The 57,671-nt window shown below is 43.9% G+C and carries 47 protein-coding genes and 6 pseudogenes (2 of these 53 only partly in view); 15 read left to right on the plus strand and 38 right to left on the minus strand.

Annotation, left to right across the window (positions count from 1 at the left end; all coding sequences use genetic code 11):
- The 4 genes from pdxH to B1F84_RS11610 form a co-directional block, all read right to left on the minus strand.
- Nucleotides 1–592, minus strand: partial view of a pyridoxamine 5'-phosphate oxidase gene (pdxH, locus tag B1F84_RS11595; protein ID WP_131691498.1) — the 5' portion only. Its footprint begins 47 nt before the window's first position; the window shows 592 of its 639 coding nt (coding positions 1–592); the start codon lies at nucleotides 590–592; its stop codon lies beyond the left edge, outside the window.
- Between the two features lie 443 nt (nucleotides 593–1,035).
- Complete coding sequence (argS, locus tag B1F84_RS11600; RefSeq protein ID WP_076918344.1) at nucleotides 1,036–2,778, minus strand: arginine--tRNA ligase; 1,743 nt, start codon at nucleotides 2,776–2,778, stop codon at nucleotides 1,036–1,038.
- A 62-nt stretch (nucleotides 2,779–2,840) separates the two neighbouring features.
- The gene (prfC, locus tag B1F84_RS11605; protein WP_131691499.1) at nucleotides 2,841–4,430 is read right to left on the minus strand and encodes a peptide chain release factor 3; all 1,590 of its coding nucleotides are present in this window, start codon (nucleotides 4,428–4,430) and stop codon (nucleotides 2,841–2,843) included.
- Nucleotides 4,431–4,686: 256 nt separating this feature from the next.
- Entirely contained in the window at nucleotides 4,687–5,334 is a 648-nt protein-coding gene (locus B1F84_RS11610; protein ID WP_131691500.1) for a LexA family transcriptional regulator, read from the minus strand.
- A 117-nt stretch (nucleotides 5,335–5,451) separates the two neighbouring features.
- Between B1F84_RS11610 and B1F84_RS11615 the strand changes: the two genes are divergently transcribed.
- Genes B1F84_RS11615 through eexS form a run of 7 tightly spaced genes read left to right on the plus strand, consistent with a single transcriptional unit; the run spans nucleotide 5,452 to nucleotide 9,127 of the window.
- Nucleotides 5,452–5,703, plus strand: coding sequence for a helix-turn-helix domain-containing protein (locus B1F84_RS11615; RefSeq protein WP_000451746.1), 252 nt, complete (start codon nucleotides 5,452–5,454; stop codon nucleotides 5,701–5,703).
- Nucleotides 5,704–5,758: 55 nt separating this feature from the next.
- On the plus strand, nucleotides 5,759–6,628 hold the full coding sequence (locus B1F84_RS11620) for a hypothetical protein (protein ID WP_131691501.1): 870 nt from the start codon (nucleotides 5,759–5,761) through the stop codon (nucleotides 6,626–6,628).
- Nucleotides 6,615–7,277 carry a DUF6475 domain-containing protein gene (locus tag B1F84_RS11625; RefSeq protein ID WP_131691502.1) on the plus strand — a complete coding sequence of 221 codons (663 nt, stop codon included), beginning with the start codon at nucleotides 6,615–6,617 and terminating at the stop codon, nucleotides 7,275–7,277. The genes B1F84_RS11620 and B1F84_RS11625 overlap by 14 nt, the downstream gene beginning before the upstream one ends.
- Nucleotides 7,264–7,812: a lytic transglycosylase domain-containing protein gene (locus B1F84_RS11630; RefSeq protein ID WP_131691503.1), complete on the plus strand. Its 549-nt coding sequence runs from the start codon at nucleotides 7,264–7,266 to the stop codon at nucleotides 7,810–7,812. The genes B1F84_RS11625 and B1F84_RS11630 overlap by 14 nt, the downstream gene beginning before the upstream one ends.
- Nucleotides 7,809–8,108, plus strand: coding sequence for a flagellar transcriptional regulator FlhD (locus tag B1F84_RS11635; RefSeq protein ID WP_000210563.1), 300 nt, complete (start codon nucleotides 7,809–7,811; stop codon nucleotides 8,106–8,108). The genes B1F84_RS11630 and B1F84_RS11635 overlap by 4 nt, the downstream gene beginning before the upstream one ends.
- Nucleotides 8,105–8,638: a FlhC family transcriptional regulator gene (locus tag B1F84_RS11640; RefSeq protein WP_131691504.1), complete on the plus strand. Its 534-nt coding sequence runs from the start codon at nucleotides 8,105–8,107 to the stop codon at nucleotides 8,636–8,638. Before B1F84_RS11635 ends, B1F84_RS11640 begins: the two co-directional genes overlap by 4 nt.
- A gap of 57 nt (nucleotides 8,639–8,695) precedes the next feature.
- Nucleotides 8,696–9,127 carry an entry exclusion protein EexS gene (gene eexS / locus B1F84_RS11645; protein WP_131691505.1) on the plus strand — a complete coding sequence of 144 codons (432 nt, stop codon included), beginning with the start codon at nucleotides 8,696–8,698 and terminating at the stop codon, nucleotides 9,125–9,127.
- A 32-nt stretch (nucleotides 9,128–9,159) separates the two neighbouring features.
- Here the strand turns inward: eexS and B1F84_RS11650 are convergent, their stop codons facing one another.
- The 3 genes from B1F84_RS11650 to B1F84_RS11660 are packed head-to-tail and all read right to left on the minus strand — an operon-like array spanning nucleotide 9,160 to nucleotide 15,068.
- Nucleotides 9,160–12,729, minus strand: coding sequence for a conjugal transfer protein TraG N-terminal domain-containing protein (locus B1F84_RS11650; RefSeq protein ID WP_131691506.1), 3,570 nt, complete (start codon nucleotides 12,727–12,729; stop codon nucleotides 9,160–9,162).
- A gap of 3 nt (nucleotides 12,730–12,732) precedes the next feature.
- Nucleotides 12,733–14,121 carry a conjugal transfer protein TraH gene (locus B1F84_RS11655; protein WP_131691507.1) on the minus strand — a complete coding sequence of 463 codons (1,389 nt, stop codon included), beginning with the start codon at nucleotides 14,119–14,121 and terminating at the stop codon, nucleotides 12,733–12,735.
- Between the two features lie 2 nt (nucleotides 14,122–14,123).
- Nucleotides 14,124–15,068: a thioredoxin family protein gene (locus tag B1F84_RS11660; RefSeq protein WP_131691508.1), complete on the minus strand. Its 945-nt coding sequence runs from the start codon at nucleotides 15,066–15,068 to the stop codon at nucleotides 14,124–14,126.
- A gap of 349 nt (nucleotides 15,069–15,417) precedes the next feature.
- On the opposite strand from B1F84_RS11660, the pseudogene B1F84_RS11665 reads away from it, so the two are divergent.
- Nucleotides 15,418–15,764: pseudogene (locus B1F84_RS11665) on the plus strand (transposase); the annotation flags it as partial.
- Nucleotides 15,765–15,977: 213 nt separating this feature from the next.
- On the opposite strand, the gene B1F84_RS11670 reads toward B1F84_RS11665, so the two are convergent.
- The 3 genes from B1F84_RS11670 to B1F84_RS11680 are packed head-to-tail and all read right to left on the minus strand — an operon-like array spanning nucleotide 15,978 to nucleotide 21,065.
- The gene (locus tag B1F84_RS11670; RefSeq protein ID WP_131691509.1) at nucleotides 15,978–17,399 is read right to left on the minus strand and encodes a YfcC family protein; all 1,422 of its coding nucleotides are present in this window, start codon (nucleotides 17,397–17,399) and stop codon (nucleotides 15,978–15,980) included.
- Complete coding sequence (locus B1F84_RS11675; protein WP_131691510.1) at nucleotides 17,396–18,274, minus strand: N-formylglutamate amidohydrolase; 879 nt, start codon at nucleotides 18,272–18,274, stop codon at nucleotides 17,396–17,398. The genes B1F84_RS11670 and B1F84_RS11675 overlap by 4 nt, the downstream gene beginning before the upstream one ends.
- Before the next feature lie 46 nt (nucleotides 18,275–18,320).
- Complete coding sequence (locus B1F84_RS11680) at nucleotides 18,321–21,065, minus strand: TonB-dependent receptor (protein WP_131691511.1); 2,745 nt, start codon at nucleotides 21,063–21,065, stop codon at nucleotides 18,321–18,323.
- Nucleotides 21,066–21,260: 195 nt separating this feature from the next.
- Here B1F84_RS11680 and B1F84_RS11685 point away from each other — a divergent pair, with 195 nt between their 5' ends.
- Nucleotides 21,261–22,157, plus strand: coding sequence for a LysR family transcriptional regulator (locus B1F84_RS11685; RefSeq protein WP_240702000.1), 897 nt, complete (start codon nucleotides 21,261–21,263; stop codon nucleotides 22,155–22,157).
- Between the two features lie 679 nt (nucleotides 22,158–22,836).
- Here B1F84_RS11685 and B1F84_RS11690 read toward each other — a convergent pair.
- The 4 genes and pseudogenes from B1F84_RS11690 to B1F84_RS11705 all read right to left on the minus strand — a co-directional run bounded on the left by B1F84_RS11690 (nucleotide 22,837) and on the right by B1F84_RS11705 (nucleotide 26,120).
- Nucleotides 22,837–23,407: pseudogene (locus B1F84_RS11690) on the minus strand (hypothetical protein).
- Between the two features lie 63 nt (nucleotides 23,408–23,470).
- Complete coding sequence (locus tag B1F84_RS11695; RefSeq protein WP_131691513.1) at nucleotides 23,471–24,103, minus strand: ParB N-terminal domain-containing protein; 633 nt, start codon at nucleotides 24,101–24,103, stop codon at nucleotides 23,471–23,473.
- Nucleotides 24,104–24,105: 2 nt separating this feature from the next.
- Nucleotides 24,106–25,317, minus strand: coding sequence for a DUF3440 domain-containing protein (locus B1F84_RS11700; RefSeq protein WP_131691514.1), 1,212 nt, complete (start codon nucleotides 25,315–25,317; stop codon nucleotides 24,106–24,108).
- 113 nt (nucleotides 25,318–25,430) lie between these two features.
- Nucleotides 25,431–26,120 carry an ATP-binding cassette domain-containing protein gene (locus B1F84_RS11705; protein WP_131691515.1) on the minus strand — a complete coding sequence of 230 codons (690 nt, stop codon included), beginning with the start codon at nucleotides 26,118–26,120 and terminating at the stop codon, nucleotides 25,431–25,433.
- Between the two features lie 433 nt (nucleotides 26,121–26,553).
- Between B1F84_RS11705 and B1F84_RS11710 the strand changes: the two genes are divergently transcribed.
- From B1F84_RS11710 to B1F84_RS11720, 3 genes and pseudogenes are all read left to right on the plus strand, one after another.
- Nucleotides 26,554–26,865: a hypothetical protein gene (locus B1F84_RS11710; RefSeq protein WP_131691516.1), complete on the plus strand. Its 312-nt coding sequence runs from the start codon at nucleotides 26,554–26,556 to the stop codon at nucleotides 26,863–26,865.
- 172 nt (nucleotides 26,866–27,037) lie between these two features.
- Nucleotides 27,038–27,879: pseudogene (locus tag B1F84_RS11715) on the plus strand (IS982 family transposase).
- 460 nt (nucleotides 27,880–28,339) lie between these two features.
- A complete protein-coding gene (locus B1F84_RS11720) occupies nucleotides 28,340–30,391 on the plus strand; it encodes a diguanylate cyclase (protein WP_165489683.1) in 2,052 nt (683 codons plus the stop codon).
- A gap of 113 nt (nucleotides 30,392–30,504) precedes the next feature.
- Here B1F84_RS11720 and groEL read toward each other — a convergent pair.
- The 16 genes and pseudogenes from groEL to B1F84_RS11800 form a co-directional block, all read right to left on the minus strand.
- Nucleotides 30,505–31,604 (minus strand): annotated as a pseudogene (gene groEL, locus B1F84_RS18020) (chaperonin GroEL); the annotation flags it as partial.
- 54 nt (nucleotides 31,605–31,658) lie between these two features.
- Nucleotides 31,659–31,942: pseudogene (locus tag B1F84_RS17980) on the minus strand (co-chaperone GroES); the annotation flags it as partial.
- 536 nt (nucleotides 31,943–32,478) lie between these two features.
- Nucleotides 32,479–32,727: a hypothetical protein gene (locus B1F84_RS11740; RefSeq protein WP_131691520.1), complete on the minus strand. Its 249-nt coding sequence runs from the start codon at nucleotides 32,725–32,727 to the stop codon at nucleotides 32,479–32,481.
- 89 nt (nucleotides 32,728–32,816) lie between these two features.
- Entirely contained in the window at nucleotides 32,817–33,890 is a 1,074-nt protein-coding gene (locus tag B1F84_RS11745; RefSeq protein ID WP_131691521.1) for a primase-helicase zinc-binding domain-containing protein, read from the minus strand.
- A 90-nt stretch (nucleotides 33,891–33,980) separates the two neighbouring features.
- The gene (locus B1F84_RS11750) at nucleotides 33,981–34,322 is read right to left on the minus strand and encodes a plasmid-related protein (RefSeq protein WP_131691522.1); all 342 of its coding nucleotides are present in this window, start codon (nucleotides 34,320–34,322) and stop codon (nucleotides 33,981–33,983) included.
- The gene (radC, locus tag B1F84_RS11755) at nucleotides 34,322–34,819 is read right to left on the minus strand and encodes a DNA repair protein RadC (protein ID WP_131691523.1); all 498 of its coding nucleotides are present in this window, start codon (nucleotides 34,817–34,819) and stop codon (nucleotides 34,322–34,324) included. Before radC ends, B1F84_RS11750 begins: the two co-directional genes overlap by 1 nt.
- An 81-nt stretch (nucleotides 34,820–34,900) precedes the next feature.
- A pseudogene (locus B1F84_RS11760) lies at nucleotides 34,901–36,554 on the minus strand (VWA domain-containing protein).
- 69 nt (nucleotides 36,555–36,623) lie between these two features.
- Nucleotides 36,624–37,064: a hypothetical protein gene (locus B1F84_RS11765; protein WP_131691524.1), complete on the minus strand. Its 441-nt coding sequence runs from the start codon at nucleotides 37,062–37,064 to the stop codon at nucleotides 36,624–36,626.
- A 62-nt stretch (nucleotides 37,065–37,126) separates the two neighbouring features.
- A complete protein-coding gene (locus B1F84_RS11770; RefSeq protein ID WP_131691525.1) occupies nucleotides 37,127–38,080 on the minus strand; it encodes a DUF3150 domain-containing protein in 954 nt (317 codons plus the stop codon).
- Nucleotides 38,081–38,179: 99 nt separating this feature from the next.
- Nucleotides 38,180–38,947 (minus strand): hypothetical protein, encoded by a 768-nt coding sequence (locus B1F84_RS11775; RefSeq protein ID WP_131691526.1) that lies wholly within the window; start codon nucleotides 38,945–38,947, stop codon nucleotides 38,180–38,182.
- Nucleotides 38,947–39,906: an AAA family ATPase gene (locus B1F84_RS11780; protein WP_131691527.1), complete on the minus strand. Its 960-nt coding sequence runs from the start codon at nucleotides 39,904–39,906 to the stop codon at nucleotides 38,947–38,949. Before B1F84_RS11780 ends, B1F84_RS11775 begins: the two co-directional genes overlap by 1 nt.
- 209 nt (nucleotides 39,907–40,115) lie before the next feature.
- Nucleotides 40,116–41,132 (minus strand): lambda-exonuclease family protein, encoded by a 1,017-nt coding sequence (locus B1F84_RS11785; protein ID WP_131691528.1) that lies wholly within the window; start codon nucleotides 41,130–41,132, stop codon nucleotides 40,116–40,118.
- Between the two features lie 60 nt (nucleotides 41,133–41,192).
- Nucleotides 41,193–41,336 carry a hypothetical protein gene (locus B1F84_RS17945; protein ID WP_000167275.1) on the minus strand — a complete coding sequence of 48 codons (144 nt, stop codon included), beginning with the start codon at nucleotides 41,334–41,336 and terminating at the stop codon, nucleotides 41,193–41,195.
- Between the two features lie 81 nt (nucleotides 41,337–41,417).
- Nucleotides 41,418–42,236 (minus strand): phage recombination protein Bet, encoded by an 819-nt coding sequence (bet, locus tag B1F84_RS11790; RefSeq protein ID WP_131691529.1) that lies wholly within the window; start codon nucleotides 42,234–42,236, stop codon nucleotides 41,418–41,420.
- Between the two features lie 79 nt (nucleotides 42,237–42,315).
- A complete protein-coding gene (gene ssb / locus B1F84_RS11795; protein WP_119908950.1) occupies nucleotides 42,316–42,735 on the minus strand; it encodes a single-stranded DNA-binding protein in 420 nt (139 codons plus the stop codon).
- Nucleotides 42,736–42,750: 15 nt separating this feature from the next.
- Nucleotides 42,751–43,077: a plasmid-related protein gene (locus B1F84_RS11800; RefSeq protein WP_131691530.1), complete on the minus strand. Its 327-nt coding sequence runs from the start codon at nucleotides 43,075–43,077 to the stop codon at nucleotides 42,751–42,753.
- Between the two features lie 367 nt (nucleotides 43,078–43,444).
- Here B1F84_RS11800 and B1F84_RS11805 point away from each other — a divergent pair, with 367 nt between their 5' ends.
- The gene (locus B1F84_RS11805) at nucleotides 43,445–44,047 is read left to right on the plus strand and encodes a hypothetical protein (protein WP_131691531.1); all 603 of its coding nucleotides are present in this window, start codon (nucleotides 43,445–43,447) and stop codon (nucleotides 44,045–44,047) included.
- Nucleotides 44,048–44,242: 195 nt separating this feature from the next.
- On the opposite strand, the gene B1F84_RS11810 is transcribed toward B1F84_RS11805, so the two are convergent.
- From B1F84_RS11810 to B1F84_RS11845, 8 genes are all read right to left on the minus strand, one after another.
- Nucleotides 44,243–45,904 carry a 3'-5' exonuclease gene (locus tag B1F84_RS11810; RefSeq protein ID WP_165489684.1) on the minus strand — a complete coding sequence of 554 codons (1,662 nt, stop codon included), beginning with the start codon at nucleotides 45,902–45,904 and terminating at the stop codon, nucleotides 44,243–44,245.
- 315 nt (nucleotides 45,905–46,219) lie between these two features.
- A complete protein-coding gene (gene traN, locus B1F84_RS11815) occupies nucleotides 46,220–49,912 on the minus strand; it encodes a conjugal transfer protein TraN (protein WP_131691533.1) in 3,693 nt (1,230 codons plus the stop codon).
- 2 nt (nucleotides 49,913–49,914) lie between these two features.
- Complete coding sequence (locus B1F84_RS11820; protein WP_131691534.1) at nucleotides 49,915–50,943, minus strand: TraU family protein; 1,029 nt, start codon at nucleotides 50,941–50,943, stop codon at nucleotides 49,915–49,917.
- On the minus strand, nucleotides 50,927–52,051 hold the full coding sequence (locus B1F84_RS11825; RefSeq protein ID WP_131691927.1) for a TrbC family F-type conjugative pilus assembly protein: 1,125 nt from the start codon (nucleotides 52,049–52,051) through the stop codon (nucleotides 50,927–50,929). The genes B1F84_RS11820 and B1F84_RS11825 overlap by 17 nt, the downstream gene beginning before the upstream one ends.
- A gap of 10 nt (nucleotides 52,052–52,061) precedes the next feature.
- On the minus strand, nucleotides 52,062–52,574 hold the full coding sequence (locus tag B1F84_RS11830) for a S26 family signal peptidase (RefSeq protein ID WP_205988822.1): 513 nt from the start codon (nucleotides 52,572–52,574) through the stop codon (nucleotides 52,062–52,064).
- Nucleotides 52,558–52,905: a plasmid-related protein gene (locus B1F84_RS11835; protein WP_131691535.1), complete on the minus strand. Its 348-nt coding sequence runs from the start codon at nucleotides 52,903–52,905 to the stop codon at nucleotides 52,558–52,560. The genes B1F84_RS11830 and B1F84_RS11835 overlap by 17 nt, the downstream gene beginning before the upstream one ends.
- Entirely contained in the window at nucleotides 52,898–55,297 is a 2,400-nt protein-coding gene (gene traC, locus B1F84_RS11840) for a type IV secretion system protein TraC (protein ID WP_131691536.1), read from the minus strand. The genes B1F84_RS11835 and traC overlap by 8 nt, the downstream gene beginning before the upstream one ends.
- Nucleotides 55,297–55,989, minus strand: coding sequence for a DsbC family protein (locus B1F84_RS11845; RefSeq protein WP_131691537.1), 693 nt, complete (start codon nucleotides 55,987–55,989; stop codon nucleotides 55,297–55,299). Before B1F84_RS11845 ends, traC begins: the two co-directional genes overlap by 1 nt.
- A gap of 379 nt (nucleotides 55,990–56,368) precedes the next feature.
- Between B1F84_RS11845 and B1F84_RS11850 the strand changes: the two genes are divergently transcribed.
- Both B1F84_RS11850 and B1F84_RS11855 read left to right on the plus strand, forming a co-directional pair.
- A complete protein-coding gene (locus B1F84_RS11850; protein ID WP_007105006.1) occupies nucleotides 56,369–56,905 on the plus strand; it encodes a DUF6088 family protein in 537 nt (178 codons plus the stop codon).
- On the plus strand, nucleotides 56,895–57,671 hold the 5' portion of the coding sequence (locus B1F84_RS11855) for a nucleotidyl transferase AbiEii/AbiGii toxin family protein (RefSeq protein ID WP_131691538.1). It continues 144 nt past the right edge of the window; the window shows 777 of its 921 coding nt (coding positions 1–777); it begins with the start codon at nucleotides 56,895–56,897; its stop codon lies beyond the right edge, outside the window. The genes B1F84_RS11850 and B1F84_RS11855 overlap by 11 nt, the downstream gene beginning before the upstream one ends.

Genomic DNA, 57,671 nt, shown 5'->3' on the forward strand with positions numbered 1-57,671 from the left:
GATACATAAAGCGATCATGCAAACGATGAGCACCGCCTTGCCAAAACTCGATTTTTTGCGGCACAACACAATACCCGCCCCAAAAATCAGGGAGTGGAATTTCACCTTTAGCGAACTTGTTTTTCATGTTGGCAAAGGTCTCCATAAGCACCTTACGCGACGAAACTGGACGGCTTTGTTGCGATGCCCATGCGGCTAATTGGCTTTCCTTAGGGCGAGATAAAAAGTATTTAGCGACTGCCGATGTAGGTAATGGCTGCGCTTCACCATACACAATTACTTGGCGCTCCATAGGGTGCCATGGAAAGTGCAAGGAAATTTTATTATTGCCTTTAAGTTCTTGTGCTTTACGTGAACCGGTATTAGTAAAAAACACAAAACCGTTATCATCTAAATGCTTTAGCAACACAATACGCTGTGAAGGCTGACCTGTTTCATCGACCGTAGCGACGACCATAGCTGTAGGATCAGGCAAATTACTACCAACAGCATGCTCAAGCCACGTTTCAAACTGCTTAAACGGATCATCAAGCAAGTTGTCTTCACTGAGCGCATCTTGCAAGTATTCACGACGAATATCTTCGAGTTTCATAAAATTCCCTCTAGGTTCTAGGCTATATGTTGGGTTTCGTTGCACTCAACCCAACCTACAGAAAAATCCACCTAAGTGTTTAGCCTAAGACAAGGCGGAGTGCTTTTTATGCCAAGGAGCATACGTTTTTGTATGTGACTTAGCATTTTTGGGTTTCGCTGAGGCTCAACCCAACCTACAGCAAACTCTGTATCTGCAAGTGTAGGAGTGCTAGCAAGGCGAAGTGCTTTTTTATGCCAAGGAGCATACATTTAGTATGTGACTTATAGGCTAAAAAAGCACGACAACGTAGTCAAAGCGAACTACACGCAGCAGACGTTCACCTAAGTAGTTTAGTCTAAGATAAGGCGGACACTCGACTTATCCCTATGAGCACACGTAGTTGTATGTGATTAGGGTCAGTCGAGTGGACAACGCAGTATTAGATTAAAATACGACGGTGATTACATTTGCTCCATGACTTCAATGCCTAACAGATCTAAACCCGTTTTCAGCGTATCTGCCACTAAATTACACAACACTAAACGGCTATCACGAACACTTGGCTCTACGCCCTCTTTAAGTACTGGGCAAGCTTCGTAGAATGTCATGTATAGGCTAGCTAGTTCGTATAAGTAACCACATAATACGTGCGGTGTGGCTTCATTGATCATCAGATCAAGGACTTCTTCTAACTGCAATAATTTAAGCGCGAGGGTTTTCTCTTGCGGCTCAATAATACTCACATCAGCCTTTAAACTTAACGCATCTACGCCTGACTTACGGAAAATACTGCGAACACGCGTATAAGCATATTGTAAGTAAGGGGCTGTTGCACCTTCAAAACTTAGCATGCTGTCCCAGTTGAAGATGTAATCGCTGGTACGATGCTTAGAAAGGTCAGCGTATTTAACTGCGCCAATACCCACTTTACGTGCAATTTCACTGCGATCTTCATCAGATAAATCTGATTCACGCTCAGCTAATTTAGCTGCTGCGCGAGTAATTGACTCTTCAAGTAAATCAGCTAATTTAACCGTGCCACCTGTACGGGTTTTAAATGGTTTGCCATCAGCGCCCATCATGGTGCCAAATGGGCAAAACTCGTAACTGGTTTCATCACGTAATAAACCGGCTTTACGTGCAGTTAGCTCTACTTGATTAAAGTGAAGACTCTGGCGCGCATCAACAAAGATTAAAATACGCTCAGCGCCTAGCTTGTTTGAACGGTAATCACACGCCGCTAAATCAGTGGTTGCATATAAGAAGCCGCCACCTGATTTTTGCACGATAAACGCTGAAGGCTCACCGTCTTTATTTGCCAGCTCATCTAAAAATACCACTTGTGCGCCTTGCGACTCTACTGCGATATTTTTATCTTTTAATAAGCTAATAATATCGTTAAGTTCACTGTTATAAGCACTTTCAGCCATAATGTCGGCAGGTGTCAGTGTTACATTTAAACGCTTGTATACTTCTTCAGAATGCTTAACTGAAGTGGCAATAAATAGTTTCCACAGTTTTTCACAGTGTGCGTCGCCACCTTGCAGTTTAACTACGTAGTTACGCGCTTTATCGGCAAAGCCTTCTTCGTCGTCAAAACGCTTTTTCGCATCGCGGTAAAAGGTTTCTAAATCAGCAAGCGCAACAGTATCTAAATCAACACCTTGGTTAATTTGATCTTCTAAATGCGCAATTAGCATACCAAACTGTGTGCCCCAATCACCCATGTGATTTTGACGAACAACGGTATCGCCTCTAAATTCAAGCGCACGTACTACGGCATCACCAATAATAGTTGAGCGTAAGTGACCTACGTGCATTTCTTTTGCAAGGTTAGGCGATGAGTAATCAACCACTACTTTTTGTGGTTTTGCATGCTCGTTTACTGCAAGTTTTGCATGATTATTAGCAGCTTGTACGCTTTGTGCTAAAAACTCCGGCTTTAAGTGAATATTAATAAAGCCAGGGCCAGCAATTTCAGTTTTTTCGGCAATGTCGCTTACATCTAACTGATCAATAATTTTTTGTGCTAATTCACGCGGGTTGCTTTTCATTTTTTTAGCTGCGCCCATCGCGCCATTAATTTGGTAATCACCAAACTGTGGGCGTGTGCTTTGCGTAACCGCTGGGTTGGTATCTTCAGGTAGGCCTGCGGCAGTCATAGCGGCAATGGCTTTTTCTACTAAAATAGTACGAATATTCATTATATTATTTACCTTTGTAAGCCCGCCAAAGCAGGCTTTGTGTTAATGCTAGTAGGTCAGTTCTAGTTTTCACGCGTGTGGTTAAATGTCACTTCTGGGTAACGCTCAGTCGACAAGTTAAGGTTTACACGACTCGGCGCGATATAAGTTAAATTATCGCCACCATCGAGTGCTAAGTTGCTTTCGCACTTACGCTTAAACTCTTCAAACTTTTTAACATCATCACAGCTAACCCAGCGGGCTGTATTTACATTCACGCTTTCGTAAATTGCATCAACGTTGTACTCAGCTTTTAAACGCGCTACAACCACGTCAAACTGCAACACACCTACCGCACCTACAATTAAGTCATTATTAATTAATGGTCTGAATACTTGTACTGCACCTTCTTCTGAAAGCTGTACCAATCCTTTTAATAACTGTTTTTGTTTTAATGGATCGCGCAAACGAATACGACGGAACAATTCAGGGGCGAAGTTTGGAATACCGCTAAACTTAATTTTTTCGCCTTGGCTAAATGTATCACCAATTTGAATCGTACCGTGGTTGTGTAATCCAATAATATCACCGGCGTAAGCATCAGCCGCACGCTCACGATCGCCCGCCATAAAGGTTACCGCATCAGAAATACTCACTTGTTTACCAATACGCACATGATTCATTTTCATGCCTTGGCTGTATTTACCCGATACAATACGCATAAAGGCAATACGGTCACGGTGTTTTGGATCCATGTTGGCCTGAATTTTAAATACAAATCCAGTGAAGTTTTCTTCTGTTGCCACAACTTGGCGGTCTTCAGTCTCACGTGGTAATGGGGTTGGCGCCCATTGAGTTAACCCATCTAGAACATGGTCAACACCAAAGTTACCGAGTGCAGTACCAAAGTATACTGGCGATAGTTCACCCGCTAAGAATAAATCTAAATCAAATTCGTGTGATGCACCAATAACCAGCTCTAACTCGTCACGTAATTGCGCTGCAAGTTCATCACCAATAGCTTGGTCAAGCTCAGGGTTATCTAGCCCTTTAATGCTGCGCACTTCTTGAATAGTGTGGCCTTGACCCGTTTTGTATAAAATGGTTTCTTCGTTATGGATATGGTAAACACCTTTAAACTCTTTACCACAGCCAATTGGCCACGTAATCGGTGCACAGGCAATATTTAGCTCTGTTTCTACTTCGTCGAGTAGTTCCATTGGGTCGCGAATATCACGGTCACATTTATTCATAAAGGTAACAATAGGCGTAGTGCGTAGGCGTGTTACTTCCATTAGTTTACGGGTACGTTCTTCTACACCTTTAGCGGCATCAATTACCATTAAACATGAATCTACCGCGGTTAAAGTTCGGTAGGTATCTTCAGAGAAGTCTTCGTGTCCTGGCGTATCAAGCAGGTTTACCAAAGCCTTATTATATGGAAATTGCATTACTGAGGTCGTTACAGAAATACCACGCTCTTTTTCCATTTCCATCCAGTCAGACTTAGCATGCTGATTAGAACCACGGCCTTTTACCGTTCCAGCTTTTTGAATTGCTTGTCCGAATAACAATACTTTTTCAGTGATAGTGGTTTTACCCGCATCCGGATGCGAGATGATAGCAAAGGTCCTTCGCTTATTGATTTCATTAAGAAAATCTTGGTTTACCATGTATAAATTCTTTTAGTTTGTACACGGATTTGTACACACTTTTGGAAGTACTCTCTTTTCAGTTCTTCGCTTGTCAAATCCGTCGTGTTAATCGTAATTGGCCGCTATTTTCGCTGATCTTGACTTTATAAACAATCAATGGTTATCTAATCGGTTACCATATACTCTCAGCGTGCGCCAATGCTCAGTTGTAGCTGTTTGCAATCGTTGCTTCTTCAGCTCATGAACAATTGTGGCTAAACCACAAATTCCTTCGCTACCAAAAATCGATGATAGCTTGTCGTACTACACCAATGATGGTGCAGTTGCCGTTGATCGGTATTGCAGGGTATTGCGGGTTCAAAGGTTTTAGGTACTTCTGTTCACCATCAATAATCAATTGCTTAAAGGTTGCTTCTTTCGAATCATCCAAACGCGCAACAACCAGTGAACCTGAAGAGTAAGGTAACTCAGGATCAACAACGATCACTGCTCCCTCAGGTATGGATTTTTTTCCGCTTGGATTTTCCATACTGTCGCCTTTTACGCGAAGCGCGAAACAACCCTCATGTGCTTTCCCAGTGACTTCACGCCACTCCTCAGCATCTTCATGGGCAAATCCCTCCGCTATTTCAGTCCAATCCCCGGCCTGAACCCAGTTAATGAGAGGAATTCTTCCCTTAATATCAGGCCCGACTTCTACATTACCAACCCCCAAGCCAATCTCGCCATCATCTGTGGCGAGCCAATGAGCATTCACGCGAAGCGCCTCCGCGATCTGCATGGTGTAACGAGACCTAGCCGATTTACCAGAGCAAATCTGGCTGATCGACTGCTGTTTGATACCAATGCGACGAGCCAACTCAGACTGAGTCACCCCAGTAAGCTGCAAGGCATGGTTTAGTCGTTCAGATAAAGTTTTCATAAGCCCGTATTCTACAAATAAAACTGTAGCCTTTCAACAATTTTAACTGTTGACTTAACTACAGTTTAAACTGTAACATTCAATCTTGTAACAGTTATTATTGTAACAGGAGACGGTATGGAAGTGTTCAACACGACACAAAAACATCTCCGCCGTGCCATTGACTTGGTCGGCGGGCAATCAGCATTAGCACGAGCCATCAACTCAAAACAGCAAAACGTCTGGTTTTGGTTGAATAAATCAGGGCGTGTTCCCGCTGAATTCGTTTTACCCATCGAACAAGCTACGCAAGGACAGGTAACCCGATCTCAGTTAAGACCGGACATCTACCCCGAATGCCCAAGCGAGCTAAAAGCCAGTAACCAGTAGGATTAAGGGCAAGTAATGGTCAACATTTTACTTAAACACAAAAGCGAGTTCCTCCATGCGTGATTATGGCAAGGTCTATACCCGCTTTTGGCTAAAACAAAACGTTTTGTCCTGGAGTGACTCAGCGAAGTTGCTAGGACTGTATTTGCTTACATGTCCACATTGTAATTTGCTTGGCTGCTTTCGATTGCCGATTGGTTACGTTGCTTCTGACTTGAACTGGGATGAGCAACAAGTTGCCAAGGCGTTAAGTGAGTTAGAACAAGATCAGTTCCTCATTCGTTGCGAGGGATCTGGTTGGACTTTGATTCGGAGCTTTCTGAAGCACAACCCAATCGAAAACCCAAACCAAGGTAAAGCAGCCTTTCGGTTGCTTAAAGATGTACCTGCCGACTTCGTTGGTATGGCATCGCTTTTGAAATCTCTTGCTGCTTTTCAAGCTCGGCTTCCAGAAGAATTTTCATCATTGTTTATGCCTGATGGCAGCCCGGTTAGGGACTCTCAACGGTCGGATGACTCTGAGAGAAGCAATAAACCAACAGTTAAAACGGTTGATTACATACAGTTTGAAGACTTCTGGGATGTACAAATACGCAAAGAAAAAAAAGCGAAAGCCAAAGAAGAATGGCTACGCATGGGCCTCAATGAAGACCATGAACTCGCCTTGGAAGTGCTTACACGCTGGAAAGAGCAACGAAACAACCGGTTGCAGTATCAAGATCGGACTAAGACCCCTATGCCACATAACTGGCTTTTAAACCGGCAATGGGAAGACGAGTACGTTCGCATTGATGAAGTACAGCAATCATCGACGAGCCTAAAGGGCAGCAATCACCAATTGAATATTGAAGAAAGCAATCGTCGTATTGCTGAAAGCTGGGCCGGATCCGGTATTCGGGAGGTTCGTTCAAGTGCAGGAGGTTGATAAACGCGAGTTTGCAGAAGTTTGGGGAGCAGCTTGGGCCATGTATGGCAAAAGCGTATCACCACAATTGCTATCCATCGCATTTGAAGCCCTTCGTGCTTATAGCATTGAAGAGGTACGAATCGGTCTGACTCGGCATATTCAATCACCGGATACTGGGCAATTTTTCCCAAAACCCGCTGACGTCATCAAGCATATCGACGGCAACTCGGGCTCAAGAGCCATGGTTGCTTGGAACAAAGTTAACAATGCTATTCGTCAGGTTGGCGCTTGGACATCCGTGATGTTTGACGATGCGCTTATCCACCGCGTCATTTCAGACATGGGTGGATGGGTTGAACTCTGCAAGGTTGATGACAGGGAGTACCCCTTTAAGCAAAAAGAGTTTTTAACACGCTACCAGGCTTACTTGCTGCGGGACGAAGTGGGTGAATACCCAAGGCTATTACATGGTATTGCAGACCATCAGAACCAGCAAAAAGGATTTGATATGCAAGCGCCGGTTGCCGTGGGCTACTGGTCAAAAGCAGCACAAGTTTATACGAGAGGCATCACCGACTTTAGCGCAGTGCCTTTAAAAAGAATAAGCCCGAAAGCCATTCAGGCGCTTCTCGGAAATCAATTAGAGGACAAAAATGAAAACGATTAAAGCAAAAACCATTGCCCTAGTGCTAGCCATATCCGCAAGCACTTCAGTCTATGCGTTTCCGGGCTATCAGTGGGAAAAAGCAGCACAAAGCGTTGGTATTGATCCAGTTATGCTCTACGCCGTTGCCTTGGCTGATTCGGCCTCACATCGAGGTCTCAACATGACCAGTCCATGGCCATACGCAATTCGCAATGGTTTAAATGCAACCTACGCCAAATCTAAGACAGAAGCAGAGCAACTGTTAAACCAGGCACTGCAAGAGAGTGAAAAATACCAGCTCGATATTGGCCTTATGCAAATCAATTTGCATTGGCATGGGCATCGGGTGAAATCAGCTTCGGAACTGCTAGACCCCATCACCAACCTTACCGTCGGCTCCAGTATTTTGGCCGAAGCAATCAAATCTTCACCAAACGATTTAGAGCTTGGCATAGGCCGCTATCACAGTTGGAACGAAGAGCGTGCACGCTGGTATGGGCAAAGAGTGCTTTCTATTTATCGCAATATTTTACATGAACTGGAGGTCCGTCAATGACAACCAATCAACAAGACTTCTATCAATTAAACTTGGCGTACCTGCACGCAGCACGGGAATTGGCGCGCATTGATCCGCAAGAGGCTGTCTTGCGCTTTGGACTTACACGCGATGTGGTTGATGCTCTGATTAATGCTGGTGTTGACGACCTGCAACGAGTGGCGACCTCATCATTCATGCTGTTTCAACCAAGGGGTAACCAAAGCCAACTGATTGAGATGGTGAAGAGCAAAGGCACAGGTATCCCAAGAATCGCTTATTTATTATCAACCTTAAACAACAAGGGGGATGCATGATTGATAATCTGTCCAAAAGTGAGCTGTTTACCCGAGCCTCGCTGCTTATTAAATACGGATTTAGAACAACCATTATCGCGCTCGATACTGGTTTGCCAATCCACATTATCAGAAGGCTTCACAAAGAAGTGACTGGCAAGTCACCTTGTCCTGGTCAATTGCCAGAATCTGATGCCATTGTTAAAAGCAGAAGAGCCTTAGTTGAAGGCTCCCTGCTGATGGCGCTTTATGTCAATATTGGTGGTGACAATGTCTACAAGCAATTAAATATTGATGCTTTGATGAAGGCTTACGATGCGTACTTGGTTGCAAGAGAAGAAGCAGATCTTCCAGCTGAGATCCCCTGGAAAAAACTGACCATCAATGAAGGTTGGGTTCTAGCTCGTGATTTAAGATCACAGCTTGCATCCTTACACCGGTGTCGATGCGGTAGTCTGTATTTGACGGTATCTCAACAGCGAATTCAGCTTAAATGTCCTGTGTGTGAGATTATGGACAAGCAAACCACTAGAGCACTTTTTGAGAACTAACATGCTGATGCATGATTTGATTGTGCACCGCCCGTGCACTTTGAGAGTACTAAGAAGATGACAAACTTACTTAAATCTTTACCAGCACGCTGCTGGTTTATATCATTGGGGCTTTTTCTGGCGACTTTGGCTGCGGCTCATTTTTTTCCATCAGAAATATTAACGGCATCTGCCAAGTTAGCGGCTTTGCCATTTCTGTTCTGCACCGTCGTTTTTTTCAGCTACTTGGGATTCAAAGCGACCTGTAACCCCATCGGTCTTATAGCCATCATCAGTATGCTTGTAGCAATCGCATATTGGCAAACGAGTTGGACAATTGTTGGTTTGGGACTCTTTTTCTTAGCTATTTGTACTGGAATTAGATTCTTGAGCAGCCAAGTTAAAGATTCGGGTAGAACTTTGAGCATTGAAGAAAAATGGTATTGGTATAAGCTCCATTCGTTTTTTGATGGCTTTTATCCAAGGTATCCCAAAAAGCCAAAAAAATAGCCAGCCCACCACAAGCTGGCTACCTTCTATTTTCAGTTCCTTCCTGATGCTTGGTTATAGGCCCTAATATCGATCAAGTTGTTCTGAACATAATCTCCCGCAAAGGATGCATTTGAGATCACGGCTATCTGCTTATCCACAAATGCTTTATCTTCTTCGGACACACTGTCAGGGATGTAAGCGCCACTCTCATCCTTTTGACGATACTCATTTAGCATTTGCTCCCTTAGACCAAGCATTTCAGGCGACCAATTCGATGAATCTTCAGAGTTGAATACGCGCCCCGCCAAACCTTCATTGAAAGCTTGAGCGAACACTTGACTTTGAATCGGGGTCAATCCCATTCTCTGCCCTTCGCTGTATGCTTCCTGTTTAAAATCATCGGCGTACTGTTCTAAGAACTCACCATACCGATTGTTAACTGCCGCACCGAATGCCCCTGCCAACATGGCTTCTGACTTAGTGCCCCAGTTTACCTCGGAGGCATACTGCGAACTCGATCCACTGTATGCATCATTAAACGCCGTCAATGGGTTTTCCAAAGAGGTTCCGGCATCAACGGCTGCTTTTAAGCCATTCCATGTTGATTTACTGGCTACCGTTGCATTGTGCAAGAAACCTCGTGAGCCAGGGTCCTCAAGCGCTTGCTCCTTGTAACTCTCATAGTCTTCACCAAAGTGATTCAAAGTATGCAGTGCAGCATCAGTATGCTTGCCACTGAAATCACCAATAGCACTGGCGCTGTTGAAGAACATTTCAGCACCAGAGACTCCGCTATCATCAGCCATAATGCGAGATCGCCACTGAGAGCCAGCTTCACTGTTTAGTCCAGATTGATAGGTACTTGTGTCAGAAATTACGGCCTGTTGGGCTTGTTGTTGATGCGCATTTAGTTGTCCATCAACACCAGACAGATTGGCTTGGTAAGCTGATTGAGCTGAGTTGAACTGCGTTTGAACAGTTGCAATATCCTCGTAGCCGCCCAATACACCCGATTCCACTTGGCTTTTAGTGCCACCAAAAGTAGGTGCAGCTGATGACAAGCCTTCATTAGAGCGCGGTTGAATTGATCGTAAATCGGCTCCGGTAGCCATGGCCATAACAGTTATTGCTGCTTGATAATCATTGTCTCGTTCAGCGGGCGTTGAGGAGTTGCTATAGGTTAAAGACTCCATAGCTGCGGCCACATACGCCTGATTATCATCAGGTAGCAAGCGCTGATACATTGGAAGGTTTTCACGTAATCGGTTACCTGCTTCAACATGCTGGTTCATATAACGACCTAAATAATCCATGACTTCAGGATTATCCGCCGCTAATCGAGTTAACGTCGCACCATCCGTGTTCCTTTGTCCTGATAGACTGTAGCTGGCCTGATCAAGCTCACTAAAGCGGTTTGATGCCGTGATAACGTCTTGTGCTGAACTCTGAAGTGACTGATAGTCTTGGTTAGACAACGACATTTCAACGCCAGAACGTCTTGAATCTGAAAGGTCCTTAACCATTGCATCGCGATACTCAGCACGTCGTGAATCACTCGATGCCAAGCTTTGCATCTCCCCAGTGAGTGTATTTGCGGTCGTAGATCGGGAACTGCCTTCTGACGACTCAACTTGGCCACTAAAGTTTCCACCTAAATCCAAGCCTGCTCGTACCCTTGATAGTTTTGGTACACGAGAAGAGTCTGGCTTATCAACTCCAGGCAAGTTACCCTGTGGAGAATCATTGCCGCCCGTACCAAGAAGCCTTCCAAGAAAACCCTTATCAGCAACTTCTTTCTCACCGGGATTAGTAATAGTTCCATCGCCACCGACCCTTAGGCCTCCCGATAACACGCCCGATACCAAGCCACGTACAGCGTCTTTTTTATCGTCTCCGAAACCATACCGTGTTTGCAGGTCATCAGTGACCTGATTAACAACGGCGCTAGATGCGGAATTCGAAGAACCGATCTGACGTCCAACCGAAGAAAGGTTGTCGTAACTTAGCTTTTCACCAAAGGTTCGACTCATGGTATTGCCAACCTGACGGCTAAAGGCTTGAGTTGCCTGAGTCATGGATTCTTTTGCAGAGCCGACCATTGAACCCACTGCGTTTCCGACAGAGAAACTGCTAAGTAGGTTTGACGCGCCGGTCATAGCAGAACCAGTGAGGGCTGAATTTTGGAACATTGACTGTGATTGCATTACCGGGGCATTTTTCGCGACATCTGGACTTGCCATCTTTTCTTCAATGGCATCACCGTTTTGAAGACGTCCAGCCAAGTGGGTAGCGGTTATTGCTGAGCCATACACGAGCATGAGCGAAATCGCCGGAACACTCGACGCCAACATGCCGCCAGTAGCTATCCAGGTTTGCAGCACTGAATCCATCTGCATCATCCCGGCAAAAGATGGCACTTCTGTACCTGCAAAGGCATCAAGAGCCGACATTTTCCCTGCAACGGTTAAATGAATATACAGGTTAATGATAGCCATGACAGGCATCCAAAGTTGAATCCAAAGCAGGATTAACAAGTACTTCCCGGCCATTCGCATCCCGATTTGGCCAAGGGCTATCACAAAAGCCATCAAAGGGGTGATGGCGTAAATGAAACCCTCAAAAAACGTCATCATCGGACGAACGATACTTTGGAACAGGGTCTGCTCCGCCGCCCATTGCGTATTGCGCTGCCCAATCGCCTGGTTAACCATCACGGCTGCGGTGAAAGCTTGATCATCCATATACTTGCCTGTCACGCTTTGCTCATAAATAGGCAAAAGCACCGACGCGGTCATGTACTCTTGGGTGTTAACCGAGGCCAAACCAAGGTTATTCAGTGCATTTCGGATCACGTCATCAGTATCCGTTGCTGACGAAGTCCCCAATGAGGCTGACAAAACCTGTTTAAGCCTTGGAATGAAGGTTGATTCTGTCATGAGTTTCAGTTGGCTATAGGCATCGGTGCAGTCCAGATCGCTACTGCTACCACTGAGCATGATGCGTGTGCCATATATGCGCGAATCAAACCTAATCGCAGTCATCGGGTTAGGATCACTCAGCACCTGATCTAGGTTCTTTTGGCCGATGTCGATGCCAATCAAGGTGCATTCTTTGATGTAGTTAAACCACGATTGCTCGATGTCCGAGCCGCCGACACGATTTGCATCACCCAACCCAGAGCGATCCATCACCTGTTTTCTCACTTTAATCAGTGACTGTAAACTGGATGCAAAGCCGTATTCCGTCATCGCGGGAGTTGAGAACGCCGTTTCAAACAATCGCGTGATTTGAAAGCCAACAGTCGAAATCGTACTACCTGCGGCAGCAACACCGATGGGCAAATTATCAACCACTCGAACTTGTCCCGTGTACGCATCCTCAATGCTCACTCGGGTACTGGGCCCAAACATGGTTGCAAAGACTAGCCATGAGACTAAAACGTGTTGAAAGTTAATCCCACGACCACCTTGCATTAAGGCCTGAACAGAGACCATCAATACCCCAATGAGCAAGCCAATGCGAACCATTGAAGTAAAGTCGCCTGTACCAGTGATCATCGCGACAGCATTCAGGACCTGCTCTAAAAAAGCCGAATCCCCGATGGAATAGATTTCCCACATTATCTATCCCCCCAGCGCCGTAGATTTAACGGTGTAATAACGCTGTTTGCGAATGGTCTGAATCACCTGATTAAAATGCGCCAGCAACTCTTGCTCTGAGCCGTATCTTCGCTGTAACGCGGCGTACTCCTCATTGATTTGGCGACGTGCACGTTCAAGGTCTTCCGTTAACAACTTCGCATAGGCATGATCTTCCACACCGGAGGTGCTTCTAGCTGCATTGAGCATATCTTCAACCAATGCTCGGGCCATCTCAACAGCAATAAATGGTGCCGCTCTTGAAGCAAACGACCTAGCGGCCCCTTCATTTAATGCAGAAAGTGTTCGAATCATGCCGCCAATGCTTGCAGGAGCCGAGGTCATAAAAGCCTTCTCGGTGGTGCTAGCTGCCCCAGTATTTCGAGCAAACTTAAAAATAATGCCGTTACTAGAACCTGTACCTAGAAGTAAATTTTCTACCTGAGTTGATAACCCGGTAAGGGTCACGTTAGTGATTGTTGGATTCAAACAGCCGTCTTGTGTCACTGTGTCACATCGGTACATAGCGACGTTACCGCCATGAATTAAATGCTCAATAGTCACTTTATTGCCATTCAGCCTGGTCAGTTTTGGGGCTTTACCTTGGCCATCAGCGGCATTAGCTAGATCGCCAACAATGATCGAACCAGTCACCGACATAACCGCTTCAAGAAAACGGTCATCCCCCGATGCAAACCAGCTTGATGCCGAGTGACGTTTCAATGCTCGCCAAACCAAATTACCTTTAATCGTTTTGTTCACATCAGACGCCGCGACACTCGAAGCTTTCTCATATGGGTTCTTACCATTGGATTCACTCCAACTGGTAAAAACGTCTCCAGCCCCTTTAAGTGAGCTCAACATACTGGCTTCTGTTTGTCCCTTCTTACCAAAGGCAGCCAGGGTACCGTTCACGACTCCCTGAGCCATTTGACAGGAATTGCCGAAATACTCGTTCAACTGCTGGATTTTCTTTTGCAGTGTCTCCATGTGCTGGGAGCATTTCTCACACATAGCACTGAGCGCCAATTGGAATGCATATCCCTTGGCGTTTGCAGCAACAGAGCGAAGTAATTGAACAAACTGATCCGCGTTAACAAATGACAAACTTCCAGCGAACATATCAATGCCGCCACAACCGGCTTGGAATGACGGTGGCACCATAGAGACGAGGTTCTCGTTCATGATCCTGTTACGAACAACAACACTTCCTCCAGATATAACGCCACGCCGCTGACTCTCGAATATACCAGGCGCAGTGGTGTTGGTCATTGAACCAAATAACTGGTTCATCTCCTGTTGCAAGCTTGCTTGGCTCATAGACGAAAAACCAATCGCACAGGCGATTAGCGATACTTGGAATACTTTTTTCATCGTTATAACCCTCCTTGTGCACGCAGATAGCGAACAAGGAACTCAGGGTCCTGTAATATCTTTTCGTTAAGCTCTTGGGCTGACATCGCGAGTGACACGCCGGGCTGAACAGGCCTGGTGGCATAGTAAGTTTGATCGTCAATCCAACCGGCTTGATGAGCTGCGAGAATGATTCGATTATTGAGCTCATCAAGGCTCATTGCGCCTTGGCCAATGGGAGTGATGACATTAGGCGGATCAACTAAGAACACGGCAGGGACAGTCGTAACGGACAAGGATTGTGCTTGTCCTGAATCGACTTTGTAATTGGGAAACTCTCCACCGGGTAAAGGCAAGCCATCGACAGCAATAGCAAACACCTCGAAACCGTAGTTCAAGGCCATAGATTCGATGATAGGCGCTTGAGCATGGCAATAAGGGCAATCTGAACGATAGAAAAAGAACAAGCCAGCCCGTTTTGCTACCTCACCTAAAGCAACATCCCGTTGAGCTCCAGCTTCTCGATCCATCCGATTGGCGGCATAAGTCGCCAAGGGTCTGCGACTGATTTCATCCAAAACAGGATCGCCCATGACCACCTGCTGACTAACATCAGCAAATAGTGAGCCCTTATCCATCATGACACGCTGAAGATATAGATAGGCCCTGACGTTCTCATTCGTCGGCTCATCTATTGCCTTATCCATGAACGACTGCATGTACTCACGAAACCAGGCAGCACTGAAGGGCTTTAGCTCGCTCTGACTGGGCTCCACGACACCAGATTCCGGCTCTGTAAGCTCATCGGGTTGTTCAGGTTCAGGGATGACCTGATACCAAAACCAGCCTTCCTGACCACGCTGATAGAATGGCCCCTCACTGGCATGGGCGGGCAAGATGAATAGAAAGAAAATAATGATTGGGATGGTCACCCATAGGATAAACCAAGGAAACAAGGGGGTTCTCATTGTCAGCTCCAGAAAATTTCATAGAACTAACATGCTAAAGATCCCCGTAAATGCGATTGGCCAGATAGATGAAGGAATTGTGTGTGTTTCTAACGGCCCATTGTGTTCAGGAAAATAGCTAAAACCTTCAAATCCACATTAATAGCCAGTGATATTTCATGTTGTACTTAGATCTGTTCCATTCTAACAATAGCAACATTAGCTATTACAAGTCCTGTTAAATTGTTACTGTGTACATTCCTCATCAGGGTCATAAAATGTCGCAACCTATTTAGCATCAGATCGGAATGATTGTTCCAGCTTATGGAAATAGGGTAAGTCTATGTTGTGGTCAAACTAAATTTGCCCGCAGCTAAAAACATAGCTTGAGCAGAATCAGCCAAGTTTGGTGGGGAAATACTAGGCTAATAGAAGCGACTAACTATCTAAAAAATCAATAGCCCAAGCCTATACACTATGCTGATGATAGTCGATTGAGTATTTATAAAAATAGAGCTGAGAGTGCATTAAAATCATTTGTGATAGGTCGCAAATTGGCTATTTAGTCAGACGGCTAATGCTGTTCATGCCAGTGCCACGCTTTACTGCATTGTCGAAACTGCAAAGATCAATAGTCTAATCCTATTTGATTCCATCATGGCTTACCTTAATGAACTCTACCAACCAGAGCCGTATATCGACAGCTTGTTACCTTAGAACTTTAAAAACCAGATGTGGTTGTCCATTGCTTACAGTGTATTAGTGGTGATTCACATAGTGTTAATCTGACCAAAAAATTCTTCATATTGCGTAACTCCAACTTGTAAAAAAGGAGTTTTTCTATCGCCACAATTCCTATAAATCACAAAGAATTGTGACGTAAAAATAGATTGATTTATCTGCATGCTTTTGTTTTTTAAATAATAGTATTTAATAACCGATATACACAGCTATCATCAGCATGACACAAGCTAGTAAGATAAAAATAACAACTAATGGCAAAATAAATTTTGCCCACTTCGACCAGCCAACCTGAGCAATCGCAAGATAAGCCAACAGTGTCCCTGATGTTGGGGTGATCATATTGGTAATACCATTACCAAATAGGAATGCCAGCACTGTGGTTTGAGGAGCCACTCCGGATAGCTGACTCACTGGCCCCATAATAGGCATTGTAACCGCCACTTGCCCGGATGTTGAAGGTATAAGAACATCAAGTACTAATTGTGTACCAAACATACCAAGCGCTGCAATATATCGATTGTCTTCACCAATAAAACTCACCAATGAGTGCACAACAAAATCCAGAACCTTACCTTTTTGTAAGATGATAGCTATCGCAAAGGCTACACCGATTAAAAAGCTCGCCATTAGAATCTTTTTCATACCTGAGACAAAGGCTTCTGCAGCTTCATTTGCACCTAAACCACTTTGGATCGCTAATAATAAACTCAGCGCGATATAGTAAGCCGTGAGTTGTTGCTTTTCCCATTGCCAATGGTTCGACGCATAAACCAATCCACCCATACCAATTAGCAAAGTAATAAGCATTAGTAAATGACGGGTACTTAATGGCTTTGTCTCTAAAGCTAAATCGACACCTTTCGTAAAACCTACCCCCTTAATTACCCACAGCATAAAAGCGATACCAACCAGTAAATAGATGGTAAAAAAAACGGCCCGCAGACCTGCCCCACTGAAAATTGGTAAGCCTAACAAAGGTTGTGCTATGGTGAGTGGTAAAGGATTTGTAATCGAACTTAAATAACCCACTTTCACTGCAACTGTAACAACCCCAAGGCCAATTAAATTCGACATACCCAAACGTCTAGCAAGCTCGACCATTAAGGGAATAATCAGTAAATATTCAGATGCCAACCCTAATAAAGTACTACCCAAAGCAAATATCAGCATTAAGCAACTGACTAACCAATAGACATTACCACTCACGGCACTCAAAAGACGTTCAAGCCCTGCATCGACTGCACCAGATTTACTTAGTATGCCAAATAAGCCTCCAATCACCAACACCATAAAAATCAGACTACCACTTTTTTGTAATCCTTCAGGAACTGCAAGCAGTAAGTCAACCAATCCAACCGGACTCGCTGTGCCTGCGGGATTATCGTCAACGGATTCAAACAACTGCATTAAAGAGTTATCTTTTGGAATAGTCTGATAACTACCCGGGATCACCAAACCATCTTCTCGCTGATAACTACCAGACTCAAACAGATAAGTCAGCGATCCTGCCAGCAGCAAGATAAATAACAGGATAACTAACGGGTGACTTCCGCCTCCTAAGGACGATGGCGAATTTAATTCAACAGTTTTCTGAGGTGTCGATTTCATTCTTCACCTCTCACATCTAACAATCGCTCTCGAATATAACCAACAACTATTTGTGTAACACGCTGCAGATCTGCCTGCAACAAATCAAAATTTGCACTTCGACAAAACTGTTTTTCATTCATATATAAAGCTCGATTGATTTCAATTTGAATACTGTGTTGACGTTCTTTCGGCTTACCATAGTTGGTGGTGAGATAGCCGCCTTTGTAAGGATAATTCACAGCTACTCTATAACCGACCTGACGAAAACTTTGCACCACCAGAGCAGTGAATTCAGGATCTGTAGAAGTACCATCTAAATCACCAATGACAATATCGGCACGTGGTTGATTATCGTCAATATTCATCGCATTGCCTCTAGATTTCATCGAATGGCAGTCGATATGCCACACTTGCCCAAACTGCTGCTTCAATTGCCCTAATAAAGTCTTTAGGCACATGTGATAGGGCTGATAGTATTGGGTAATACGTTTAACAACTGCGCATGTAGAAAGCGAATTTTTATACATTGGCTGGCCTGGTAAAGCCAATGCCCGGATCAATCCCATGCCTCTATTACTATACTCTGAAGGTTGTAGATCGCCAGGCCATGGCTCTTCCAGTAAACTAGGATCAATATCATTTGGTGCACGATTTAAATCAATATACATCCTAGAGATCTGAGCCGCTAATAGTGAAGCACCTTGAGATGTTGCTGGTAACCACAACTCGTCAACAAAGGCATCACAACCAGTTTGAATTTGCTCAATGCTGGCTATACTTGCAAAGTCGCCGGGAAGCACCTGGCCGCTATGAGGTGAATCAAATACTAATGGGATTAAGTTGCCTTTTACTGGCTGATACAAGTGATAACTATCTGTCAAAATTTGTGTCATGTATACCTCGGAGATTAAGGCACCGCATAATGCGGCACCTACAAGCTTAAAAATCGTATGTAAGTTGGAAATAGAGAAAACGTCCCACTGCATTATAAGTCTGCTGATCAAAGTTGATATTGACGTTTACCAGCGAAATGGGTGGTTGTTTATCAAACAAGTTATTGATGCCCATACGCCAACCTAATCCACTGTCCGATTTATAACCTGTCGAAAGATTATGATAAAACATTGAGCCAATATGGCGTGGTGCATTAAGATAGATTTCGTTGGTATCGCCAATGTACCTCAAAGAATACGCAGCCGACCAATTATCATACGCCCACTGAGCTGAAACGCTCCCTTTGAATTCAGGATAGGACTCTCTTACACCTGAACTGCCTTTTTTATTCACACTAAGACGACTGCCATCCGCCAGAGAAGAGACTTCCTCTAAAGCATTCAATTTCGAAACACTGCTGCTAAGATCCCATTCACCAAAATCACTAATAAATGTATAACGAACCACAGTATCTACGCCTGAAACTTCAGTACTGTTGAGATTTACTGGACCATCAACAATATTCAGCAATTCACCATTAGCAGTACGGCTAATAACATTACAATTGCGTCCATTGAAGGCACATAAATCCAGCAAGTTTTGCGGACCAAAAGCACTGATTGTATTATCAATTTTTATACGGTACCAATCGGTAGTAACACTAAAACCATCAAGCCCTGCTGGCGTATATACAAAACCAGTAGAGATATTTTCAGAGGTTTCTGGTTCCAATAATTTGTTGCCACCGACTAAAATTGGCACATTTGAATCTTGCTGACGATAATTTGCGGGTACGCTGGAACAACCTGGCAACCCCTTGTTGATATCGCAAGGGTCTATAACCGGAGCAAAAGCGGCGCGCTCACCTTCATATAACTCCAGAAGTGAAGGTGCACGGAAACCTTCTGACCAAGTTGCACGCAGCATGAAATCTGTTATGGGACGATATAAAATACCTACCTTGCTATTAGTTGTACTACCAAATGTGCTGTAATCAGATAACCGACTAGCAAGGTTTAATTCCAGAGCTTCTCCAAATGCACTGTTTTCGAGTAGTGGGATGTTTAATTCAATATAAGCTTCATACAAATCATACTCGCCAACAGTTCCAGTACGCGGTGATGAAGATGTAGTTCGATATTGATTAACTCGTGGTTTCGCATTAATAATATTGTCTGGGATATCAACACCATTTTCTTTACGGTACTCGGCACCAATTGCCAGTAAAACGTCCCCAGCCGGTAACTCCGCAATTGCATTAGTTAAATTAAATCTAAAATGCTGTTGCTCTGTTTTATTCTCATCAATACCTGTGAAATTGATATAGTTAACCATCGCCGATGTGAGAGGATTAAATAGATTCACAGGTACACAACCGGACGATAAATCACTAATATCGGCCACTATCCCACTGCTGTTACATGCTCTCATCCCTAGCGCAAGCTTATCTAAGTGCAGCTGATTTTTTGAAGTAAATGTACCTTTATTTTCAGCCCAAGACGCAAAAGCATCCCATTGCCAACCTAACGGCAAAAAGCCCTCTAAGCCAACCCCAACACGAGTTGTTTCTACTTTTTGTTCATTCACTCGCAAACCATTATCAGTGAAAAAATTTCTCAGTCCAAAATCACTACCTGAGAATTCAATACCGAACGGATTGACTCTACTATCATTGGCGATAACAAAACCACGCGAACCAGTAATTACTGGTACAGCAGCCGAAAACTGCTGATCTGATTTCCGGATATTATGCAGCAGCTCAAACCGTATACTCGTTCCTTCGAAAACTTGAGTGTCCGGCAATTGAAAAGTTGCCTGGCCAAATAAACTTAATCGCTCATTTGGACCAACAACATAATTATCATGGTAACGATTAAAACGGTCGTTGCTACTAGCCGCGCGCCAACTATTTAATGAGTTACCATCCGAACCTGGATCTCGTGTTATACCGATTGAAGGCACAGAAAAATCAAACAAACCTTCAAGCTTAGACTCCCGAAAAAGACCTTCAGAGCTACCTAAAGGTAACCCATTTAATGGCACTGCTGTTAAACTACGATCCTGGGTATAAACTGGTTCCTGATTCGAATAACTGGCAGAAAACATCAGGTTGTGGTCGTTAAAGTCGTGCCCCAATAGCAGATCAAAATTTCTCGTTTCACGATCATTTTCTCCCGAAATACCGTAATAGGCTTTTACTTGGGCACCATCATAATTTTTAATAGTGTGGATATTCACCACACCGGCAATAGCATCGGCTCCGTAAATCGCAGTTGCACCATCTTGCAACACTTCAATCTGATCAATAATGGCGAATGGGATCGTATTTAAATCGACGAAATCACGAAAACCACGACTGCCCGCGCCATTAACCCAGCGGTTCCCATTGACAAGTATAAGCGAACGATTTTCACCTAAATTACGTAAGTTAATACTTGCAGTACCATGACTAGTTCCGGCAGAACCATTATCATTCAAACTGGCACCAACCGAAGGTAACTCCTGTAAAAACTCACCAATTGAGAGTGCTCCCTTAATGTCCAGTTGATCTCTGTCAAAACTCTGTATTGGACTTCCTTCCGCTTCATCTCTTCTCATGATGCGAGAACCAGTAATGGCTATTACTTCTAATTTTGAATTTGGCTCTTCCTTTTCTACAGTTTGTTCCGCCCGAACAGACTGACTGGAAATAGTAAAGACTGCACTGATGGCAATTGCCAACGCAGATAATGGGTAGTTGAAATTCGACATAGGTATCTCCCGTTGATGCTTTTTGTTTGGTTATCGAAAACACTCTAGTAAAAGGAAATTATCAATGCAATATTATAATTAAGTGCAATGACTCAATAACATTTTGTTATTAACAAAGCATTTTGTTATTGTTGAATTCGAAGACAAATATTCTTAGTATCAGAAATGAGATAGATATGGATTACTGGCATGCGAATGAAAAATATTAATCTAAAGAGCCTAGAAGCTTTCCGCGCTATTATGCAAACAGGGTCTGCAACTGCTGCTGCACGCCAGTTGGGTTTGACTCAACCAGGAATAAGTCGGCTTTTAGCGAGCCTAGAGCTACTTGTTGGGTTCCAATTGTTTTATAGAGAACATAGCAGACTAATTGCAACTGATGAAGCCAAGCTTCTGACATCCGAAATTGATTTGTTATTGAATAATGCGGACCGCTTCTTAGCCTTAGCGCGCAACCTCCATAAAACAGAAACAGGCTCCTTAACCATCGTTGCACCGCAAAGTTTTAGCTCTGGTCCACTAGCAGATGTAGTGGCAAGTTTTATTCAACTGTACCCAAAAATTTCAGTGAGTATAGAATCTCATAGCCCCCTGACTGCCAGAGATTTGGTCGCACAGCGTTCTATTGACTGTGGCTTTATTCAATTACCGGAAAATCATCCCGGACTAATTGTAAAAACCATGCTTGATAGCGAGCTAGTTTGCATGATACCGGCTGAACATTCTCTCAATAACCGAACAAGTGTGAACTTAACTGACCTTAGCCATGAACCCCTAATCATGCTTGGACAAGGTCGACCTTCGCGACAAAAGTTGGAAAAGCTATTTCAACAAAATGGTGTTATACCAAAGATCCGACTGGAAACGCATAGTATTGCAACAGCATGCGCTTATGTTCAACGACAACTAGGGATTGCTATTATTAATAGGGTATTAGCTCAACAATATCTGAATAATCAGTTGAAGCTGGTACCACTAGAGCCTACCATTTACCACCAATATGGCTTTATTTATTCTGCATACGCGCCCATACCAAGACTCGTAGCTGTCTTTTGTCAACACTGTACTCAGTTCTTCTCTATAAACGACTAAGTCTTTTGCTCGTTTCTACTTATTTTTAATGACAATCTGCCAATACTCTATTTCTTGTAGGCAATTGGCATTATGAGTTTTCAGTATTGATAACTTCTACTTACATATTCCGCCCATAACAACATAGGTGGTAATTATTAGAACTTCATATTCAAACTGACTAAAGCGGAGAAAAATAAGTAGGCTTTTACTCTAGCTCGGCTGAATGCTCTACAGTGTTGGGTTGTTCATATTGGTGGTAGTTTTGCATTATTGAATGCTAACTCTGGAATTGGACACAGATCACTATTAGTTTTAACCCAAAGCCCCTAGCAAACCGATGACTAAACTGCTGCTGTCATATTCATGCAGCCGAACATTTTTATTGCACCATTATTTAATAAGTTAACAAACATTCTAAATAAACGTCTGGCCAATTACACCTAGCTTTACCTAATGTTCCATGGCAATAGTGACTCAAAGTTATCCGGCTGTTCAGCAATATGTTACAAGTAATTAGAAATATAACCATGCACTGCAAGGTCACTTACTTTTGCAGTTTCAACAAGACTATAGAGTATGACGCTGACCCAATAACATATATTTGAGAATAGCTAGTTTTTTCGGTTATGTGTATATCCAAGGACTATCCACTTAGTTCAAACAACCACATTATATGTGGTTATCTATTTTTAATTGATTAGTACCTTATCGGCTTAGAACAAACTGCTTGCTCAAGCAACCTTTAGAATTATAATACCCGATAATCTGACTTTCTTATGTTGAAACGAAATATAAACTTATCTAAATAATAATTAAGTTGCTTAGCCTTTACCGCGCCTTGATACGTACCTAAAGCCATCTTTTACATAATGATGAGACTCGATGTATCCCAGCCATTATTTCATTTTCAGGTACAAATGAACCTAAAAGCACTATCCGGTTATGCTTATTGCCCTGTTGATTTTTAATAGATGATTTTGAATGACACCATCTATTAATGTTTCGTCAACCTCTACGATGCTGGATAGTTTATCTCTTTCAAGAGCAACCATGACATTTCTTAACTTGTGCATTAAAGACCTAGCAGTTTTATAACTCCCAAGACCTAATAGCCTTTAACCCCCAAGAGCGCTGACACTATTCTTTTTATTTGTAATAAACCAGACAGCTGCAAATCAACTTTTTTCATCATGGAACCAATCAGCAAGTTCACCCCAATTTGTAGGATAGTAGACGCCAGCTTTAAATAAATACGATGAAATTTTCATCACTACATATTGACGCTGGTAGCGCTAAATTGATACCACAAAGTACTTACACTTGTATTATTCCTAACTCCAAGCTTGAGAAAATTCATCATCTTTGAAAGCTTCTGCAAGCCCTGTAATTTGTTGCATTCTCAGTACTTCATCCGCATCCATGCCTAGCTCTTTTTGAATCTTCTCATTACTCCAATTTGAGTTTTTAAGCTCTATTACGAGCTTAGCAGTCAGCTCTACTTGATGACTTCCTCTAGCAATATTATGTCTAACCGATGTTGCTACATTCTCTAAAGTTGATTTATTTAAAATAACACATGGTATATAGTCAATGCCTATGCTCTTTAAAATAGCAAAGCGATGAGCGCCATCAACAACAGTATATATACCTTTATCTTTAGTTTTATTAACAACAATAGGCATAGTCAGGCCATCTTGCTCAATTGAATGGCGTAAAAGCTCAAACTCTAAAGGTGCAACTAAGTTAGGGTTATAGTGATTTTCCTTAATACTATTGACATGTAAAAGCTGTAATCTGGTAACAGGGAATGGACTTTTAATCCAATCAGATAATAACGTAACAATATGATTATAAAACTCAACTTTTTTATCGCTTTGGAGCTCTTTAAAGGATGTAAAGTCCTTTAAATCTCTAATTATTTCGTTATATGGTAGTGATTCTTTTACTTCAAATTGGTTTTGCATGTTCACTCCTTTCTAAGGTAATTTTCATAAAGGGTTTTATAGTGCTCAGTCAAAGACTTTGTCTGCCCAAATGAAAGGCCACGACACCAATAGTCATTTTTTATTAAAACCTTGCAAATACGCCTCCAGCTTGGCACTTTTTTACTGTTTTCTAGTTTTACATTTGCATAGTCTGGGATCTTTTTTATTCCAAAACTTTTACGATTATGCCGCCACCACATTAAAAATTTGAATATTCTTTCCCTATAATGATTTGCTAATGGGGGGGGCATTGTATTTAGCAAATACTTACTGTATTGCCTAAAAGTATAGCCAGGAGGTAAATCAAAACGATAATAGCCAAGAATATGACCTTGTGTTTTACTATAGCGAGCACCAAAGTTACATCCCTCAACTCGCTCTACTAGTTTTTGCCATGTGTTAGGTTCAAGTATTTGATACAACCACAAGCCTTTTCTTTGATCATCTCCAAAAGGTTGGCATAGCCTTTGTTGGGATAAACTGACCCCCGCTTTTTGCATAAGATCATATGTTCTATTGTAATCCCATTGTTTTTTACCATTAGCAATCCAAACATCTTTCGTTTTCCAATCATAGATTGGATAAAAAGAATACACTTTATCTTCGAGCTTAGTGCTCCATTGTATTTCTAAAAACTTAGCTTTATGTTTATTTTTTATAGTTCTGTATCTATTAAGTGACTCGTCTGCACGAATTCCAATTAATATACCAACAGGGGATTCTTTTTGTTTTTGGTACCATTTTGCAAATTCAATTACAAACTCTTCAAACTCCATACCAATTTTAAAAAATGGGAAATAGTTAATATCTGATATGACTCCGGGTTGTATAGGAATTTCTCTTACCCATTTTGAATTATAGTCTTTATCCCAACAACACCACTTCGGCTGAAACTGGGAAGCAGCGTTTCTCAAGCTTATTGGCAAACAAATCCAATACGGATTAATCTTGCCTGTTTTAACCATTCTTGTGATAAAATCAATGGTGTTTTGGTACTGAGCTTCAAAATCTACAATCAAAACATCAACAGGTAAACGATTTAGCTCTTCAGCTTTTTGAATTGTTAAATTTAATAAAGCCCCGGAATCTTTACCCCCTGAAAAAGACACGTAAAAATGTTTAAAGTGACTAAAAATGTAGTCAATACGCTCACATGCAGCAGAGTACACATCTATCCCTAAATAGTGTTTCATTACTTTCCCTACTTTGGATAAATTTTAATGTAGTGATAAAAATACAAGCTTACTTAAAAATAGATAAGGCAAGCCCTTAAGTTAAAGTAAGTTTTTGATATAAAATAAAAACCTTATCCTTTAATAAAGTGGGTATAGCTTGGCGTTAATAATGCTTTTGTGAAAACGACGCCTTCATGGATAAAAGTTAATTGTGAATGTATATTTTTAAAGTCATCTAATGTGTTATTTGTCACTACGATAGTCATGTTTTTAGCTAGCATATCTTTTAAAAGATCAAGTAAGTCTTTTTTTGTCTTTGAGTTAACTTTTAGGAAAGGTCTATCTAATATTAATACCTTAGGGTTTTGTAAAATTATCCTCGCAAACCTTACTCGTTGAATTTGGCTCAATGAAAGCTCATGGATATAACATTTTGCGTAATGGCTCATTCCAACTTTAGCAATCGCTTCATTTACAAGGCTTTTTACATGCACTCCGCTTTTATTGGACAATTCGGAGCAATTAAAGCTAGCAAATTTAACAAGATTAAAAACAGTAACAGGATAGTGCTCATTTTCTTCATCAAACTTAGGTAAAAATAAAATATCATTACGGTCCACGCCTAAATAAACGACTTCCCCCTCGTCTGGTTTTTCTTCGCCGCGTAATAGTTTTACCAAATTATTTAACACGGATTGATTAAAACTAATTATAATTGCTAGCTGGCCTTTCAATATATTTAGATCAATATTACTAATTGAGCCATTAGTGTTTCTTGCGAAGGAGATATTCCTTAAGCTTATACAACAGCCAGTGCTCATTGCTAATCCTCCTAAAAATGCTAATCTTGTAAAATTTGATTAACGTGTACATTTTTTAAAATAATCTCACTCTCGGTAGCTATTGCACCAATACAGTCTACCTTCAATAAAATAACCCATGAAAATGACAAATGACTATCATCAAATTCAGTTCATATATTTATTTTTTGTGGATATAGATTGATGAAAAAATCAATCAAAAACCCTGCTGGTACAATTACCACAACCGTCAGAATAAAAACAAAACCATAAATATCATATAGTTAACCCACCACCTCTTGTATGTATAAACTTCAATTTTATTAACAAGAAATTATCCTCTTTTGTTAATTCCACTTTCTTGTATCAAATAATTAAAAGTGATAGTTATTTAGTTAACTCAAATGTGGATTTTTGCATTTTTTGTAATGATATTTTGAAAAAAATAAGGTAAATGATGCTAATCAATAATTTACTAGATAAATTTAAAGCCAAAAAAGGGTTTACTACAGATAAGCAAATAGCCTATGACTTATCAATTTCATGTCAAAAGCTATCTGCTGTAAGGCAGGGGTCTCGTTTTCTCACTGAAAAACAATTATTTTATTTATCTCAAGCAACTAACTGTAACTATGAATTGGTTATACTTGATTTACTCATTCATAAAAGTAAATTTGATAAAACTGAAGTTGTGCTACAAATACTCTTTAATGAGCGATTATCCCATTATTCCTACAACTTATTCGAAGACTACGGAAGTGCCTAATTCTATATTTTTTCAGTCTTACTGTTGTCAAGGGTTGGTATGGATAATCAAATTCAGAATTTAAGTAATCAACCTGAGTTCTGGATAAGAAATAGAAATACCGAAGGAACTAATTACTCGTTCTAGGATCCGATCGTTCGACCAAGTAAAGATAAGACCAAAAGGAACGAGCATGAATAAACTAGTAGAAAACTATTGTGATGTCGATGATTTTTGCACTTTGTTTGTTGATAAGTGGCAGCGTACCTTGTTGGAAAACGGGGATATCAAGCGCCGCATAACTTGCAGGCTATCAACCGATGAGATAATAACGATAATTATTCACTTCCATCAGTCACATTACCGCGATTTCAAAAACTATTATATTGATTCGTTTACCGTCAGCTCAGAGATTACTTTCCAGAGCTACTCAGTTACACGTGGTTTTAGGTATCACATCCAGTGTAGTGGTGCCGATGTGCAACTATCTACCTCAAAGCTAGGTAAGCCCACCGGCATTCAGTTTGTCAACACCACTAAAATAGAGATCTGCCACATTATTCGAGCGAAAAGGAATCAAGTATTTGCTTGTATGTCCACGCATGATAAGGACACCATCGCTTGGTCATTTATTTTTAAATTACATATTATTATCAATAATTTAGGTGCGATAGTTTCGCCTAAACTAACAAAAGGTAATGTGGATGACCGATAGCCGGAGTCAGACATGACTGACTCCATCCTCGGTAAATTGTATGGCGATAAAGGTGTCGAACTAATAATCACCGTGCGCAAAAACATGAAGAAAAATTCATATCTCTGTTGGATAGAGCGATTCTAAAAAAGCGGTTTGTTATTAAAACGGTAAATGACTAATTGAAAAATATATCTTACTTTGGGCACTCCAGACACCGCAGCATTCATGGTTTTATGCTTAATCTGCTAGGTGGTTTAATCGCTTACTGTTTGAAAAAGGACAAGCCTTCCCTGGATTTAACAACCCAAAAATTTGAGCTGTTAAATGATAATAATTAGATGCTGGCTTAACCAGATCTCAGGTTAATCATGATTTTATAGTTGAAACGGCGCTTTTAAAGCTCGTTCAAATGGGTGGCTATACTATAAGCTTTAGATGAAACAAGCACTAAGCAGAAACCCGCTATTAAAACAAGAGCTTTAGGGCTATAGAAGTTTGCAAAAGGAATTGAGAAGAAAGAAATAGTCTAAATTATAAAAGCTAACTGAAAAAACTAAGCGATGTCATTGATATAAAAATAATTATAATTTGACAAGATATGGAAGAATTATCAGAGATAATCCCCACTCTAACCGGACAGATAAAAAATAGTTAGCTAAGATAGCAATAGAAAACCCTAGCTTTGTAAGCTATTGTTATTTTATCAACAAATTTTTAGGTAATTTGTATTAGAGCACTGATTATTTTCAATTTATGCGAATAGGTTTAGAAATAACTTTTACATTAAGGGTTTCAATTATGCGTTATATTATTTATTTAATATATATTACATCACTGTTCATTAGTTTTATACCGCACTTTGTTGTAGCAAAAATGATACATCGTGACGAAATAATTGAATCTCAATTAAATGATATCGTCGATATTCGTCGTTACCCTACCGATATAACGGTACTGAAGGAGATAACAAAACGGATTGATAAAAATAGTGCTTTTGAAACTTATATTAGAGCAAAAGGGAATTTAATTTTATGGCAAGGATTAAAAAACAAGGAATATAATACAGCTATAAAGCATGCACAGCAGCTTTACCAGGAATCTCTGCTACGTAGTTCAGTAAACGCTCAGGTTGAGATGCTTGCAGTACAATGTGAAATTTTTTTTCAACAAGGAAAAACCAACGAATACATGGCATTATTTCCAATATTAGAGCGTCATTTGGAGAAAGTTGATAACCCTAGACTGCTTTTCTATGTTCATTTATTGATTTCAAGATTATGGCAAAATTTATCACAACAAGAATCATCATTGAAACATATCCTTCTTGCGCAGGACGCAGCGAGAAAATTAAAGGATAGATTTCAGTTAAAACGCCGATTGCAGCTCAATATACTTATAGCAAGAAATGAATTAGCACTTCAACATTACGCAAAAGCTGAAAACTTATTAGTATCGTCAATTAAAGAAGCAGAACTACATCAAGAACAAGATCAATTGGCCGAGCTATATCTACTTTTGGGATTTGTAAATCAGCACATTTTAGGTCCAACCGATGAATCCATCAAGTTTTATCTGAAGGCAGTCCAATGGTCTCGTAAAAATAACAACTCAAAGGTCTTGCTGATGGCACTGAATAACATTGGTGCAAATTTACTACTGCAACAAAAGTATCAACAGGCAGAACAATATTTTCATAACGCTCTGAAAATTCTATCTAATACCGATGTTACTAATGCGCGACTAGTTATTAATTTCAATCTTGGTTATTTGCAAGTGCTGCAAGGACAAAAAGATATTGGCATTCGTGTAATGGTTGAAAATGCAGATGCCTTCCGAAAGGTAGCTAGGCCTGTTCAAATCTCTGATTTACTAACACATTTAGCTGATGCTTATGGACGAACAGGTCAGTATCAATCTCAGGCTACTACCTTAAAAGAAAAGCTAAAATTACTCCAAAAGCATCATTCAGATGAGAGTGAAAGGATAGCAAATGAAATGCAAATTCGCTATCAGTCGAATGACAAAATACTACAAGTAGAATTACTAGAGCAAACACTTGAGTTGCAAAAATACCAAAATGAAAGTCAGCAACGAATAATGTGGATGTCGTTAGGTTTGATATTAGCAATCTTGGCTGTATTAACTGTCATATTTTTTTCATATCGAAAAGTTAAAAGTGTAAATAAACAGATTAGTGAAAAAAATGTTCTATTACATCAACTTTCATTGCACGATCCCTTGACAGGTTTAAATAATCGTCGCTCAGTTGAGCTGACACCAGAACGTGAACAAAAGGGCCGCTTTTATAACACTAAGCATTGTTGCCAGCCCTCGAATAATACAACAGCCTTATTAGTAATGTTGGATATAGACTTTTTTAAACATATTAATGATAACTACGGGCATGCTGTAGGTGATGAGGTGTTATTAGCTTTTTCTATGAGGTTTAAACAATTTTGTCGTAGCAACGATAAAATATTACGTTGGGGTGGTGAGGAGTTTTTATTATTGCTTGAAAACGTTGATGCTAATAAAGCTCAACAAACAATTCACAAATTACTTCAGTTACTTTGTGTTAAACCGATAGAAACTGAAGCCGGTGCATTGAATATCAGTGTAAGTGGTGGCTTTTTATTAATCGATTCGGTAACTCCAACAAACCAGAGACTTTGGGACTGGCAATTAAAATTTGTAGACTCTCTGCTGTATCGTGCTAAAAAGCAAGGTAGAAATAGGTTATACGGCTGGCTAGTTTCACCTGAGTATCATGCACAAAAAGATGCTGAGGCGCAACAGCTTCAAATCGAATCTGATCTAGAACTTATTATCGGACCAGAAAAAAACTCCTAGCTCTATAATTCTCTTGACGGATCCCCACTGAAGTGGCATTTTTCTGATCCCATTTGACTGCACTATAGCTTGCCTTAAAAAACTCTGCCAACCAAACCTCAAACAGCTTCCACTACACGGATGAGGCTGACTCCACCACCAACGAGCTTAGCGACTCGCTCCTGGAGTTTTTCTCGGTCGTAGTCTGAACTGGTGTTGTCAATTTCGGCTTTGATCTGAGACACCCGCGCGTCGATGGACTTCGCATTACTAGCGCGATCTACAACTGTGATTGTATCTTTGCCGATAATGATTCGCTTAGTACTTCCAAGTTTAGCTAATTCCACGTCCTCTAACGATAAACCAACTTCTTCGCTAATCACCGTTGCACCAGTCAAAATAGCGATATCTTCTAGCATAGCCTTGCGACGTTCACCAAAGCGTGGCGCTTTGACAGCGGCTACTTTAAGCACACCACGCAACTGGTTCACTACCAGAGTAGAAAGCGCCTCATCCTCAATATCTTCGGCAATTAACACTCAAGGTCGGCTGTCTTTCGCAACTTTTCCAGCAGTGGTAACAACTCACGGATATTGTTGATCTTTTTGTCAAACATCAGGATGTAGGGGGGTTCTAATTCCACCTGCATTTTTTCCTGATTGTTGATGAAATAGGGCGGCAGGTATCCTCGATCAAACTGCATACCTTCAACTACTTCCAGCCCATTTTCTAGTGACTTACCTTCTTCGACGGTGATGACGCCGTCTTTGCCCACTTTTTCCATCGCTTCGGCCAGAATGTCACCAATATCCTTGTTCCAGTTTGCAGACACCGTCGCAACCTGGCCGATAGATTAATTATCGTCGCAAGGTTTGGCCACGTCATGCAGTTTGTTGATTGCTGACTTAACAACAGCGTCTATGCCGCGTTTTAAATCCATCGGATTCATATCGGCAGCGATCGCCTTGTATCCTTCACGCACCAATGCTTGTTCCAAAACTGTTGCGGTAGTTGTACCGTCACCAGCCACATCGGCCGTTTTCGAGGCTACTTCTTTAACCATCTGCGCCTCCATATTCTGGAACTTGTCAGACAGTTCGATTTCTTTGGCTACCGACATACCGTCTTTTGTGACTATGGGGGCACCAAAGCTCTTATCTAAGACCACATTGCGGCCTTTCGGACCAAGGGTTGCTTTCACGGCATCGGCCAGAATATTCACCCCGGTCAACATGCGCTCGCGCGCATCGTCTGAAAAGATTACCGCTTTTCCCTCTACATGCTCTTCTTCAACAATGGCAAGAATATCAGACTCTCTCATGATCAACAGCTCCTCGCCATCAACTTTTACCTGGGAGCCTACATATTGCCCAAAGAAAATCCGGTCACCTTTTTTACCAAAAGCGCTCGAAACTCTCCTGAACCACCAGCTATACCATCTCCAACGGCTACCACTTCTCCCTGAGTAGGCTTTTCGGCCGACTTATCAGGGATAATGATGCCACCTTTGGGAGTCGTCTCTGCCTCTAATCGGCGCACAACCACACGATCGTAAAGAGGTTTCAAAATCATAATTTTCCTCCTAAAATGATTGATAACCTAAGACAATAAATGTCAGGAAGAACCTTCCCGAGACTATAATTAGGGATTCTTAAATTGGATTCAAGAGGTAAAATGAAAAATTTAAATTTAGGTAAGCCAATGATTATTAAATATAAATGCATAAACCAAACAAACATTAAGAAATGTTTTTACGACGGGATTAACCAAGAATCAAAAGATTTGGCTCCCCCCTTTATCAGAAGAAGCACTTCACTATCTAGCACAGCTTCTGATCAACCCTAGCTAAAGCAAGCATTTATTTCAAATAGAAAACGATACTCTTTCACTGCCAACACTTGCTCTGTTATACGAGGAAGCTTATAAGGCAAAAACTGTAGGCCAGAGAAACACCTTACTCAAACAATTGGGAGACAGTTCTTTGTTTGTAGGGTCGCTATTTTTTGAGGGTTTTGCAAAAAAAGGTGTTAATAAAAACTATTTTATTGGCATGGGCGGCGGAGCCTATAGCAGTTTGGGCAATTTAAATTATGCAGAAAACAATATTTTTAACGAACTTGCCAATAGCTTCCCAAAGTTATTGCAGATAGTTGCCAATGTTTGCGCTGTTGAACTACGATATCCCGAGTCAGCTGACCCAAATGAAGAATCGCTGCAATTGGCTTTTGCTGCTCAGGTAGCTTGTCGTATTGCTCACCTAAATCGACCTTTAGCTCACCACCTCTTTGAAGGCCGGTCTTCCAGTAAACCGTAAACTCACTATCAATCTGCTTTGTTAACAGGGTTAATACCATCATATTTGTTTCTCCTATTGGTTATCTATTTTTCATTCTCCATGTTTTTTCAAATATGCAAGGCGCAAAAAAAGGGGCCGAAGCCCCTTGGATCAGACATGAACTTTAGGAAAGCCCATGGTACCGTAAACATTCAGCACATCATTCCAATCCCAACTTTTCACGCCGAGTGACGTTGGTATCGGAGGGATCAACACTTGTGTCAGAATGCCTTTTTGCCAGGCTTTTTTCTTGAGTTCATTCGCTGCATTCAGGCCGGTCTCAGAGAGATCATGATCTGCCCAGATGTACAGCATTTTCACATTACTTGGTGGTTCAAACCTAGCCAGTAGCGTTGCGTTCACAACCGACCAACATGTTTGCCCCGTTGCTCTGGTGACCGCTAAAGCTGTTTCTATGCCTTCAGAAACACCTAATATCCCACCAGGCTCACCTATCGGAATGGCACCACCCGTGATTATTCTGTCACTTGGTATGGGCATCATCTTTTTAGGCTTTTCAACCGGCGCTTTGAATCCATCTTCACTTAGGTAGATCCGATGGAACGTGGCCGAACGCCCTTGCCGAGTAACGATTTTACCTAGCAGCGCTGGATAACTATCGATAAACAGACCATCTTCATCATGGTAAGGCAAGTTTGGATGAAACCTCAGCACCGTATCCCATTCAGGACGAAGCCGGGTAACAATGCCACGACGATGCAAGTAGTTCCAAACCGGTTGCGCACGACTATCTGCAAGGGATAGTGTTTCTCCCCAGGTTTGATTCAAGCGATAGATAATCGCTTTGTCCTCGTCCTGCTTTCTAGCCTTCCAATCAACAGCGTTACTCGGTATTTCCCGAGAAGGTGCTTGTATTTGTCCGGGTTGAATACCTAGAACTTGGCCAATTGCTTCAACAGATTGAGCAAAGCTCCATCCATTAATCCAAGACAACAGTTCAAAGCCATCATGAAAGATACCGCAGGTGTTACAAACGCCACCTCCGGTATGTTCAGCATCTTTGAACAGCCTAAAGCCATCACGACCGCCATGAACAGGGCAAGCCACATGACGGCCTTTTCGAGCAATAGCGACATCAAGTTCTGGCACCAATGCAGCCAATACCTGAAGCCATTGGCCATTAAGATATGGCCTCACTGTTTCAATTTGTAAAGGTAACGCCATATAACCTCCTTAAGTAAAAAGCCGACTCCTACCACAAGTGAAAAAATCAGCTTGGGTCCTGCATTGAGCCGTTTGGTTAATACAGGAACGTTAATCAAGCTGGATACCATGTCGTCTTAATAGCCACATGATGGAATCACGAAGCACATCAGGATCGACAACCGCAGCTATCGCGCAAATCCGAAAGCAAAATGGCGCTATTTCGTCATTTTGAATCCACGACAACACATCCTTGCGCAACCGAGTACCGACACGACCGTCCAGCAATACACGGATCGCATTCAATAGAATGCCTTCGCGTAACTGCCAGATCTCCGTGTCAGACCAAGTGACTGGGGCATCATCAAACTCAAATAGAAATTCGAGCTGTGCTGATGTGTGCTGATGGGACTGCTTTTGTGATGTAGGAGAATGGGCAATACGCCCATTCATTAAAGATAACCGCGTTCGGCAAGCGAAACGTAGCCCTCGGATGCGACCACAACATGGTCAAGCGTTCGAATATCAACGAGTGACAAGGCGTCACGAAGTCGATGAGTAATGCGTTTATCAGCTTCACTGGGTTCAGGATCACCCGATGGATGATTGTGAACCAGTATCACTGCTACCGCATTAAGTTCCAGCGCCCGCTTTGTTACTTCCCTTGGATACACGCTCGCCGCATCTAAAGTGCCTTTAAACAGCTCTTCAAATCGAATGACACGATGCTTTGTATCAAGAAACAGCACGCCAAAAACCTCGTGCTCATACTCGTGCATCAAAGTTTGCAGGTATGAGAACGCCGACGATGGCTGTTCAATTTTGCGACCTTTACTCAATCGACCACGGGCAAGCTTAAGCGCCATATCTAAGATATCCGCTTCGGTTACTTGTTCAGGAACGATGTAAGTACCGGCTTCTTCGCCAGCTAAGAACTTTCTGTTTTTCATAGGAGTCTCCAAAAAAACGGAGACGAACCCATGCCCTGCGGGGGACGGAATCGTCCCCGCAGGGTGGTAAAATTGATGTGGTTACTGAATTAACAGTTGTTGTGTTACTTCAAATAACTCACGCTTTAGATCTTTGACGTCATTAATCACAATGCTTTGAGGAAAGAATTTCTCAACACTGCGTGTTTGAATCCCTATCCCCAGCAGCTCAAAGCCACTTCGTCTGCACCGGTCAACAATGTCATGCGTGGCTGCCCAATCATCTGGTTCTCCATCCGTTAGCACTATCATTAGCTTTCGCTCCTGTTTTTGTGCCAACAAACTGTTTGCCGCAAACCACATCGCTTGTGCCATAGGCGTACAACCTCGTGGTTTTTGGTCAAAACAGGCGGCCCGATGTCGAACCGATTGCTTGGGCAATAACGCGATAGAAACTTCCTGATGAATACCAGGAAAATAACTGACCGCAGGTACAACACCCGGTATGCCTTCCAGTGCCATGGCCAAAGCCAAAGCGGCTTCATTGGCAACATGAAAGTACTTTCGATTACCTTCGCCAATGGGTTTACCCATTGAACCCGATATATCGACCAGCAAGTGCACAGCAGCATTAGGCGCAATGCGAGGTTGCCTTTGAATAAACAATCTCGACTCACCTGCTTGTGAAGCGGCAAGACGATGGGTTGCAACTCGAAGACCGTGCCTTTTGGCATGATTCCGATTGTCCTGACTGGACTGAACCATGCCCCTAAGTCGGGCTCGAATTTGAGCTGACTCAGACGCCGATAGGGTCAAAATGGCCTCATCACCCAACATCGCCTGCTCTGCTTGGGGCAAACTGAGTGGAGTGACACCCTGATGTCCTTCAGCTTGTTCCGACAACACTTCTGCTACTTGTGCAAAGGTATCGGGTTCAAACTGAGCGACACTGGCCTCTAAGGCTTGTCGCAAATTGTCAGCTTGATCAGAGTTATCAGAATCTCCCGTTTCAGCAGCATCCACCATTGCAGACGAGTCTGCTTCCGGGGTTTGACTGTCACTACTGTTATTGCTGTCATTACTCGCATCTTGTCCAATGTCATTACCGCTATCAGCATCCGACTCATCCTGTGGTGGACGAGATTCGTCTTCCAACATGGCAACGATGGCATCGACAAGTTTCAGCACTTCACCTGTAGAGCCTAAGCTAGGCACTGCTGTCAGCATGGCGCTTAACCGGCTCATCGCTGCGGCAGGAAAGAGTTGTCTCACTCTTTCATCAATCGCTTGATACAAAGGCGTCAGCGCTTTCTGACCGAGAAAATGGCATCTCAAGAAACAACAACCACGCTTGCAAGTTAGATGCAGGCTCAAGCTGTTCAGGTACACACATTTGCTGTGTGTCCACCATGTACTCAATCACTTGCGAAATACTGCGCCGGGTTCCGGGGTAATCCTTTGCCAATTCGTTTTCAATGCGCACATCCTCAATGATATTAAGAAGTGCCTTACGGATCGGTTTGGACGACGCCTTCTGCACCATGTCAAAATTAGTATGCCGAATATGCGCCGCTTCATGAGCCAGATAACCCCAAGCTATCTGTTGATAGTGTGGGTCGTCTGGGTTTGCTGTTGGGATCACAATCCGCTCACCATCGGTAAACGCATCTTGACCTTGAATAAGCACCTTCACACCAAACTTTTCGCCATAAGCGGCGGCAACGATTGGCAGTGCGTTTTTTAATGGATGATTCATGGGAGTCTCCTAATCATTAGGGGGAATACTCCCTCAGCGGGAGCGTTTCCCCGCTGGGAATGTGGATGTTTAAACCTGTGCTTTTAGCTTATCCAGGTCGTATTTTTGAGCTAACCAAGCCACCAATTGAGCTGGACTCTCGTGCTGCTCAAATGACGTTTTAAGCTGGTCGAAACTCAGGATGTCATCCAATGTCAGACCGTACTGGTCTTGTAACTGAGTAGACACCTCATGTTGATATTGCAGCCAGGCCCGCTCGTGAGCGGTTTGCTGCAATGCCATGTTTGGAACAAATACCATAGCGGTTACCCAAGCTCCTTGTGCGTCCGCATCTGCGATCAACACAGGGTTCTTGGGGATCACGACACTATGTGTTGAGTACGACCGTTGTACTAACATTCGACAACACGCCACTTCTGGTATCGATTCACTTTCAACCGCATCAGTCACACCACGAAAATGTGCTTCAAACTGGTTCAGTTGGCTGGGGTTATGGATGGTTGATTGCATAATTTCCCTCTTACATAGTGCAGAGGACATGCGCCCTTCAGGGCAACATGCCCTCAAGGACGTTAGAAATAAAATGAGTTTGGTACAGTCGAACCAAGGTTTGGTCTGACGGTTGGTTGGGGTATTGCACGTAAGTTATCTGCCTGAGCAGATACCGGCTGTGCGGGTTTAGGTTCAGGTTTGGGCATCAGTTGTCTGATATCCAATTGACCTTCACCGTGCATTCTCATCTTGTCTGGATCAGACAAAATTAAAATGGTCGCCATCAGTTCGTGATAGAGAGTATCTGTCACAGGGCCGGTCTTCGGCAGACGAACGAATAAATTGTCCATCGCTTCAACCATTGGCTGAACTCGGTGATCCAGGAATGACAAACCATCCAACTTGTCTCTTAATCGCTTGAGAGGATTAAGGGCTCGCTGGCTGATTTGATTCTTACCTGCAACGGAACGCTCAAACAGTTCATTGGCATCACGAGCCACCTCCCTAAAGAGGGTGTGTCCCATACCATTGACCTTGTCATCTAAGCCACCAGCTTGTTCAGCTGGTTGCATTCGATAAATGGCATAATCGAACTGAAGCCGTTGTTTCACGTCTTCGATGGGTGACAGCGCACGCCGGATTGCATCTGCAAATTCCGGGTGTTTTGCAACCCAGTCAAACGTCACCTGATCATAGTTGTCCAAGAACAACTGCTTGCACTGCGCAAACTCCTGACCTATACGGTCAAGCTCTGGAACAATCTGATCAATTCGGTCTTCAGGGACGGCATAGCCACCTAAAAACCGCACACCGACTTGCTCACACAAGCGCTGCGCTTCTTTCTTAAGCCTTTCAAAGTTCGCCAATGCCTCTGGGTCGCAAATTTTTTTACTCCCTAAGCTGGCAACATCCTTCGGTGGAAGTTGGCTGCCATTGGCTAATCTGAAATCTTCAGGCCTTAGTTTTTTTCTACCGCTCCAGATGGAACAGTCGATGTGACAAATCAAGAGTTTGTCGAGGGTTTGAATACTCATAGTGCATCCTCATGTAAGATGGGGGACGCACCACTCCCAGCAGGAGCAATGGCCCCCGTTTGGGTGGTAGTCGTTGACGCGCTAATGGCAACATCACTATCAGAAATAGTAATTTTGCGAATCAGGCGACGATTGGTTGAGATCGATTTTCGCTGGCATTAAGTCCAGTGCTTCAGCTATCGGGCGAACCCGCTCTAAATCACTGCCTAGCAACCGCAATACATCTTTTTCCAACTTCAGTTGGTCGGATACTTCTATCCCTTCAGGACTCGCTACTGTGAGCGAACACAGAGGTGGTAATTGACGCTTAAAGGCCAGCAACAGCAACAATGGCCACGGGCCATCATCAGTGTTAACAATGCCAGCGCCTTCACCTGACACAATGCTGATTTGATTGGTACTAGGTAATGCGCCTTTGCAAAACCCTAATGACCATTCTCCAATCCTGACCTGGTTATCATCAATAACAGCCAAGCCATAGGCTTCAAGCAGCTTTGCCATATCGAACAATGCTTTTTGCGCCAGCGAGATTTGGCCATTGACGTCCTTGCGAGTACGAAACTCCCAACTGACGTTATTGGCGCACGCGACGCTATCAAGCGCATTTGAAAGTTCAAATGGCCGCCCTTGATGATCAATACCGACGTGTCCAACAAATCGATAACCCTTGTTGATTTTCTCATTGATTCTTCGGTCTGCTTCTGCGTTAGGAACAGTCGAATCAATCAATCGCTGCTGCGACAATTGACCTGCTTTTCCAAACCGAACTTCAATCTCCTGGGTATCTGATCCAATGTAAATGGCCCATTCTTTGGCTGTCCCATCAGAATGACTGTAACGGTAAAGAGCAAAGCACTTTTCCATCATCAATCCTCCCAGTGGTCACCGAAGACATCAGTGGCAATACGGTGAATGGCTTCTCGTTGCTCCAACTCTGCACGAGCCGTCAAAGACCGAACCAGTGCATATTCCACTGCGTTAGGAGCGCCTTTAAAAGCAAGTGTTAACTTTGCCCAGCGCACTAAGGTCCGAGTAGACATGGTGATACTAAGCTCAGCACCGCCATCCGCGCCCCCAATAAAAAGACGACGAATGTCACCAGCCACCTTCACCATTTTTTGGCGAAAGACTTCTGGCAAGCCCGGCGCAACGTTCTCCAGAATGGCTTCCTCTACAGATGGCTCTGCATAGGTCGCTTCGATGATTCTAAAGCGATCAAGGAAAGCCAAATTCTGTTGAAGCACGCCTTGATACAAGCCCGTTTGATCACCACTGCCCGCACTGTTGCCGGTAGCGATAAAACGAAACTTGGTATGTGGCATGATAATCTCTCCGCCATTTTGTGCGATGACCAACGGGGCACCTTCCAAAATGTCATTGAGCCCAGCCAGTTCAGCAGGCTCAGCAAGATCCATTTCATTAATGATCAGCAAATGGCCATGCTTTACAGCCAGTGCCAGCGGTCCATACACAAAGGTCATGTTGCCATTAACCAGTGTGTGGTGACCGATAAGATCGGACAATTCCAATCGACCGTGCGCAGTAATTTGCTGAACAGGCCAATTCAATCGAGAAGCAACTTGGCAAATTAGCGAGGTCTTACCGCATCCCGTGGGGCCTGTAATATACAAACCGTCACCGTCTGGGTTAGACAAGAACGCCAATACGTCACGTAAGTCTTCTTTTCTAAAAACATACTCGTCCTTGCGAACGGGAATGTTTGGATGGGTAGTGTCGGCACTAAATCCTTCCAGAACGAAAGCATCAGGAGCCGGGACATTAAACGCTTGATTCACTTGAACCAAAAATGGGGATTGTTCAGTCATGGTAAACCTCATCAGTTTTGACGAGGCCCCATGCCCCAGCAGGGAATGAAGTCCCCGTCGGGTGGTATGTTGATTGTGGTATGGCTGTGTATGTAAGAGTTCAGCTCGCTCTATCATTCGTACCCAGCATTGGCTACGAGTGAAACTGCTTTCTGATGCACTCGATGTAAGCGCATGAGAAAGGAGCCGAAATCGGCTCCAAGTGAACGTTAAAAGTAAAATGAGCTCGGCGAGTCACCTGGCAAAACCAAGTTCTCTTGCTCAAGACTGATTTTGATTGGTGTTTCAACGGGCTGCTCTGGCTTATTGGTGCTGATACGCAACCGCTCTTGTGGCGCTTTTCGGTAAGCGGCTAAAACCTGTTCGTCCAGCTCGCCTAATTTATCGGTGGCCAATTGCTTATAGTCCACCGTGCCCGCCATCATGTAGCGGCTGAGTTTGACCCCAGCATAATCGGCATGAGCGTAGTTACCCATCATAGCGACCAATTTTGACTGAGCTTCTCGCATTTCCTCTTTCAAAGATTTAATGTGATTTTCCAGTCGGACCACTTCGGAATATGCTGAGCAATACCGCCGAGACAGCGATGTCCAACGGTATTGGGCTTCACCCTTGGGAACAAAACAATCTTGCTCAGGGCATTTTGACGGTTCTTTTTTGGTCTGTACTAACTCCCAAAACTGAAGCGCTGTTTCTTGCAACTCAGTTAAGAACGCCGCGTCTCGTTGTATTTCAAACTCAATCAGTTGATCCTCAAAATAGAAAACCAACCAACCTCGCGTGCTATTGGCGACCAGTATTTGATGCTGTACTTGCACCCAATACAACTGGTACGCCTCGCTTTGTTCTCGGTGAGCTTGCACATCCTCAAAAACTGACTGGCAAGGACATTTCAGTTCAACGGGTTCGCCCGCATCGTTGATGCCATCAAAGCTGGCTCGAAAGATTGCGTTATGATCGGCTTCTGCACATAACGGCAGAAGAAAGTCATTATGCACATTCTCAAATGCTCGCCTTGCTTGAGGCTCCAACCGAATACCGCGAAGCACATTAGGATTATTCGACAGGTCTTCCGGTAATACGAATCCAGTTTTTTCTGCCCATAATCGCCAAGGTGTTTTGTAGGGTGAACGCCCCATAATAATTGGGGCTTCAGATGCCGTAACCCCTGCAATGCGCCACTGGTGCCATGCAGGAGTACGTTGTAATAGGTCGATAACCTTCATATTGTCTCCTTTGAGGGGAGACTCCCCCGAAGGAGAGAACTCCCCTTCAGGGTTAAGTGGTTACTTTGCAGCTTGTGCTAACGCTGTTTGGTGCTGAACAACACTTGCTTGAACCGAATCAATTGCCGCTTTACCGGCTTGAATCGAACCTACGACAAGGGCAACAACCAATACCAAGCGAAAAAGTGAGGCTGATTTAGTCATGGAAGATCTCCAAAAAAAGACGAGACCTTCCCCCTGACGGGAGAATAATCCCGCCAGGGTTAGTAAAATGAATGCGTGGCGCTAAGAAGCTAAAGGCTGTGTGAGCGCTTTGGCTGCTTGTTGTTGTGCATTAAATATTTCTTGTTTCGCAAACGTCAGTTCAACACCCTGAAAATGTTCATTGGCATATTCCAATGCACTATTCCAAGCGTTTGAAGCTTCTGCCCGCTCGATAAGCTTGTAAACAAGCCCTCGGGTTCGATCATCAACTTGCTCGGGTGGAATCACTGATGGCTCAACAACGTGTGTTGCTTGGCCTTCGATAATTCGCTCCGCTTCGTCTTGATCGAAAATTCCCACAAAGCCAAACGCAATGCGGGAACACTGGATCATGGATTTATGTCTTAGCATTCGCTTAGTGTGCGTCTGCCATGGACCATCTACACTGTAAGGGCCATTTTTGCCGTTACCTTCAAAAGGCGGTCGATAGACTTCATCCAGATACTCAGTGATTTTGACTGGGTGCGAACGGTCGCGCCGATAGATGATGCATTCCATCCATTCAGGGCATTCTTTCGCGCCATCCAGTGAGACTTTGTTTTCTGAAGTCTTAAACTCCATGCCATCAAACTGGTCGTGTTGATTGATGATGCGAGACCATCCATCGACACCTACCACTGGAATAATTCCAGCTTGCTTATCAGGGAACGCAAAAATCTCTTTGGTGAAAGGGTTCAAGCCGTACTGATCTGCAACCACCAAGAGCGCCATCATCTGCTCATTGGTCGGTGCACTACCGTCACGTTGCTTGAATGCTGTTGCTTTTAGGGTATCGAACAACTTGTTTGGATCGACACTAAAGCGCTCAGCAAAGCGTTGGATTAGCTTTGGTTTTTCCATTGTGGACTCCGACAATCAAAGTGGGAGTCTGACCCTGACGGGAAAGTACTCCCGGCTGGGTTAAAGCGTTTTCGCTCGGTTAAAAATCTGGTTCAGGATAAGTTTGTGCCCAATTAGTTTGGGAGCCTGCATCATCCGCCGGTGATGGCTCAGATGCTTTGTTCACATTATCAAGAAGCAGAAACTCGTCCGCGTCCACTTCGGTCAATCGATGCTTAATGCCATCTTTCTCCCATGAGCGCGTGCGCTGAGGCCCTTGAACAAAAAGCTTTGCTCCTTTTTGGATTAAATCTTTTGCCCTTAGCCCTAACTTAAATCCACCACGATCTCGAAAAACAACCCGATGCCATTCCGTATGCTCTTTGAGCTCATTGGATTGACGGTCGCGCCATTTCTCAGAAGTGGCCAGCGAAATGCTGGTCACCAAATCACCTGATGGATAGGCTCGCGTCTCTGGCTCAGCGCCAACGTAGCCTATGAGTGTTACTTGGTTTTTCATGATGTTCTCCTCGTCTTAGTTGAACTCTGTGCACACAGTCGCTTCTACCCGGCTGGGCAAAGAAGACTGACGACGCAGATAGGTTGGTATTTCGAGTAAAGCCATGTCGTACTGATGTGGCTCTTTGTAAAACGCAGATGTCAAACGGGGCATACCAGGAGCTTTAGGCACTGCCATTGGACGACGTTTTGGTGTTGGTGTGAGCAATCGCTTGATTTGAGTAAGTACAAATCGAAACGGGCGCACGCATTGACTAGCAAGCAATCGCAAAAGCGACCAGCTCAGTTTTGCAAGCAACATAATGCCTGCGATTTGGATAATAAACCCGAAGATATATTCCATTGGTGACTCCTTAATTTGGTTTTGAAGGAGTCACCCCCAACTGGGGAAAACTCCCCCAGTTGGGTGGTGAAAAGGCGAACCGTAAGGAATGCATGGTTGAGCATGTAGAAACATGCAGGCTATTTGTTTAAGGAGGCTAGCTACCTCTTAGTGCCACTGAGAAAACTCAGCGGCGGGCTTCCTTTGAGCTCATGCTCTCAGGCGCAGATATCACTGAAACAGATCAGCAATATTTGATAGTCAGTGTAACCGTCTTATCCAGACAGGATAGTCAGAAAGATGCTCAATTCTTCCACCTAGCTGAAAGGCCATTACCTCACAGAGGATTAGGCTAGGGACTGATTATTGTCATATCAGGAGCAAACTTATGGCCCAAGCAAAACCCAATTACTCAAAACCCATCTTTGAACAATCATTCACAATTAATAGCTTACAGGCGCAACGTGTCGTTGACCGTGTTTTTAGACGGACGGTCAGTGCGCTCTACGGAATCGATGTCATCCTACGCATCATTGGCGATGAGAACGAAATTGATGAAGTGGAACAGATCATTAGCCAGCTGATCGAGGATTGCGCTAAGGCGGTAGACTACGAACAAGCTCGTTTGGACAAACTGATGGAGTCCAACGGCATCGATGAAGTACCTGACTACACCGACCCGATTACCTTCAACGCCAAAATCAGCTCGCCTCAGGTTGGCCAGTTTGTTGGCTTAGTGCGCAAACTCGATGCGTTGATGATCTCAATGGACACACTCTGGTTATCTAGCGTGCTTAGCAACAAGCAACGTGTTGATGGCAACTACGCATGGCAACAGCGCATTATCAAACTTGCACGACGCATTATTGATATCGAAATTCGAGCACGAAAATCAGCCCAAGCTAAGGGTAAAGAAGCAGAAGTTGAGCAAGCGGTGCCTTCAAACGATGACGATATCACTGAAGAGGAAACAGATACCCCCGCCAACTAGCCTCCCATCAACCAGCCCCTCTCGAAGGGGCTCTTCAAAATTGCTGTTGTAGACTTTGTAACACAGTTTTGGACATAACTGAGTTTCGGAAATTAGAATATTGGCATTCTATGAATTACTTAAAGTATGTCGGTGCTTAGCTCAGTGGCCAGAACTACTAGTGCAGAGCAAGCCCGTCTTGACTACGCTTGTTGGCTAGTAATCACCTGACCATGCCTTCTCTCCATCAAGACTCCAAGAATTAAGGATGGTTATTTTCTGTGTATCCAGAAGGTGGTAAGCGGTAATGGTTACTTGGTTATCATGCTCAATTACATTGAGAATTGATGAATACCCTTGTAACCCTAAAGCAAATAACCTTTTCAAGGTATTTTTCGGAGTCTTGATTGTAAAAGCAATACTCTCCCTATCGCTATTATGGAAAATTGGTAAGTTCTCTAAACTTTCATATATCTTTGCATTAATAACAATTGAAGGGATATAGTACGTGCCATCCATAATTGCATTTTTAGTTTTATTTATACTTGATTGAGTAATCGTGGCTTTCAAACTTAAGTATTTATTTGGATTTATTTTTTTTAGTTTCAACGAATTCAGCCTATGACTCAATTCCTCTGTGGATATTGGTAGTTGCATATCAGGTTTATCGATGTATTGAACTTTTAATGTCTTGCCCTTACGACTATTTTTTACAAAAATCCTTGTTCCCTCTCTTTTTAACATCCTCTTTAAAGCTTTTGAACGTATACCAATGATCTCATTACCATATCGATCAATGAGACAATCAAAAGCAAATATATTTGAGTTAGGTGATAGAAATAGGGTTTCTTCATCTCCCAGTTGATCTATAGCGTTGAGGTCAATTAAGGCGAAGTCCCGTAGAAGAGATTTGTGGTTACTTGTAAGATCAACCAATTTGTTGAATACATTAATTGTAGTAATGGTATCAGCAAGAGATCGGTGTGCTTCTGGCTGTTTGATATTAAGCCGTTCGCAAACTTTTTCCAGTCTAGGCCATCTTTCATAATCAAGAACAGATTGACTCCACTTCATTACACAAAATCTTTTTTTAGCTGTTATCCCAAAAGATTGGAACAGCATTTGGCAGTCAAAATCTACATTAAAGGATATTATCGTTTTTCCTTCTAACAACTCAATTAAGGCCGCTTTCGCTGATTCTATAGGCATTCCGTTAGCAATCTGCTCATCAGTTATACCATGAACGGCTCTAGCTTGCGCACTACAGTTAACTTTTGAGCTAATTATTGAGTCAAATACAACTCGTTTATCATGCGTGCATATTGATAACTCTATAACTTCATCACCACTCGCGAGACCCGTAGTTTCGGTATCCAACCAAAAACAGCTATTTGCCTTCATTGCTTCAAGTACTTCATTAATTGAAATTATTTCACCAAGAGCACTGACTGGGTTAGCTTGTTGCGGCATACTACTTCTGGAAAGAGGCTTTACCTCTTCAACTACTTCACTAATTGAAGTGCTTTCGCCAAAAGCACTGACTGAGTTAGCTCGTTGCTGCATGCTACTTCTGGTAAGAGGCTTTACCTCTTGAACCGCTTCACTTATTGAACTGGTTTCAACACTGGCACTGACTGGAGTAATTGGATGCGATTTAGTTTTTCTAGGCATAAATGGGGTACGGTTTTTATAACACGTCTTACATAGTTCAACATTTTTGTTTTCTATAACAGAGTGATACGTTTTTTGACGATGCATATTCAAAGGTAGGCCACACGAACCACATTTGCTAGCGTTAGGCATCTTAATTAATGCCCATAGACAAATAGGAAGTCCTATAATTGCCAAAATAATAATGATCTCTTCATTGCCATTCATACTCATCCTTAAACTATGTTGGGTAGACTACTTTACTCTTATTGAGCATTTTTTATTTTTGAAGTGGCTGAACCGTCTGTCAGCATCCTACATTAGAAAATGTTGGTCAATCAGCTCATACAGGTTTCGCGAAGAGTGTCTATTCTAAACGGTTTTGGGGCAAAACCGAGTTAGCTGAAGTATGTCCGAGCTGCAATCACAAAGTACAAAAATGGTTACTTTATAATGGAAAAACGCATTAAAGTAACCAATATGGGACATTAAACAAAAGCCGTTTGAGTTAAAGTCTAACTCTAACTACCTCTAGTACAACGCTCATTCATTCCCCGAAATTTCTTCCGTCGCTTCCTGACGCAGTTTCTGGGCATCCATTCCATTTAGCCGTTCAGTGGCTCTGTCTGCGGCACTCTGACGGTTTCCATCCACGTTTAGCGTACTTCCTGAGCCAGTGAGTCTTTCCAGATCCAGTGACTGTACTTCGGGTAGGTTGCCTGTTATCGATAAGATACCTATCCATTCATCCAGATTGACTTGGCTCCAATCCACCTGGTTTAACTGACTCGCGGTCAATCCTTCACAGTTGGGAGATTTCGCACTGCCCCAGCCAAGGCCCAATTGCGGACGTACTTGTTCCTGAATGATCCGTGAAAGCGGCGAAGTAAAGCAGCAATATGATTGCCGTTTCTCAACACAGGCACCTAAGAACTTAGACTTGCAGTAAGAGCCTACATAGTGGCAACTCTTCAATACCCGCTTGGCGTTCATCTCAAACTCACTCTGCTCACATTTCCAGATAAGCTGAATGAGGATCATGGTGACTGAGTAAATCATGTAGGCCGTCATAACCGTACTCAGAACCGCGCCCGCAGCGCCACCCAGCGCAAAGTTACCACCCGAAACGACACCATCGGCTCCAACTGCGCCACCAACGTTACTAAACAGTGCCGATTGCGCCCCCGAACCAAAGGTCGTACCTACCCATTCAGCCGTTTTGTTGGTCAACACCTGCATAAAGCCAGTCGCAGCTTGCTCGGCTCCCGCGCCAGCAGCCGTTGATGGCCCAGCCCCCATGAGAGAGTCCCATGCAGACACAAAAGGCTCTTTGACCGCACTCCAAGTGCTCGTGATTGGCTCCCTGAGCGTATTCCAGGAACCATAGATTGCCGACGACGGATTCATGGCCATGACTGCCGTATCAAGCTTGTTGACCGCCACTATCATCGTGATGTAGTCCGATAACGACACGCCACTTGGCTTTTCACAGCAATCTACTATGCCTCCAACGGCTTTTTTGCACTGGCCAGCATTACCTTTAAAGACCGTACACTCAACGTTATCTTGACCATCAGCTCCCGTGCATGACATATCATTGGTCATAAACTGCGCCGCATTAAGCATCGCTGCGGCTTCTGCAAAGTTAGCCTGCTTGATTGACTCTGGCTCTAAACAATCTGTGCCCATGCAGCGAACTGGCCCCTCACAGTTGTATTGAGTTTCCATTCGAGCGTTTTGCACTTCAACGCTTTGTCCACAGTCATACACCAGACTTTGGATATAGCAGAAGCCTTCATGACCAGCCCCGCCTTCAGTGCATTCGGTTCTGACATACTGGCAGGCCGGGTTTTGCTCCAGCGCGGAACACGTATTGGTGGTCGTGTTTTGTCCGTTATTAACGATGGTTTGTGTATTACCATTGGCATCTACCCAGCTATCTGAGCTGCCCATGTTGAACTCTGGATGAGCAGTCGAAGCATTGTAGGTCGCTCTTGCCCTCCAGCATGAGAGTCCCAGTCCATCAGAGCTCCCACGACTGGTTAAATGAACAGGAGACGAAACAACAGCCGGATAAAGACTTCCAAGATTCGTCAACTCGCCACTACCAACCGTTAACCCTTCGATTCGTTTTGTCCCTGTATCCAAACACTGCCACTGCACGGCAGTAAACTGATCCGTTTGCATCAAGCATTGGTCTATCCCTGGATCACTTGATTGATGAACAACGTCTTGCTCTAAGTACTTGCCGGAGAAGGTCAAGGAAGCACTCAGTTTCGCAGGAGCCAAGCACTTCTGAACTTCTCGGCTGCAAGTATCGAAATCGACTTTGTTCCAGCCGGATTCACATCTGGAACGAGTGACTTCCTGAGGTTCATGCCACGAAATAATCGACCCATTAACTACCCTACACAACGAGCCAACCAAGGTTCCTTTTGGACAGGTCATTTCAGGGTATTTAATGGACGCTTTCGTCTCAGTGACCGTTTCCTTATTGCCCGTCAGTGAGAGTGTCGTTTTCCAACCATTTGCCTTGGATGGCGACTCGGTGATTTTTATCTCAGTATTTTGATTATCAAAAATTCTCAGTATCGCGTTCCCAGTTTGCATAGTACTGCTGTGCTGTGGAACAAAGCTGAGCGTTTCAGAGCTAAAGCAACCACGCTCAATAGACCAGCTTTGTTGATGGGTTTCAGCGGATACACGTCGCTCTAACTGACACTGAGTAAGCGTGCTGATCTTCTCGCACACCTGGTAATCCGGTACATGCTTGGTTTCAGTAAATGGCGTAATCGTCTGAGTAGGCTCACAGGCCTCAAAACTACTTGGCATAAGGTTGGATACCACACACTTTGGATCGCTGGTTTGCAATCCACAGTCATAGGTATCGGTAAAACGAATGCATTCACCTTTATCATTGGTCTCGGCACATTCTGACGACATGAATCCACAGGAAGGATTCGCTTCAAGCACTTGGCAGGCCTGATTTTCAATCCCCTTATAGCTTTCATCATCCACACTGACTTGTACACGCCGACACAAAGGCGATATGCCAGCCACAGGGCTAGGGGCAAAGTAGGATTCACAAACTGAAACACCATTGACCACCGTACATCCGTTGGTTGAAGAAGGCTGATCCGTGCATTGAATGCTGTAGTCTGAAAACTTCGTCGGGATATCCGCTGCTTGTTCGATACAGGATTGTGGCGACCAACTATCATTCATCACTACCTTGGTTGGATCAAAGCGCACCTTGATGCGTGCATACCCCTCACCACTACCCGTAACCGATACGCGAATTTTTACCGGCACTTCTAAACCGGGTTCTACCGCTTTTAGCCTGGCAGTGAGATCGGTATTTGGATTGCGCTCCCAACTGGTACTGAGCTCGCAGCGACCTGCCGTTTCTGGTGGAAAGTTATTGTTCGGCCCAGACCAGACTTTCTGATCGCCAAGCCACACTTGCATGTAGTCATCCCATTTGGCGTATTCAAGAACGGCTGAGGTAATCGCATCGGGGTTCACGACTTTGAGTGTGATGGCCTGTTCAAACACTTTACAACGGCCACTCCAGTAGTTGTCGCCAATTCGTCCAATCCAAACTTCAAGACATCCCTCACCACAAGAGCGAAGGTTCATTGGTCCTGAAACATGCTCAATAATGCCTGCCGTGTAATCGTGAGTAATCGTGCAGCTGTTAACCGCTGTATTGAGCCTGTCGCATTGCTGGTAATTTGGGCTACCTTCACCTTGAGACTCACAGCCTGGGAAGCTTTGTGTTAATAGATTTGGGTCAGTTTGAACCGCATCGGTTAATGCCCAAAGCGGATCATTGACCATATCTGGCCGCGACCTGTCTTTGATTTGCTGTAGCGAACGAAACGCTTCACCCGTAGCGCCACTTTCGGATGCCATGCTCTCTTGGCGCTGCGTCCCCAATTGATTCATGCTGGTATCAGAGCCATAAACGCCCGTTAAGACATCCAATGAGCCCTGATCCATACCAGGGAAAAGCTCTTGCAAGTTAATGGACTCATTACCACTGCCATTCGGCACCGACAATGTATTGCCATTGAGTGCGGGCATCGTCCAGTTTTGCAGCAATTGCTTACCTTCCTGTTGTCCGCTTAGACCGGATTGGCGCTGCACATCAGCGGCCACACCATGTAAGGGCAAGCACGCCATAGTGATAGATAAAATACCCGCTAACACTCGGGTAAAAAATGTTGGTTTCATAGTTAACCTCCCGAGTTACAGCAGTCTTGCCAGCGCCACAAAATGTAGAGTGCATCTTCACCGGCACCTGGGATTGTTCGCCACTCTCCCCATTTCATGGTGCTTTCACCGATGACATGCGCACTTTCAGTTTCCGGCACAGGGAAGAACATACTCATCTTGTATTGGGATTTCGGCAGCATGGGTTCGATAACAGGTCGGCATAGCGCACTGTTCCCCATTGTTCTCCTAGCAAGACCACGCCTGTGTTGAGCCGCGATTGCACGCGCCGCTAAATGGCTGGTGTTTTCTGCTAATGAGCCGAAGGCTAAGGTGTGGCCAGATAACGGGTAGAGATGGCCCCAACTGCCAGCACACCAAAACAACTGGTCGATGGGTTTACCAAGCGTTGATGAAGCAGCGTCAGCGGTACAAGCAGATATAGCCAATGGATTGGCAACGGCAGCCGCTTCAGGCTGAGTAAAAAAGGCCAGTTCATCGTTCAGCCATGTTGGGTCCAATTCCGACAAATACATCAAGTCAAAGTCCATGTAACCATCGGCATTGCAATTGCCATCCATGAACAAATCGAGCATGACCAAAAGCGGAAAGGCATAATAATGGTAATGGTAGAAAGCGAGATCACCGGTATCGTATTCACCCTCGCCATGACCACCTTGCAATCGCCTATCACCTAACGGTAAACGAATCCCTCCCAGGGAGGGCGAGCAACCCGGCGTTCTGACCAGTTCAATCAAACGCGCTGGCTCCCACATGCTGGTAACAATACCTGGCCTTGGCACACCTAAGTTGTCTTCACATAAGCAAAATGACTTGTTTGATGCGCCGCTTGGGACATTGCCAGGGCCAAGAGGAAGACCGGCAACCCGGATAGGAAAAATGCATGACCAGCAAACATCCGTCAGCAACTTGCCGGACAATACCCCCGCGTCTGGGCAGGTCAGTTCGGCTTTTGCAGGAATAGATGCGCTTAGGGCAAACATGACAACGAGAGTCCGCATCAGACGATAAGTATTATTGAGCTTTTTCATGAACAAGCTCCTTTGCTGGAATTTCTTCTATTTCAAACGCGAGTCCCTTTGCTTGAACAAACGATGGGGTGACTTGTAAATCAAAGCGCTGCTTTAGCGAGGCATTGAGAAGGTAAACCGGGCTATCCAATGTCTTTTCGAGCGCATTGAGGCTATTCCAACCTTGAGTACGGTCGAGCTGCGTGGTGATAAGCGTAATGCGGCGCAGTGTCCTATCTTGGCCCTCAAGCCAATGTGCAACTGCGTCCACTTCTTCAGCGTTCGACGCATTAAACACCACAAGCTGCTGAGTAAATGGCAAGGCTTTTAGCGGGTTAATACGCGTTCCTGCTGGGATCAATGTTCGACCATTGGCATCCAATAGTGGCCGCTGCATGACGATGGTTGGATCAACCGTTCTTATCCGATACTGCGTGGCTTTGGGTAAATCTGTAAATGTTTGGCGAGACCAGAAACGCTCAATGGCTTTTTTCTTTAACGCGCCCAGGTCAATCGACTGTAAACGCTGCATCGCCACTTGCATCAAATCCGGTTCTAAAATGGAATGAATCGGACCGCGTTGATCCAATGAACCGGTATTGCCAGTTTCAATTTGGCGCTGCAACCAGTCCTTGCTGTAAACCCCTAGTACACTTGCAGTCACCTTGTCATCTTCTATGCGGAAAATGGCAGGCACGCTAGTCACCCGCCAGTGCACAAAGCCTTTCGGATCGATTCGAACCTGAGGAACAGGATCAAGCCCCGTCATCAGCGTATGCCAATCACGGATAGCCGCCCCCAAGGTCTTTCCTTCAGGAATTCCCCGAAACAACACAATAGCGCCGGTAGCACTGGCCTCTTTAAATAGCTGCTTCAGCGACGAATCCCCCAGTGAGGACGACGCAAATATCAACCATTCATCGTTGTGTTTGAGCGACGCAGGTTGTTCAATCGGTGAAAAAGGCTCGATAAATTCAGATGAACCATCCACAGCAATTTGTAAAATGCTGCGGCTCATTTCGACGATCTTTTTGTCTTCGTCAGACAACAGAAAAGGCTCTTGTGCCCAGGACACTTGAACCCAAGACAATGGAGCAACCAACAAAAATAAGAGACATAGTCTTTGCATCATCTACCTCCTACCAAAGCGGCCAAGCGCGACCGACAATCTGCTCGCGCTTAACGGCATTCCAATAGCGGGAGTCGAAACTCGTTGCAGCCTCACCGGAAAACCAATATTCGTTTTCTTGCAGCGTCAATGAGCGGCTAAATTGTGATTCCGCCACACCAAGACGCTGGGCTAATGCCATGCCGGTAGAGACTTCAGCACCGTTCACCAGCACATGCTCAGGCGTCACATTGACTTCATTCCCAGGCATCCCTGTTAGGCGTTTAAGCATCCGAGTACCGTCGTTATATAACGGAGCGAGTCCTTTTGAGTGGAAGGCATACAAACCATCCTTAACGGGCTCTTTATTCCATAGGTCAATCAGATACACTGTGGTATCAGGCAGGCAGCGCTCTTGCTGGGTATCAATACCTATTCGGTAGCGCATCATGGCATAAGTGCCTACCAAGGCCATGATTAACGCAAGAATGGTCAGCCGGATGAGATATGGCCGCCAAGGCATTCTTTTACGGAGTAACTGCATGAGACACCTCCTTTGAGCCTACTGGCACAAATACGGAATCATCAGCACCCACCACCGCTTGGGCATCCAGCACGATAAAACCGGCTGCTTTTAGCTTTTCAATTTGCTGATTGGTCTGAAGCAACCTGGATTCGATGTCTTGTTCGCTGGCATTGGGGCCCAGTGACAACACCGCCTCCCCAAAATCGACGACTGCAATGGGCGTACTTAACGCCAACTGGCTGTGGATGGGTTCGAGTATTTTCATTAAGAGCCAGCTGGTCATTAAACCGCTACCAGCAATAGACAAAGTAATAGAGGCCATAAATGGCCAAAGCGTGGTCTTATTCATAGCCTCGCTCCTTCAACAACTGAGAGATGGCATCAGCAACAGAAAGGCCTTTGCGCGTTAACTGTTTAATCGCGTTTACATCTTCTGCACGGGACGAGTACAACAGCTTGTGAAACGGATCGACGATGAGGCGGCCAATCCCGGTGCCCATTTCGGTAATAAAGAAAATTTCGGAATAGACACCCGTGACGGTATGAACGGTTTTCAGGTATTCGTAGCCACCTTCACCTAGTGGCAAGCGACCTTCTTTTTTGAGCGCGTTGATGGTTTCAGCTTTTTGGCCAAGCAGGTACATATTGGCCGAGTTTTCAGCGATGGCTTTACCTGTAGGACTGTCATACAAATCGTTGACCGACTGCGTTACCGTTACAGCACTGCCGCCATATTTTCGAAATCGACGGTAACCCGTTTCGATAAACTTACCGACATCACCTTGAGTCAGCAGATCCCAGGCTTCGTCAATGAACACAATCTTGCGACGATCCCGCTCACCTAAGTACATCTCCTGTTGGATTTGGTAGATAAGCTGAAGCAACACTACTTGTTGTAGATGCTTACGCCCCTTAAGCTCTTCTAACTCCAGAACGGTGAAACGGTTTTTGAAGCGAATATTGTTATGACCATTAAAGAAGCGGCCATATTCGCCCTGTGTCGTAAACGGATAGAGCTGCTCACCCACGTCCTGCACACGTCGGTCTTCATGATTTTTTAAAGCCTCTGCCACATCATCAACCAACATGGCACGACCTTTTTTCTCCCACAGTTCACGGGTCTGACGCTTTAGGTTGGCCATCTGAAAATCGGTTAATGACTGCGTAGGTGCGGCCATTGCGGCCAATAACCCAACCAGCACATCCGCTTCTTCGTCATAGTCCTCAACGATTTCAAACGGATTTAAGCAAATACCACTGTCCCGCCCGAACTGTAAGAACTCACCGTCATAGACTTCACACAGTTTTTCATAAGAGCGACCAACATCAATCACCCAGCATTGCCCGCCTTCTGATAGGTAGGAGGAGATGATTTCGTTCACCAGGAATGACTTACCCGATCCCGATTGCGCCGCGATGCAACAGTTGTAATTACTGCCCGAGTCATAAAGGGACACACTCATGATCTGGCCATTACGGGAAACAAAGTTAATCACTGGCGTGCCCGTGCCTTTCCAATCTGCAAACAAAGGCAACAGAGGGATCACATGCCGTGTCGCCATGGTCTTGAATCGAAACAAGTCGTTCATCGCTTGGCGGTCAGCACCAAATGGCAAGGCATTCAGGAAAATGGGCAAACAGAAGTACTTGTCTTCCATCAGCTCAAATCCAAGTTCTTTGAAATAGGTTCGAGCATTTGAAACAGAGCTGATCGACGCTTCTTCCGTTGGTGAAAACAGCGTCAAAGTCATATTTGCCCGAATAGGACGATCACCTTCTTGCAAGGCTTCAAAAAGAACATCAAATCCCTTTTTCTTGGCTGCAAGCACCGGCACAAACTTGAGCATCGGGCCATAGGCCTGATTGACCGCCCATTGACGCTTCGTCTCTAGACGAGATCGCATGGCCTCGGCTGAGGGAAAGTGAATGGTGACATTCAGCAAAAAGCTTCCGCGTAAACCGCGACTGCCCGTCATCATATCGCCCGCAAAACTTGCGGCATGACCAAACCAGATCCGCTCAGGCAAGCGCTTAAAGGATAAGGTTTTAACTCGGTAATCACCCAACATCAGACCTTGGCTATCCACTTTGATAGCTCGGTCATAATCCAACACTTGCTCTCGAAGTGGTTTATCAGCCTCACTGCGGATTGGTGATGGATTGCGCCAGGAAGCATCTTTTCCCCAGTTAAGCTGCGCACTTAATGCTGCGAGCCAATTTCGGTCAGTCATCTCCGTGACGCGAAAACCAACCGTTGCCAGCGCTTGCGAGAAAGAAGCCCGCAGCGCGGATGCTCGACTCAATTCACGTTCAGTCGGCATAGGACTTTCCAAAGGCAATTTGCAGGTGACGATCAGTTGAAAGTTGCGCACCTGAGTCTGGGTCGATTCTTCTATCGGTTGAACCGTGCCCTCATCGAGGAAATCCGCACGTTTGCGTATCGACGCCCTAAGCAATGGATCGGATTGACGATGCCGTAAGCCCATCATGCGCTGAAGGTCGGTTTGAATATCAGGGGATGCGTACAGGCCAACTTGCAGCAAAGTGTCTTTTGGCCAGTCGTTGTTAAGTAGAACATTAACCCTGTCTGCAACAGACTCATCACCACCAGGCAATGGGTCACATAGAAAACCAAAGCCAACACTCTGGTCTTCCATGAAAAACAGTTGCTCATCGTCTGAATAGGCCAATACTGGCAACAGCTCTGAAGCGCGTTGCCCTGAATACAGAGAGGCTTTCATTAACGCCCCTCCAACCAAGCAGAAAGATCATAAGGACGGCCTCGGCTGATGCGACCATCATTGGCAACGATGAAAGGCACACCTTGAATGCCCAGGATTTGAGCCGTCACCAAGGTACGCTGCATTGGTTCTAAGTTGCAGGCATCATCCTGTTCTAGGTTACCAATCCGGCCATTGAGCAATGCATCGGTGGCCGCTTTCTTGTCACGCGCACAGCCAAGCTGGCGAACCTGACGCTCTGAATCAGGACCAAGCACTGGCACAGGGAGAATTTGGAAGGTGTATTCTTTGGTTAACGGTAGGGCTTGTTTCAAAAGCTCATGGCAATGCGGGCACCGGGGGTCAACAAAGACCACCACTTTCTTTTTGCCTTCGCCTAAAGTCAGTGGGTTCAAATCATCCATTTTTAAGCCAAGACGACTTAAGTCCAGCGTGTTACCAGCTTCACTAATTTCTTCGAGGCTAGTAAGCGGCTTTTTCAACCAGGCATCATAGAGCGTGCCACCAATGACGAACCGGCCACTGTCTGACATGAAAACAATACGGCCATTGCTTTCGACCGCTTTCATACCAGTGACAGGTAAAGAAACCATGCCGTCAATTTTGCCAACGGGCGACACTTCAGACACAGGTTCAGCTTGAACCAATGGAGACAGCGCAAGCGCCAGAATAATTGGAGATAGTTTTCGCATGAGGAGTCCTCGTTAATGTAAATCGAGGCTCCAGTCTATGCAGTTGTCCTATGTGGACTCGGTTAGATAGATTGAAGAATTGGATGCCTTGCTAGGGTGCCACTTGTTGTTACGCACTATTAGTTCAGGTATAGCTTTCATTCTGGCAGCCTTACAGGCTTCCCCCCAATTCATCTAGTTTATCTGAACCCGCTTTTTCACACTCTGGGTGTTAAAATTCATCACTGTGTAAACTAACCAAGTCCTTTTAATCCCCCCAGAGGTCAAGTTGACAAATTTGACACTTTTTAGCGTCATTATTGTTCACTTGCGCTCTATAAAAATTAAGTCTACACTTATGACATGTTTAAGTGCCATCCTTGATAACTAGAGGCGTATTGTGAAAAAGGCTGAGGCAATTAAAAAGCTATTAGAATATGACAAGCGTGGTCGCTGTGTTTTTACTAATTCAGATCTGGCGAAAATCTTTCATCAAGATAATGAACGAGCATTGCGTGCGGGAATTAAACGTTTGCAAGACGATGGCTTACTCACCCGAATCATTAATGGTGTGTACTTATACAATTTAGCGCAGTCGAAAGGCAGCGATACGTTGGAGCAAATTGCTAAAACCATTCGGCGTGGAGAATATAACTACATTAGCCTAGAGTCTGCACTTTCTGATTTTGGAGTTATTTCGCAAATTCCAGTAGATCGCTTAACTGTTATGACAACGGGACGTTCCGGTGAATTCAAAACACCTTTGGGTACAATTGAATTTACGCATACGAAACGAGATCCAATGGATATTTTAGAAAATACCAGTTTAGTCGGCAGACCGCTTAGGTTAGCAACGAAACAAACTGCATACAGAGACTTAAAACGAGTTGGCCGAAATACACATTTAGTAAGCAAGGATGGGCTATATGAAAATTGATCAAGAAAATTTCGCGCAATTGGTAAATAAAGCAATGCAGGTTGAAAATCTATCTCATATGCGCTCAGTGATAGAAAAAGAGCTCTTACACTACGATATTTTATTTGCGCTAGAGAAAGGTGGACTTCTAGACAAACTAACTTTTCAAGGTGGCACTTCATTGCGCCTTTGTTATGGCGGCAATCGTTTCAGCGAAGATCTGGATTTTGCTGGCGGGAAGGATTTCAGCTCAGCGATGCTGGCAGACATGAAACATTGTATAGAAAAGTACATTGGTGAACGATACGGGCTTGAAGTGACAGTAAAAGAACCAAAGGATCTAAAGCAAGATCCTAAATATTCTGAATTGAGCATTGATAAGTGGCAAATAGCTGTAGTGACTTCTCCTGAGAGAAAAGATCTGCCAAAACAAAAAATCAAAGTAGAAGTGGCAAACATTCCAGCCTATACAAGAGAGCCCCAACCTCTTCAAATAAACTATGATTTTTTGCCTGATGGATACAGTGATACGCTAATTTTGACAGAAAGCTTGGATGAAGTCATGGCGGATAAAATCATTTCCTTGCCTGCCACTACAAGGTATGTCCGCCACCGAGATATATGGGATTTAGCTTGGTTACAGCAACAAGGCGCGACACTCAATATGGACTTAGTTAAAAACAAGGTGTCAGATTATAAACTTGAGCACTTCAACAAAATGTTGGATAACTTTCTTGACCGACTTCCTGGTATTGTATCTAGTGAAGCGTTCATTGCAGAAATGAAA

Source organism: Pseudoalteromonas sp. DL-6, from assembly GCF_004328665.1.
GTDB lineage: Bacteria > Pseudomonadota > Gammaproteobacteria > Enterobacterales > Alteromonadaceae > Pseudoalteromonas.

Excerpts from the sequence above, each read along its gene's own strand:
- B1F84_RS11700 (WP_131691514.1), bottom strand. The coding sequence starts at position 25,317 with ATGAAACACTATTTAGGGATAGATGTGTACTCTGCTGCATGTGAGCGT.
- ssb (WP_119908950.1), bottom strand. The coding sequence starts at position 42,735 with ATGAAAAACCAAGTAACACTCATAGGCTACGTTGGCGCTGAGCCAGAG.
- argS (WP_076918344.1), bottom strand. The coding sequence starts at position 2,778 with ATGAATATTCGTACTATTTTAGTAGAAAAAGCCATTGCCGCTATGACT.
- B1F84_RS11650 (WP_131691506.1), bottom strand. The coding sequence starts at position 12,729 with ATGTGGGAAATCTATTCCATCGGGGATTCGGCTTTTTTAGAGCAGGTC.
- radC (WP_131691523.1), bottom strand. The coding sequence starts at position 34,819 with ATGAAAAACAGAAAGTTCTTAGCTGGCGAAGAAGCCGGTACTTACATC.
- B1F84_RS11620 (WP_131691501.1), top strand. The coding sequence starts at position 5,759 with ATGCGTGATTATGGCAAGGTCTATACCCGCTTTTGGCTAAAACAAAAC.
- B1F84_RS11635 (WP_000210563.1), top strand. The coding sequence starts at position 7,809 with ATGACAACCAATCAACAAGACTTCTATCAATTAAACTTGGCGTACCTG.
- B1F84_RS11660 (WP_131691508.1), bottom strand. The coding sequence starts at position 15,068 with ATGAGAACCCCCTTGTTTCCTTGGTTTATCCTATGGGTGACCATCCCA.
- B1F84_RS11640 (WP_131691504.1), top strand. The coding sequence starts at position 8,105 with ATGATTGATAATCTGTCCAAAAGTGAGCTGTTTACCCGAGCCTCGCTG.
- B1F84_RS11705 (WP_131691515.1), bottom strand. The coding sequence starts at position 26,120 with ATGAGCACTGGCTGTTGTATAAGCTTAAGGAATATCTCCTTCGCAAGA.
- B1F84_RS11675 (WP_131691510.1), bottom strand. The coding sequence starts at position 18,274 with ATGACACAAATTTTGACAGATAGTTATCACTTGTATCAGCCAGTAAAA.
- B1F84_RS11845 (WP_131691537.1), bottom strand. The coding sequence starts at position 55,989 with ATGCGAAAACTATCTCCAATTATTCTGGCGCTTGCGCTGTCTCCATTG.
- B1F84_RS11720 (WP_165489683.1), top strand. The coding sequence starts at position 28,340 with ATGCGTTATATTATTTATTTAATATATATTACATCACTGTTCATTAGT.
- B1F84_RS11745 (WP_131691521.1), bottom strand. The coding sequence starts at position 33,890 with ATGGCGTTACCTTTACAAATTGAAACAGTGAGGCCATATCTTAATGGC.
- B1F84_RS11800 (WP_131691530.1), bottom strand. The coding sequence starts at position 43,077 with ATGGAATATATCTTCGGGTTTATTATCCAAATCGCAGGCATTATGTTG.
- traN (WP_131691533.1), bottom strand. The coding sequence starts at position 49,912 with ATGAAACCAACATTTTTTACCCGAGTGTTAGCGGGTATTTTATCTATC.
- B1F84_RS11825 (WP_131691927.1), bottom strand. The coding sequence starts at position 52,051 with ATGCAAAGACTATGTCTCTTATTTTTGTTGGTTGCTCCATTGTCTTGG.
- B1F84_RS11615 (WP_000451746.1), top strand. The coding sequence starts at position 5,452 with ATGGAAGTGTTCAACACGACACAAAAACATCTCCGCCGTGCCATTGAC.
- B1F84_RS11630 (WP_131691503.1), top strand. The coding sequence starts at position 7,264 with ATGAAAACGATTAAAGCAAAAACCATTGCCCTAGTGCTAGCCATATCC.
- B1F84_RS11770 (WP_131691525.1), bottom strand. The coding sequence starts at position 38,080 with ATGAGTATTCAAACCCTCGACAAACTCTTGATTTGTCACATCGACTGT.
- B1F84_RS11750 (WP_131691522.1), bottom strand. The coding sequence starts at position 34,322 with ATGAATGGGCGTATTGCCCATTCTCCTACATCACAAAAGCAGTCCCAT.
- B1F84_RS11710 (WP_131691516.1), top strand. The coding sequence starts at position 26,554 with ATGATGCTAATCAATAATTTACTAGATAAATTTAAAGCCAAAAAAGGG.
- B1F84_RS11785 (WP_131691528.1), bottom strand. The coding sequence starts at position 41,132 with ATGAAGGTTATCGACCTATTACAACGTACTCCTGCATGGCACCAGTGG.
- traC (WP_131691536.1), bottom strand. The coding sequence starts at position 55,297 with ATGAAAGCCTCTCTGTATTCAGGGCAACGCGCTTCAGAGCTGTTGCCA.
- B1F84_RS11810 (WP_165489684.1), bottom strand. The coding sequence starts at position 45,904 with ATGAATGGCAATGAAGAGATCATTATTATTTTGGCAATTATAGGACTT.
- B1F84_RS11765 (WP_131691524.1), bottom strand. The coding sequence starts at position 37,064 with ATGCAATCAACCATCCATAACCCCAGCCAACTGAACCAGTTTGAAGCA.
- B1F84_RS11670 (WP_131691509.1), bottom strand. The coding sequence starts at position 17,399 with ATGAAATCGACACCTCAGAAAACTGTTGAATTAAATTCGCCATCGTCC.
- B1F84_RS11780 (WP_131691527.1), bottom strand. The coding sequence starts at position 39,906 with ATGACTGAACAATCCCCATTTTTGGTTCAAGTGAATCAAGCGTTTAAT.
- B1F84_RS11655 (WP_131691507.1), bottom strand. The coding sequence starts at position 14,121 with ATGAAAAAAGTATTCCAAGTATCGCTAATCGCCTGTGCGATTGGTTTT.
- eexS (WP_131691505.1), top strand. The coding sequence starts at position 8,696 with ATGACAAACTTACTTAAATCTTTACCAGCACGCTGCTGGTTTATATCA.
- B1F84_RS11775 (WP_131691526.1), bottom strand. The coding sequence starts at position 38,947 with ATGATGGAAAAGTGCTTTGCTCTTTACCGTTACAGTCATTCTGATGGG.
- B1F84_RS11680 (WP_131691511.1), bottom strand. The coding sequence starts at position 21,065 with ATGTCGAATTTCAACTACCCATTATCTGCGTTGGCAATTGCCATCAGT.
- B1F84_RS11685 (WP_240702000.1), top strand. The coding sequence starts at position 21,261 with ATGAAAAATATTAATCTAAAGAGCCTAGAAGCTTTCCGCGCTATTATG.
- B1F84_RS11610 (WP_131691500.1), bottom strand. The coding sequence starts at position 5,334 with ATGAAAACTTTATCTGAACGACTAAACCATGCCTTGCAGCTTACTGGG.
- B1F84_RS11695 (WP_131691513.1), bottom strand. The coding sequence starts at position 24,103 with ATGCAAAACCAATTTGAAGTAAAAGAATCACTACCATATAACGAAATA.
- bet (WP_131691529.1), bottom strand. The coding sequence starts at position 42,236 with ATGGAAAAACCAAAGCTAATCCAACGCTTTGCTGAGCGCTTTAGTGTC.
- B1F84_RS11805 (WP_131691531.1), top strand. The coding sequence starts at position 43,445 with ATGGCCCAAGCAAAACCCAATTACTCAAAACCCATCTTTGAACAATCA.
- B1F84_RS11835 (WP_131691535.1), bottom strand. The coding sequence starts at position 52,905 with ATGAATAAGACCACGCTTTGGCCATTTATGGCCTCTATTACTTTGTCT.
- B1F84_RS11820 (WP_131691534.1), bottom strand. The coding sequence starts at position 50,943 with ATGAAAAAGCTCAATAATACTTATCGTCTGATGCGGACTCTCGTTGTC.
- B1F84_RS11740 (WP_131691520.1), bottom strand. The coding sequence starts at position 32,727 with ATGATGGTATTAACCCTGTTAACAAAGCAGATTGATAGTGAGTTTACG.
- prfC (WP_131691499.1), bottom strand. The coding sequence starts at position 4,430 with ATGGTAAACCAAGATTTTCTTAATGAAATCAATAAGCGAAGGACCTTT.
- B1F84_RS11830 (WP_205988822.1), bottom strand. The coding sequence starts at position 52,574 with ATGCAGTTACTCCGTAAAAGAATGCCTTGGCGGCCATATCTCATCCGG.
- B1F84_RS17945 (WP_000167275.1), bottom strand. The coding sequence starts at position 41,336 with ATGACTAAATCAGCCTCACTTTTTCGCTTGGTATTGGTTGTTGCCCTT.